This window comes from Agrobacterium sp. RAC06 (genome assembly GCF_001713475.1).
GTDB lineage: Bacteria > Pseudomonadota > Alphaproteobacteria > Rhizobiales > Rhizobiaceae > Allorhizobium.
The window spans coordinates 2997843-3053093 of the sequence record NZ_CP016499.1; the positions used below are offsets into that span (position 1 = coordinate 2997843).

Genomic DNA, 55251 nt, shown 5'->3' on the forward strand with positions numbered 1-55251 from the left:
TGAAGAGGGCGGTCGCAATCAAGAGCGGCCCGCCGATCGCTGTCAGCTCCGGAAATGTCCGGGCCAGCCATTCGCCGCGCAGGTTGCCGAAGAAGAAGATCAGGAGCGGCCCGAGTTCAAGCGCCATCTTCAGCAGGGGATTCTGTTTCTCGGCCTTGGAGGCGTGGGTATCGGTGGATGTATCCGACATGATGTCGTTCCCTAAAGTTTCCGGCGCTCAGCGCGCGATGCCGGCAATGGCGCTGGCGAAGTCTTCCGCCTCGAAGGGTTCGAGGTCGTCGATGCCTTCGCCGACGCCGATGAAATAGACGGGCAGTTTGTGTTTTGCCGCGATGGCAACCAGGATGCCGCCGCGCGCCGTGCCGTCGAGCTTGGTCATGATCAGGCCGTTGACGCCCGCCACATTGCGGAAGATCTCGACCTGCTGCAGGGCGTTCTGGCCTGTCGTGGCATCCAGCGTCTGTAGCACCGTATGCGGCGCATCCGGATCCAGCTTGCCGAGAACGCGGACGATCTTTTCGAGTTCCGCCATAAGCTCCGTCTTGTTCTGCAGCCGGCCGGCGGTATCGATGATCAGGACATCGGATTTTTCCGCCTTGGCCTTCTCGAAGGCTTCATAGGCGAGGCCTGCGGCATCGGCGCCGAGCTTGGTGCCGATGAAGGTCGAGCCGGTGCGGTCTGCCCAGATTTTCAGCTGCTCGATGGCGGCCGCACGGAAGGTGTCGCCGGCGGCGAGCATAATCTTGAGACCCGAGCCCGACAGCTTGGCGGCCAGCTTGCCGATGGTTGTCGTCTTGCCGGTTCCGTTCACACCAACGACGAGAATGACATGCGGCTTGTGGCTGAGATCAAGGGCCAGCGGCTTGGCGACAGGCTTCAGCACCTTGACGATTTCTGTCGCCATGATCTTGGTCACGTCCTCGCCGGTCACATCCTTGCCGTAACGCTCGGAGGCCAGCGTGTCGGTGACGCGGAGCGCCGTTTCGACGCCAAGGTCGGCCTGGATCAGCAGGTCTTCCAGCTCCTCGAGCGTCTCGTCATCCAGCTTGCGCTTGGTGAAGAGCGCGGTGATCTGGCTCGTCAGCTGCGAGGAGGTGCGGAAGAGGCCGGCTTTCAGGCGCTGGAACCAGCTCAGTTTCTCCGCCTGGGCGGGTGCTTCGGGTTCTGGCGCTCTGGTCTCAGCGGAGGCGAAACCCTTGGGCAGGACGGGGACCACGGGCTCCGATACAGAATCCAAGGCGGCCGCGGTTTCAATTTCTGCTTCCGGCTCGTCGGCTTCCGCCTCGAGCAAGTCTAGCGGCACCATGGAGAGATCTTCAGGCGACAGATCGTCCGCCGGTCCGCCGGCCGTTTCCATCTCTTCTGCGAGAACCGGGTCCTTGGCCACGACTAAATCTTCGTCGTGATCTTTCGGCTCGCTTTCGGCATAGATCGCAGCCTTCTCCTCGGCCGTCAGCTCCGCCGGTGCTGCGGGCGTTTCTGCCGGCTTCTCCTTGCCGAAGGTGAAGACTTTCTTGATGAAGCCGAGGGCCATGGTCACTCTATTCCGTCTCTCAGGCAGCCGCGTCAGCCGCTGCCGATACAATCGTCAGATGGCGACCGTTATGGCCGCCTATCGAGACCTCGACGAGGCTGCCAGGGTTCATGCCGGGCGCTGCAACGAGGGTGAAGTCTTCCGTATGCGCCATTTCGTTGCGCTCGACCAGCAGCTTCTGCCGGGTCCCGACACGCGAGGCGAGATGGATAGCCTGCAATTGATCGGCGACGGCCCGAAGGTCTGCGGCACGCGCCTTGACGAGTGCCCGGTCCAGCTGCGGCATGCGCGCTGCCGGCGTGCCAGGGCGGGGGCTGTAGGGAAAGACATGCAGGTGCGCTATGCCGATCTCCTCGGCAAGGCGCGCGGAGTTTGCTGCCATCTCCTCGGTCTCCGTCGGGAAACCGGCGATCATGTCGGCGCCGAAGGCAAAGCCGGGGCGCAGCCGCCGGACCTGCTCGGCAAAGGCAATCGCGTCGGCGCGCGAGTGCCGCCGCTTCATGCGCTTCAGGATCATGTCGTCGCCATGCTGCAGCGATAGATGCAGATGCGGCATGAAACGCGGTTCCTCGGCGATCAGGTCGAAGAGATGGCCGTCGGCCTCGATGCTGTCGATCGAGGAGAGGCGCAGCCGCAGGATCTCCGGCACCTGCTTCAGGAGCGTCTTGGCGAGAAGGCCAAGCGTCGGATTGCCAGGCAGGTCCGCGCCATAGCTCGTTGCATCCACCCCGGTCAGCACCACCTCGCGATAGCCGTTTTCGACGAGCTTGCGCGCCTGTTCGACGACGGCGCCCATCGGCACGGAGCGCGAATTGCCACGGCCATAGGGAATGATGCAGAAGGTGCAGCGGTGATCGCAGCCATTCTGAACTTGGAGGAAGCCGCGCACATGGCCGTCGATATGCGCCACCATCTGCGGTGCCGTTTCGGTCACGCTCATGATGTCGTTGACGGCAACCTTTTGTTCCGCCGAGACGCCGAAATCCGGCAGGCGGAGATAGTGCTCGGCTTTCAACTTTTCCTCGTTGCCGAGGACGGCGTCGACCTCGGGCATATCAGCAAAGTTTTGCGCTTCCGTCTGGGCAGCACAGCCGGTGACGATGATGCGGGCCTCAGGGTTCTCCCGACGTGCCCGGCGGATCGCCTGGCGGGCCTGGCGCACGGCTTCCGAGGTGACCGCACAGGTGTTGACGAGGATGGCATTGTTCAGCCCGGCCTTGGCCGCTTCCGCCTTCATGACCTCGGATTCATAGGTGTTGAGGCGACAGCCGAAGGTGATGACCTCGACAGAACCCTTTTGCACGGAAGTCACGGGGTGGCGGCCTCTGCATCGGCGCTCACATCGCGCTGCCAGCCGCCGGTCGTCGGATCAACCGTGCCCGACCATTCCCATTCGGCGGGACCGGTCATCACGACCTTGTCGTCTGGCCGCCAGTCGATGGTCAGAGTGCCGCGATTGGGGCTCGACGCCACCGTGATCGTGACCTCGCGCTCGGTGCGCCCTGTGCGAGCGGCGGATACGCCGGCGGCGCAGGCGGCAGACCCGCAGGCGAGCGTCAGGCCGGCGCCGCGTTCCCAGGTGCGTGTCACCATTGATGTCTTCGAGATGACCTGGGCCAGCGTGATATTGGCCTTTTCCGGGAAGATCGGATGGTTTTCGAGGAGCGGCCCGAAACGTTCCAGGTCATAGGTCATCGGGTCGCGATCGACCCAGAACACAGCATGCGGATTGCCCATCGACATGGCCGAGGGCGAATGCAGGATCGGCGCGTCGATCGGACCGATTTGCAGCTCGATGCGGCTGGTGTCGTGGAATTCTTCCGAGAGCGGGATCTTGTCCCAGGCAAAGACGGGCTTGCCCATGTCGACGGAGATCGTGCCATCCGCATGCTCTACGGCGTTGAGGATGCCGGCAATGGTCTGGAAGGTGAAGCTCTTGCGACCGGTTTCGCTGGCGAGCGCCTGCACCACGCAGCGGGTGCCATTGCCGCAGGCCTGGGCCTTCGAGCCATCGCAATTGAGGATGTCGATATAGGCGTCGGTGCCGTCGAGCTTCGGATCGTGGATTGCCATGATCTGGTCGAAGGCGGTCGCAGGATCGGCGGCGAGCGCGATGGCGGCAGCAGGCGTCACCCGGTCGGTGCGACCGCGCATGTCAATGACCAGGATCTTGTTGCCAAGCCCGTTCATCCTCGCGAATTCGACCCGATCCGACATCGTCACTCCATAAAGCTGCATTCTCAGCCTATATGGCGGAAAAGCAGCCAAATTACCAGTAGAGCGACCAAAACCGCGCAACCATGGTCAACGCCATGGCTCGGTGACTCCAAGCCATTCCCGGGTTCGCGCCTCGGGATCGGCATGCAAGGTGATGTCTGTTACCACCGCCGCACTGTCGGCGCCCGCGGCAAAGACGCCGGGAAGCCGGTCGGGCCGAAGTCCGCCGATCGCGACCAGGGGCAGGGGCCCGATCCTTTGCTTCCACACCGTCAGCCGTTCCAGACCCTGCGGTGCCCAGGGCATCTTTTTCAGGATCGTCGGGTAGACGGGGCCGAGGGCAACATAATCAGGCTTGGCGGCGAGCGCGATTTCGAGTTCGGCCTCGTCGTGCGTCGACAGACCGAGCTTCAGGCCCGCGCTGCGGATCGCTGCGAGATCGGCTGTTGCCAGATCCTCCTGGCCGAGATGCACGAAGTCGCAGGCCTCGTCGATGGCGATCTGCCAGAAGTCGTTGACGATGAGCTGGCAGCCATGATCCTCGCAGCATTGCTTGGCGCGGCGGATGTGCTGGCGAAGCACGTTTTCATTGGCGTCCTTCATCCGCAGCTGCACCAGCTTCACACCCAGCGGCACCAGCCGCTCGATCCAGTCGGCATTGTCGACGATCAGGTAGAAGGGATCGAGCTTCATGCGAAAACCCCCTTTCCGATGACGGGGGTGGATGGCACGGCCATGTCGCGCGGTTCCAGCATGCCGGCATGATGGGCGATATGTCCTGCCTCGATTGCCTTGGCAAAGGCCTCGGCCATATCAGCCGGATCGCCGGCGCTGGCGACGGCGGTGTTGAGCAACACGGCGTCATGGCCGAGTTCCATCACAACAGTCGCATGGGAGGGACGACCGATGCCGGCATCGACGATCAGCGGCACGCCTGGAAATTCCGCCCGCATGGATTTGAGTGCCGGCAGATTCTGCGGCCCCATGGCGCTGCCGATCGGCGCGCACCAGGGCATCAGCACGCGGCAGCCGGCGGCGAGCAGCTTCTCCCCGACCACCAGATCGTCTGTCGTGTAGGGGAAAACCTCGAAGCCCTCGGCAACAAGGATCTTTGCCGCTTCCACCAGTTCGAAAACATCAGGCTGCAGCGTGTCGTGATGGCCGATCACCTCGAGCTTGATCCAGTGGGTGCCAAAGACCTCGCGCGCCATCTTTGCCGTTAGCACCGCTTCGCGGGCGCTGTGGCAGCCGGCGGTGTTGGGCAGAACCCGAACGCCGAGATCGCGGATCAGCTGGAAGAAGGCCCCGCCCGCCTTGCCGCCTGCGGTTTCCCGGCGCAGCGACACGGTGACGATCTCGGTCTTCGATCGCCGCACCGCCTCCGCCAGGATCGCGGGCGAGGGGTAGCGCGCCGTTCCGAGCAGCAGGCGCGAGGAGACGGTCTTGCCATAGAGTTCCAGGGCCATGTCAGCCTCCCTGCATGGGCGATAGGATTTCGATCCGGTCGCCATCGTTCAAAGGATGGGCGGCACGCTCCTCGCGATGGACGAGCTCGCCGTTCACGGCGGTTGCCAGCCAGTCGCCCTCGTAGTCGAGCTTGGCGAGGAGATCGGCGAGGTTGCCGGCATCGAGCTCCAGAGCTTCTCCGTTGACGGTGAGCTTCATGCGCTCCTCCTTCTCTCGATTGCGTTTGTGGTCGTCAGCCTCTCCGCCGCCTGACGCGCCAGTGCCGGCGCGAGCAGAAAGCCGTGGCGGTGCATGCCGGCCACTGCCAGGCCGTCTGAGGTTTTGATGAGGCGTGGCACATTGTCCGGGAAAGCCGGGCGGATGCCGGTGCCGGTTTCCACGATGCGCGCCTCGGCAAAGGCCGGGTGCAGCGCATAGGCGGTGTTCAGCAGCTCCATCATCGAGCGCGCCGTGATCGGTCCGTCATCGTCAGTCTCAATCATGGTCGCGCCCAGCATGAAAAGCCCGTTGCCGCGCGGTACTATGTAGAGGGGGTGGCGGGGATGCAGCAGACGCACGGGACGGGAGAGGGTGACGTCACCCGTCTCGAGATAGAGCATCTCGCCGCGCACACCGCGCAATCCGTCGATCTCACCGATCGCCTGTGGTCCCCGGCAATCCACGACGCTCGCATAGTCTCCCGTATCACCGGCCTCCTCCCCGAAGCGGAAGGAGACACCGAGCTGCCGCGCCGCCCGATAAAGACCCCGCAAGGCTTTGCGGGGATCGAGATGGGTCTCCTCTGAAAAGAACAGGCCGCTGCCGAAACGCCCAGCCAGATCCGGCTCAAGGTCGGCGATCTCTTCCTCGCCCAGCCAGCGATGGCCGCGCGTGCGGGCCGCAAAGCGCTTGAGATCGGCAAGATCGCGCGGATTGGCCAGCACGAGCGTGCCCCGGCGCTGGACGAGACCGGGCACGGCCTCGTCCCACCAGTCGGCAGCGGAAAGGCCTGATGTCAGCACGATCTCTTCCGCCGCCTCTCGCTCGCAATAGGGGGCGAGCATGCCGCCCGCCCAATGGGAGGCGCCAAGCCCGATATCGGCCCGGCGCTCCACGACCTCGACGGAGACACCCCTGCGCGCCAGTTCCAGCGCCGTCGCGAGCCCTGCGACACCAGCCCCCTTCACCAGAACGGTCATGACCGTTCCCCCGCCTCAAGCGCTTCGATCTCGTCCGACGTCATGTAGAGATCGCCGCCGGCGCGGTATTTCTCCGCCATGGCGGTCAGGCCCTCCTTCTGAGCCTCGGCGCGGATGTCATGCGAGATGCGCATCGAGCAGAATTTCGGCCCGCACATCGAGCAGAAATGCGCGACCTTGTGGGCCTCTTTCGGCAGGGTTTCGTCATGCATGGAGCGCGCGGTTTCCGGATCGAGCGACAGGTTGAACTGGTCTTCCCAGCGGAATTCGAAGCGGGCGCGGGAAAGCGCATCGTCGCGCAGCTGCGCTGCCGGATGGCCCTTTGCGAGATCGGCGGCATGGGCGGCGATCTTGTAGGTGATGACACCCACCTTCACGTCGTCGCGGTCGGGCAGACCCAGATGCTCCTTCGGCGTGACATAGCAAAGCATCGCCGTGCCGAACCAGCCGATCATCGCCGCCCCGATGCCGGAGGTGATGTGGTCGTAACCGGGCGCGATATCCGTCGTCAGCGGTCCCAGCGTATAGAAGGGCGCCTCGCCGCAGGTCTTCAGCTGCTTGTCCATGTTTTCCTTGATCTTGTGCATCGGAACATGGCCGGGCCCTTCGATCATCACCTGGCAATCCTTGCCCCAAGCGATCTGCGTCAGCTCACCCAGCGTTTCGAGTTCGGCAAACTGGGCGGCATCATTGGCATCGGCAATCGAGCCGGGGCGCAAGCCATCGCCCAGTGAGAAGGAGACATCGTAGGCGCGGCAGATGTCGCAGATTTCCTCGAAATGCTCGTAGAGGAAGCTTTCCTTGTGATGATGCAGACACCACTTGGCCATGATCGAACCGCCGCGCGAGACGATGCCGGTGACGCGGTTGACGGTCAGCGGGATGTAATGCAGCCGCACGCCAGCATGGATGGTAAAATAGTCGACGCCCTGCTCGGCCTGTTCGATCAGCGTGTCGCGATAGACCTCCCAGGTCAGATCCTCGGCAATGCCGCCGACCTTCTCCAGCGCCTGGTAGAGCGGCACGGTGCCGATCGGAACAGGCGAGTTGCGCAGGATCCAGTCGCGGATGTTGTGAATGTTGCGCCCGGTCGAGAGATCCATGACCGTGTCGGCTCCCCAGCGGATCGCCCAGACCATCTTCTCGACTTCCTCGGCCATGGAAGAGGTGACGGCCGAGTTGCCTATATTGGCGTTGATCTTCACCAGGAAATTCCGGCCGATGATCATCGGTTCGAGTTCGGGATGGTTGATGTTGGCGGGGATGATGGCCCTCCCTGAGGCGATCTCCTGGCGGACGAATTCCGGCGTGACGTGATCCGGGATAGCGGCGCCGAAGCTTTCACCGTCACGGACAAGCGCTTCCTTCGCTGCCTTGCGGCCGAGGTTTTCTCGGATCGCGACAAATTCCATTTCCGGCGTGATGATGCCGGCGCGGGCATAGGCGAGCTGTGTGACGGCCTTGCCGCCCGTTGCGCGAAGGGGTTGATGTTTCACGGGAAACACCGGGGTCATCTTGTCGGCAGAGACGAAGCCGTTGTCTTCGGGCTTGATCGCGCGGCCGTCATAGGCCTCGACATCGCCGCGTATCTGGACCCAGGCTGTCCGGTGCCGCGTGAGGCCTTGATCGATTGCGATAGTGGCTTGCGGATCGGTGTAGGGTCCCGATGCGTCATAGACATTCACAGGCGGTTCGCCGGAGGTTGGGTGCAGGGTGATCTGGCGCAGGGGTACGCGAATGTCCGGATGGATGTCTCCGGGCAGAAAGATCTTGGTCGAGGCGGGAAGCGGACCGGTGGTGACGTCGGGCCTGTCGAAATGCGGGGCAATGTTCATCATGGAGCTCCAAGTGTTCAGGTTGGAGACCCAGTCATGTCAGCCGGAATGATGGAAAGACGCCACGGGATTCGGATTCCGAATCGTCGTTTTTGCAGCGCTCGCACCGTCCCTACGCCAGTATGAACTGGATCAGGTTCAACGGGTCATCGCGCTGCTTGTCCCTTGCGGTTTGGCGTAGCGAAATCTCAGCCCCTTGTCGGGACACCCCTGGTGAATGCATTAAGTCTGGCCAAAAGCGGCCGGTCTGTCAACGCGGAAGGTGAGCCTCAGGCGCCGGCGCGAGGCACCTCGAACTGCTGGCCGGGGCGCAATCCCTTGAAGCGCTCATTGCCAATGCCGGCCGCAGACATGGCCACGCCCAGTGCCTTCGGCGGATCGTCGATGCCTTCATTGGTCAGCTGGAACGTGCCGAAATGGTGGCCTATGCCGAAGGCCGCGCCGCTCAAGCGGAAGCCTTCGATCGCTTCTTCCGGGTTCTGGTGCTGCGCCTTCATGAACCAGCGCGGCTCGTAGGCGCCGATCGGCATGATGGCGATCCTGATGTCGCCATGCTTTGCCTTGATCTCGCGATAGTGCTTTCCTTCGGCATAGCCGGTATCGCCGATGTGATAGATCTTGCCGCCTGGCGTCTCGATGACGAAGGCAGCCCAGAGCGCCATGCGCCGGTCGCCCATACCGCGCGCCGACCAGTGATGGCAGGGCTCGCAATGGATGGCCACGCCCTTACCGATCTCGACCCGGTCACCCCAATCCATGACATCAGCCACCATGCCCGGCATGTCGTCGCGCATGATGGTGTCGTTGCCGAGGGTGGTGACGATGCGCGGATTGTCCCGCCTGAAGAGGCGCCTCAGCGTTGCAGTGTCGAGATGGTCGTAGTGATTGTGGGTGACGATCACGATGTCGATCTTTGGCAAGTCGTCGAAGGTGACGCCCGGCGGATTGTTGCGCTTCGGTCCGGCAAAGGAGACAGGGCTTGCGCGTTCCGACCAGACCGGATCGGTCAGGATGTTCAGGCCGGCCGTTTGGATGAGAAGCGTCGCGTGGCCGACCATGGTCACGACGAGCCGGCTTCCTTCAACGCGAGGTTCCGGTTTCATCGTTACGACATCGGCAGCCTGGGCCGGTCTTGGCCACTCGATCTTGCCGCCGCCGAACTGCCAGCGGAGCAGATCGGAGAAGCCACGCGGCTCTTCGCCGCCCGGGTTGAAGAATACCTTGCCGTCGAAATGGTCGGAGATCGGACCGGAATAATAGCGGTTGCCCGCATGTGCCTCGCGCAAGCCGAGACCTCCGAGTGTTGCGGCAACGAGGCCGAAGCCCGACCATTTGAGAAAGCTGCGTCTGTTCATGGCTTACCCATATGTGGTTTTGTCAATTCTACGGCAATAGGCCCGCCGCAGATTGCTGGATGCAGCGGATCTCCCGAAAAATCGGGGCTTTGCTTGACTTCCCGACCGTTTTCCTGTTTATCCGCCGCAATCTGCGAAGAGACGAGCACTCCGAGCCGCCGACCGGGACCCGAACAGGTATAAAGAGATCCCGGAGGTCAACACCCGACAGCGCGTTGCGCCCTCGGGTGCTTTTTGGCTTTGCGTCTTGTTTTCCGCGCGGAGAAGACCGAGGTTTGGGGTTCCCCGAACCATGCAAGGAAGAGCCGATGTTTGAGAACCTCCAGGACCGTCTTGGCTCCATTCTGAATGGACTGACCGGCCGTGGCGCACTGTCCGAGGCGGATGTCTCGGCTGCTCTGCGCGAGGTCCGTCGTGCCCTTCTTGAGGCCGATGTTGCTCTCGAGGTGGTCCGCGCCTTCACCGACAAGGTTCGTGAAAAGGCTGTTGGCGCCTCGGTCCTGAAGTCGATCAAGCCCGGGCAGATGGTCGTCAAGATCGTCCATGACGAGCTGGTCGAGATGCTTGGCACCGAAGGTGTGTCGATCGACCTCAATGCCGCAGCTCCCGTTGTCATCATGATGGTCGGTCTGCAGGGCTCGGGTAAGACGACGACATCGGGCAAGATCGCCAAGCGGCTGACGGATCGTGACAAGAAGAAGGTCCTGATGGCCTCGCTCGACACGCGTCGTCCGGCCGCCCAGGAACAGCTGCGTCAGCTCGGCGTGCAGACCGGCATCGATACCCTGCCTGTTATCGCCGGTCAGTCGCCGACCGATATCGCGAGCCGCGCCGTCCAGGCCGCGAAGCTCGGCGGCCATGACGTGGTCATCCTCGACACCGCCGGCCGTACGCATATCGACGAGCCGCTGATGATGGAAATGGCCGAGATCAAGTCTCGCGCCAAGCCGCATGAAATCCTGCTGGTCGCAGACTCGCTGACCGGTCAGGACGCCGTCAATCTCGCCCGCAATTTTGATGAACGCGTCGGGATCACCGGCCTCGTTCTGACCCGCATGGACGGCGATGGCCGCGGCGGTGCGGCGCTCTCGATGCGCGCCGTCACCGGCAAGCCGATCAAGCTGATCGGTGTCGGCGAGAAGATGACGGAACTCGACGAGTTCCATCCCCGCCGTATCGCCGACCGCATCCTTGGCATGGGCGACATCGTCTCGCTGGTCGAGAAGGCTGCCGAGAACATCGACGCGGACAAAGCCCGCGCCATGGCCGAGAAGATGGCCAAGGGCAAGTTCGACCTCAACGACCTCGCCGAGCAGATCAAGCAGATGCAGGCCATGGGCGGCATGGGCGGGATCATGGGCATGATGCCGGGCATGGCCGGCATGAAGGACAAGATCTCGGCCGCCGGCCTCGATGACAAGGTGTTCAAGCGCCAGCTCGCCATCATCTCCTCGATGACCAAGGCTGAGCGCGCCAATCCCGACGTTCTGAAACATTCCCGGAAGAAGCGCATCGCAGCCGGCTCCGGCACCGATGCCTCCGACATCAATAAACTGCTCAAGATGCATCGCCAGATGGCCGACATGATGAAAGCCATGGGCGGCAAAAAGGGCGGCGGCATGATGAAGCAGATGATGGGCGGCCTCGCTTCGAAGATGGGCCTCGGCGGCATGGGTGGCGGCATGGGCATGCCGGATCTGTCGAATATGGATCCGAAGCAGCTCGAGGCGCTTGCCAAGCAGGCGGAAGCGGCCGGCATGAAGCCTGGCAGCTTGCCAGGTCTGGGTGCTGGTGGCCTGCCGGGTCTTGGTGGTCCGAAGCTTCCCGGCCTCGGCGGTGGCGGTTTCCCGGGCCTTCCAGGCCTGCCGAAGAAGAAGTGAGAGGGCGCCGATGATTGATCCGTCCGTCAAGGAACAGCTTTCCGGCTATCGCCAGTCGATCGACAATATCGATGCGGCGCTGGTCCACATGCTGGCGGAACGCTTCCGCTGCACCAAGGCCGTCGGCGTGCTGAAGGCCACACACGAATTGCCGCCCGCCGATCCGGCGCGCGAGGAATACCAGATTACCCGCCTGCGCCGTCTGGCTCAGGATGCCAATCTGGACCCGGATTTCGCCGAGAAGTTCCTGAACTTCATCATCAAGGAAGTCATCCGGCATCATGAAGCCATTGCCGCCGAACATGGCGGTGCAATCGAAAAGACCGCCTGACGGCGGCCTCAACAAGAACAGGGTTTGCTGCGGCGACCTGAACTAAACCTCAAGGAGTATTCACATGTCCCTCAAGATTCGTCTCGCCCGCGGTGGTTCCAAGAAGCGCCCGTATTACCAGATCGTCGTTGCCGACGCCCGCGCACCGCGCGACGGCCGCTTCCTCGACAAGGTCGGTTCCTGGAATCCGATGCTCGGCAAGGACAACGAAAAGCGCGTCGAGCTGGACGCAGACGCCATCAAGGCCTGGGTTGCCAAGGGCGCCCAGCCGACCGACCGCGTTCTGCGCTTCATGGCTGAAGCCGGTCTCGCCGAGCGCGCGACCCGCAGCAACCCGGACAAGGCAAAGCCGGGCAAGAAGGCTCAGGAGCGCGCTGCCGAGCGTGCCCAGAAGGCTGCTGACGCTGCTGCTGCCGCTTCGGAAGCTGCTGCAGAATAATCGGCATAAAGCCGTTTCCAGCGGGCGGTGGGTCATCCCACCGCCCGTTTTTGCGTTTTCTTTCCGGTCGCTTCCGCCTGATACCAAGTGTCAATGATAGGAACCGATAGGATGGCTTATTGTGGGTTTCTGGCTAGGCGCGGCGCGCCGGGCGATGCTGTCGCATCGGCCAAGCGGCGCAACAACGCCAGAGGCCCACAATAAGCCACCTTTGGTCGGCTTCCCGCCCGTTCTGGCGTCGTCGAGTTCCTTGACCGATGCGCCAGCATCGCTCTTCGGACCTCTCCTAGCCAGAAAGGGCGGTCGAGCCGATCCTATGGGTTCCTATCATCGACACTTGGTATAAAAGGAATGTCGAACCGAGGTGTGTGCAGGACCGTTCCCACTCATGAGCAAGCTTGAAAATCCGATACTGATGGCCGTGATCGGTGCCGCCCAGGGGCTCCGGGGCGAGGTGCGGGTCAAGACCTTCACCGAGGATCCGCTCGGTCTCGGTGACTATGGCGTCCTCTATGCGGCTGACGGGCGAAAATTCGAGATCCTCGAAATCCGTGACGGCAAGACGGTTGCCGTTGTGCGTTTCCGCGGGATCAACGATCGCAATGCCGCTGAAGCACTCAACGGCACCGAGCTTTTCGTCGATCGTGATGCGCTGCCGGATGACGATCTCGACGAGGACGAATTCTACTACGCCGATCTCGAAGGTCTCGAGGTCTATGATGCCGAGAACAATCACTATGGTGCTGTGACCGCCGTCTATGATTTCGGCGCCGGTGACCTGCTCGAGTTGAAGGGCCCCGGCAAGCGCCCCGTGCTTATTCCCTTTTCCGAAGCGGCCGTGCTCGAGATCGATCTCGAAGGCGGACGCCTGCTTGTCGATCCGATTGCAGCGGGCCTGAAGGATGATGGGGAAGAGAAGCCCTACGGCAATGCCGGCGGCAAGCCGCGGCCGAACAATGGCCGCTGACCGCGCCATGCCCTTCAAGGCCTCCATCCTGACGCTCTATCCGGACATGTTTCCCGGCCATCTCGGGCTGGCCTTGGCGGGCCGGGCGCTGGAGCGCGGCGACTGGGCGATCGAAGCAGTCCAGATCCGCGATTTCGCGGAGGACAAGCACCGCAGCGTTGACGATACGCCGTCGGGCGGCGGTGCCGGGATGGTGCTTCGGCCCGATGTGCTTGCGCGCGCAATTGATTCCATAGCCGACGATGGACGGCCGCGGCTGCTGATGAGCCCGCGCGGTCGTCCGCTGACGCAGGAACGTGTTCGGGAACTCGCTGAAGGCGAGGGCGTAGTCATCGTCTGCGGTCGTTTTGAAGGCGTCGATCAACGGGTTATCGATGCGCGCCAGCTCGAAGAAGTCTCGATCGGTGATTACATTCTTTCCGGCGGCGAGCCGGCAGCGCTGACGCTGCTGGATGCGGTGGTGCGCATTTTGCCCGGCGTGATGGGCAACCAACTGTCCGGCGTGCATGAAAGTTTCGAAGGCGGGCTGCTAGAACACCCCCAATACACGCGCCCCCAGGTCTTCGAGGGGCGGGAAATTCCCGAAGTGCTGACGTCGGGAAATCACGCAGCCATTGAAAAATGGCGCCATGAGCAGGCGGTGAAGCTCACCCGCGAACGGCGCCCTGACCTGCTGCCCAATCAGCCGGTCAAGAAGTAGTAGGCGGCAAGGCCAAGTCCGGCCGCCACGACCAGCCAGCGCAGCACGTTCTGCGGCACTTTCTTGGCCATCGCGACGCCTGCATAACCGCCCATCGCTACAGCGGGGATCATGATGGCCGCATGCAGCCAGGATAGTGCGCCTGCACTGGCGAAGATCACGATGGCGACGGCCGCGATAACGATCGACAGGAAGTTCTTCAGCGCGTTCAGCCGGTGATAGTCGCCGCCGCTTGCCAAGCCCAGCGAGGCGAGCATCATAATGCCCATTCCAGCGCCGAAGAAGCCACCGTAAAAGGATGTGACAGCCTGCATCACAAGGCCCAGAGGGCTTGCGGGATGGCTTTCGCCCTTGGTCTTCGGCCTCAGCTTGGGGCCGGCTGCAAAAATAGCGGTCGCACCGAACAGCAGCCAAGGGACCATGGAGCGGAAGGCCGGGTTCGACAGCGAGATCAGGAAGAGCGAACCGCCAACCGCTCCGACTGCCGAAACGATGCCGAGCACAATTGCGCCGCGCTTCATCTCCTTGAGCTCGGCGCGATAGGCAAGCGTAGAGGTGATATAGCCCGGAAACTGCGTGACCGATGAGGTCGCGTTGGCGCTGATCGGGGGAAGGCCGGCGAGGGTCAGCGCGCCGAAGGTCAGGAAGGTCCCACCGCCCGCAATGGCATTCACTGCTCCCGAAAGAAAGCCGGATGCGAAGAGCAGGGCGATCAGAGCCATAGACATGCGAACTATCTCCACCGTGACGAGGAGGACGTGATAGGAGGAGAGTTCCTGCGCCGCAAGGCTTCGCACGGGATCGGCCATGCAAAAATTCGCCGCGTTAGGGGTGACAAGCGGAGCGTCTTGGTGTATTGGCCGCCTCGGAAATGGGCTCTTCGCCCGTCTGCCACAACAAAGAACTGCGAATTCGCTCCGGCCCGTCAGGGTCAATATCCTCAGGCTCGTTCCAAGGGATCATCGTTGAGCGCTCTGGCTGTTTCAGAAGAAAACCGAGGTTAGACATGAACATCATTCAGCAGCTGGAAGCCGAACAGGCCGCCAAGATCGAAGCCAAGCGCAAGCTTCCGGAATTCTCCCCGGGCGACACCGTCCGCGTCAACGTTACCGTCAAGGAAGGCAACCGTACCCGCGTACAGGCCTATGAAGGCGTTTGCATTGCTCGTTCGGGCGGCGGCATCAATGAGAGCTTCACGGTTCGCAAGATCTCCTACGGCGAAGGCGTCGAGCGCGTATTCCCGGTCTACTCGCCGCTCGTCGAAAGCGTCGAAATCGTTCGCCGCGGTAAGGTCCGTCGCGCCAAGCTCTACTACCTGCGCGATCGTCGCGGCAAGTCGGCTCGTATCGTCGAGAACACCGGCACCCGCGCTCGCAAGCTGAACGACGCCGAACGCGCCGCCGTTGCCGAAGAAAAGGCACGTCTGGAAGCCGAGAAGGTCGCCGCAGCACAGGCACTGGCCGCCGAAAAGGCAGCAGCCGAAGCCGCTGAAAAGGCCGCTGCCGCTGAAGCTGCAGCAGCCGCAGAAGCTTCTGCCGAATAAGCAGCTGCCAGCATACGAAATGACGAAAGGCTCCGGTTTCCGGAGCCTTTTTTCGTTTGGGCGGTCTGTCAGAGACTGACGCTGATAGCGCCGCCGGCCACGATGACGCATGCCACCAGGCGCCGGAACGTCAGAGGCTCACCCAGCAGTAGCGCGCCGATCAGAACCGCGAAGACAACGCTCGTTTCGCGCACCGCCGTGACGAGGCCCGCCGGGGCATAGGCGTAGGCCACGACGACGAGGCCATAGGCGAACATGGCAACGACGCCTCCGCCGGCCGCCTTCCAGGTCAGCGGCGAGCGCAGGTCGATCACCAGGCCCCTGCGTGTCACGGCAAAGGCGATCGTGATCATGATGCCAAAGAGAAAGAGCACCCAGAGAGCATAGGCGATGGGTTCTTCGACCAGCTTCACGCCGCGCGAATCGACCGTCGAATAGCAGGCGATGATGAGGCCGGTCGTCAGCGCAAAGAGGATCGACGAAGTTGCAGCCCGGGTTTTGCCCAGCGACAGGCTCATGATGCCGGTCGCGATCAGGATCACGCCCAGTGTTTGCCAGGGTCCCAGTACCTCACCAAAGAAGACGAGGCCACCCAGCGTGACAAGCAGAGGCACGGTGCCGCGAACGATGGGATAGACCTGGCCGAGCTCGCCATGCCTGTAGGCTGCGACCAGGAACAGGCTGTAACCCACCTGCAGACCTGCCGAGGCCAGGATATAGGGCCACGCGGCGGCGCCCGGGATGGCAACGGTAAAGAGTAGGGGAAGCGTGATGATGCTTCCGGTCAGGCTCATGACGGTGATCGACCAGAGTCGATCGGCTCCGGTCCTCAAGAACGCATTCCAGCTGGCGTGCAGGATCGCGGCGACGAGCGCCAGCCCAATGGCAACGGCACTCACGATCGCGACCGGCGGTGCGAGAGGGCAAATTCACTGATGTTCATGGGAGTTCCGCGGGCGGTATGTGACAGTTTTATGACATCGCGACGATAGCCGCTTCGCCTGCCTTTGCAACGGGGCGCCAAAAAGAAACCGCCCGCTTTTTAGCGGACGGTCATTGATGTCATCAGTCTGATGCCGACTTACTTGAAGCTGCGGATGTCGACGAAGTGGCCGGCAACGGCGGCTGCGGCTGCCATGGCCGGCGATACCAGGTGGGTACGGCCCTTGAAGCCCTGGCGGCCTTCGAAGTTGCGGTTCGAGGTCGAGGCGCAACGCTCGCCCGGCTTCAGGCGGTCGTCGTTCATGGCGAGGCACATGGAGCAGCCCGGCTCGCGCCAGTCGAAGCCGGCAGCCTTGAAGATCTTGTCGAGGCCTTCGGCTTCCGCCTGTTCCTTAACGAGGCCAGAGCCCGGAACGATCATGGCGGAAACAGTCGAGGCGACCGTCTTGCCTTCGACGACCTTGGCCACTTCGCGCAGGTCCTCGATGCGGCCATTGGTGCAGGAGCCGATGAAAACGCGATCAACCGCGATATCAGTGATCTTGGTGCCCGGCTTCAGGCCCATGTAGTCGAGTGCACGCCATTTGGAGGTGCGCTTGTTTTCATCCGCGATCTCATCCGGGTTGGGAACGACGCCTTCGACGGAGACGACGTCTTCCGGCGAAGAGCCCCAGGAAACGATCGGCGGCAGGTTCGCCGCATCGAGCACGACGACGCGATCGAAATGCGCGCCTTCGTCGGACTTCAGCGTCTTCCAGTAGGCAAGCGCCTGCTCGAGGGCTTCGCCCTTGGGCGCGCGCGGCTTGTCCTTGATGTATTCGAAGGTCTTTTCGTCAGGCGCGATGAGACCGGCGCGGGCACCGCCTTCGATCGTCATGTTGCAGACGGTCATACGGCCTTCCATCGACAGGGCTTCGATCGCTTCGCCAGCGAACTCGATGACGTGGCCGGTGCCGCCGGCCGTGCCGATCTCGCCGATGATGGCGAGGATGATGTCCTTGGCCGTGACGCCTTCGGGCAACTTCCCGTCGACGCGCACCAGCATGTTCTTCGCCTTCTTCTGGATCAGCGTCTGGGTGGCGAGCACGTGCTCGACCTCGGACGTGCCGATGCCATGCGCGAGTGCACCGAAAGCGCCATGCGTCGAGGTATGGCTGTCACCGCAGACGATGGTCATGCCCGGCAGGGTAAAGCCCTGTTCCGGACCGACAATGTGCACGATGCCCTGACGCTTGTCGGAAGCCGAGTAGTATTCGACGCCGAATTCGGCTGCGTTGGTGGCAAGCGCCTCGACCTGGATGCGGCTTTCCTCGTTCTTGATGCCGAGGTGGCGGTCCGGCGAGGTCGGGACATTGTGGTCGACGACTGCCAGCGTCTTCTGCGGGGCGCGGACCTTGCGGCCTGCCATGCGCAGACCCTCGAAGGCCTGCGGGCTCGTCACTTCATGCACGAGGTGACGGTCGATATAGAGAAGACAGGTGCCGTCGTCCTGACGATCGACGACGTGGTCATCCCAGATCTTGTCGTAAAGGGTGCGAGGTGCGCTCATGGGTGAGTTCCATCCAGACTGAAGTAACGGGATTTCTTGAAGTGTGAGGTCTTATCGCGCCGGTTGTCCGGTCGCAGGAGCTCAGCCGCGAAGGCTCGCAAGGGCCCCTTGAACGCGCGCGAAGAAGCGTGCCGGCAGACGCTTGTGGTCCTGCAGCACGATGAACTGGTTCGCGAGGCATCCGAATTTCGATCCCATGACCGGCGTCATACCAGTTTTCATGAATGTCGGCAATTGCTTCGAGTGCCCCATGACATGCGACTGTCATGAAGCTTTCTTGCAAGCATGATTGATCTTCGTCAGTATCGAACTCCACTCGGAACCGGCGCCATGAACGAAGAGATCCACCGCATCAAGACCGAACTCCTCGACAGCTTCGACGAGGAGCTGGAGCAGCAGCTGGAGGAGGATCGTCTCGACCAGCTCGTCGCCGACGGCATGTCAGAGCCGATGATCGACCGGAAGATCTACTTTCGCGAACTCTTTCGCCTCCAGCACGAGCTGGTTCGCCTGCAGGACTGGGTTCAATACAAGAAGCTGAAAGTGGTCGTGCTGTTCGAGGGCCGTGATTCGGCTGGCAAAGGCGGTGCGATCAAACGCGTGACCCAGCGGCTCAACCCGCGCGTCTGCCGGGTCGTCGCCCTGCCGGCGCCGACCGAGCGCGAGCGCAGCCAATGGTACTTCCAGCGCTATGTGCAGCATCTGCCGATGGCGGGTGAAATGGTGCTGTTCGACCGCTCCTGGTACAATCGCGCCGGTGTCGAGCGGGTCATGGGTTTCTGCACGCCGGACGAGCTCGAAGAGTTCTTCCGCTCCGTCCCGGAATTCGAACGCATGCTGGTGCGCTCTGGCATCATCCTCGTCAAATACTGGTTCTCGATCACCGACGAGGAGCAGGAATTCCGCTTCCGGATGCGGATCAACGATCCCCTGAAGCAGTGGAAGCTCTCGCCGATGGATCTCGAAAGCCGGGTACACTGGGAAAGCTATACCCGCGCCAAGGAAGAGATGCTGGAGCGCACGCATATCCCGGAGGCACCCTGGTGGGTCGTCCAGGCCGTCGACAAGAAGAAGGCGCGTCTCAACATGATCGCGCATCTGCTGAAGCAAGTGCCTTACGAGCATGTGCCGAAGGAAACGATCGAGCTTCCCGCGCGGGTGCGCAATGAGGACTATATCCGCCATCCCGTGCCGGCGGACATGTATGTCCCTGAAACCTATTGACGGTTCATCCAGGCTGAAATTCGCGCGTCTGCTGAAAGAAAAGGTGGCTGAAGGCTGACGGGGGAAGCTGTCCCGTCGCTTCGAAATATTTCTGGAGCACCAGCAGGGAGATCTTGCGCTCGGTCTTTCGATCGCAGAACGAGGCAACATACGCATTGGCGTTCGCCACGATGTCCTGTGCCCAAAGCGGATCCCGTTCAAGCGCCGCAATCTTGTCTTCTAGGTCGCTGAAATCGGGGCGCACCTCGACGAAGTGGCGGTCGGGGATCAGGCCGCCTTCCATGAACCATGTCTCGTAGCGCCCCTTCGGCATCACGCAAACACTGCCGGAGGCCATGATCCATTTCAGGTTGGTGGCGACATCGAAGCCCTCGATGGACAGGATATAGCGATAACCCATCTGGTCCTGCGGGCTCAGAAATCCTTTTGACCTGAAGCCCTCCTTGGTGTCCCCGACATGGCCGACATCGGCAAACGCGCTCTCATGATGCCGGCGGAGCAGTTCAGAGCGCAGCGGATTGTTGAGCGCTCCGCGCCACACGGCCATGGGCTTCTTCTTCTCCCAGCGCGTGTCATCGTAGCACAGCCGGAAATGCCTGAGCTTGTCGAGGTTCAGAAGCACGGAGTTTCCGTTCTCCCCGTCAGTCGGGCGACTTTTGACAAGGCTAGGCGCGTTCGGAACCCAGGTCACGTCACCGAAGAGATAGTTGACCTTCAGTTGGGTGGGAAAGTAGCGCAGATACTCGTCCAGATCGAAGTAGTAGCGGCTCCGGCCTCGATCGACTGCATCAAGCCTCACACCCGGTTTTGCGGCACCGTGACCCAACTTGTTGCAGTAATTCGCGCGCCGAACGAGTTCATCGAGTTCCGGCGCGTCTTCCAGATCGCGCAGGATCGACTTGCTTCTTTGTAGAAACCACTCCCTCGGCAACGCGTGACGGGCAATTCCCGTCGCATAATAGCGGACCCGGTTGATGGTCGTCGCTGTGCCGCCAAGTGAAGGGAGCTTCATCCGCGACGCTCCCTCATGCGCTGTTCAAAACCTCGCAGGAGGATCGACAGGCCGATTGTGAGCACCAGATAGACATAGGCCACGATTGAATAGGTCTCGAAGAAGCGAAACGAGCCGGAGGCGTAGACCTTGCCCATCTGGGTGATGTCGGCAACCCCGAGGACCGAAACGAGGGATGAATCCTTCACCATGGCCACGAAGTCGTTCGACAGAGGTGGGAAGATGACGCGGATCGCCTGAGGAAAGACCACCAGACGAAAGCGCTGGCCGCGGCTCAAGCCAAGCGCCTTGGCCGCCTCGATCTGACCCTTGTCGATCGACTGGATCCCGGCGCGGAAGATTTCGGCGATGAAGGCCGAATAGCCGATCATCAGCGCAATGATCGCACGCCACATCAGGGAGATGTCACGCACCACCATCGGCTCGGCAAGGCCCGCCGATACGAGGGGTGACGTTACGAGGTTGTAGAGCGCGACGAAGCCGGGCGCACCGACAAAGGCGATGTAGAAGAGCAAGACGATGATCGGAATGCCGCGCACGACTTCGACGTAGAAACGGGCAATCTGGCGCAGGACAAGGCTGTCCGACATTCCCATGAGTGCAATCAGCAGGCCAAGCGCCGTCGCCAGGGTAAAGCCGATCAGCGTGACGAAGATCGTCACCCAGAGCCCCTTGGCCACCGTGTTGAAGACCTGGGCATAGAGGTCGCTGACGAAGATGACGCCAGCAAGGGCTGCCGCCAGCACAAGGAAGGCGATCAGCCACCAGGGCCGATCGCCTTTCTGGTCACCCTGGGGAAGGGTCTGAAATGCCATCAGTCACCCGCCTTCAGGTCGCAGGCACGGACGCGGTTCATTCGCCCATCTTGTAGTCTAGGAACCACTTCTTGTTCAGCGTCTCGATGGTGCCGTCGGCCTTCATCGCGGCGATCGCAGCATTGACGGGAGCGACGAGTTCGGAGCCCTTCGGGAAGATGAAGCCGAAGTCTTCCGAACCGAGCGGGCCACCGACGAGCTTCAGCCCGCCATTCGAGGCATCGACATAGCCCTTGCCGGCGGTGCCGTCCGTCAGCACCACGTCAACGTCACCGGTCTTCAGTGCCTGGACGGTCGCGCCGAAGGTTTCGAACAGCTTGATGCGCGGGTTCTGCTCGTTGCCGTCGAGGATCTCATAAACGGCCGTGTAGAAGGGGGTCGTGCCCGGCTGTGCGCCAACAAGACCGTCTTCAACGGCGGCGAAGCTCTTGCCGTCGGTAAACCGGCTCTCGTCACCGCGAACCAGCATGAACTGCTCGGAGCGCATGTAAGGGTCGGAGAAATCGACCTTCTCCTTGCGGTCTTCCTTGATGGTGATGCCGGTCATGCCGATCTCAAACTGGTTGTCCGACACGGCCTGAATCATCGCATCCCAGGAGGTGTTCTGATACTCGACGGTGAAATTCAGCCGCTTGGCGATCTCGTTCATCGCATCATATTCCCAGCCGATCTGCTGACCCGATTTCGGGTCGACAAACTGCAGCGGTGGATAGGCATTTTCCGTCACCACGACGACCGTCTTGCCGCCGAGATCCGGCAGTTCGGTTGCATGGGCCGAAAGAGGCAGCAGGGCAAGAGCGGAGAGACCGGCAAGGACAGCGCGGCGAAACAGCATGGAAATCTCCCGAATTGTGGCAGCGCACAGTGTCACATCTTGTTCAGGGATGGCAAGAAGCGCCCATACAGGAGAGCATCTCCGGCTCCTTGTTCTTGTGGAGCAGATCTCGTGGCGGTTCTGTTTTACAGACTTCGGCTGAAAAAACTGCCTTCTACCTGCATCGGGCATCAAGCGATATCAACGGATGGTCTTCCCTTGCTGTCTTTGAGGTCGAAACCATGATCAAGCAATCGGCCGTTCTTGCCGTTACCCTCAGCCTGTTTTCACCGCTGGCTCATCCCGCACCGGTTTTCGCTCAGGAGGCTGTGGTTGCCGCGGCCGACAAGGAGGCTCTGTTCACGAGCCCCGATCCAAAGCTGCATGCCAACAAGCAGGTCGTCTATCACATCATGCGCGACCTTCTGGAGGCCGGGCACTGGGACCAGGCCGACCGCTTTTTGACGGAGCGTTACATCCAGCACAATCCGAACGTCGCGTCGGGCCGGGAGACCGTCGTTGCGTTTTTTACAGAGGTCCTGAAAGTCGAGAAGAAACCGATCCCCGAGAAGCTGTCGACCCCCGTGGCTTTCGTCACAGCCGAGGGCGATCTGGTGACCGTCGGCATCGTCCGTGAGGAGAAGGATCCCAAGGATCCGTCGAAGACCTACACCACTACCTGGTACGACACCTGGCGGATCGTCGACGGCAAGGCCGACGAGCACTGGGATTCGGCCGTCAAACAGTGAATGGCAAACGGGCCGCCTCCTTTTCGGGAGGCGGCCCGTCTCATGTCGGTCCGCAGTGTCTCACGTGAATCAGAAGGTTGCCGTCTTGGGATCCGGTCCGATACGGGCGCCCGCATCGTCGAGACCGTTCAACGTATCCAGATCTTCCGCCGACAATTTGAAGTCGAAGACCTTGAAGTTCTCGCTGATCCGCGACGGCGTGACCGATTTCGGAATGACCACAAGACCATTGTCAATGTGCCAGCGGATGATGACCTGAGCCGGCGTGCGACCGAGCTTGGCGGCGATATCGGCAATGGCAGAATGACCGAGCAGCTTGCCTTGGCCCAGCGGGCTCCAGGATTGCGTCGCAATGCCATGCTTCTCATGGAAGGCGCGCGCCTCGCGCTGCTGGAAGTCCGGATGAAGTTCGATCTGGTTGATGACCGGGGTTACGCCCGTCTCGGCGATGATCTTCTCGATGTGCTCCGGATAGAAGTTGGACACGCCGATGGACTTTGCGCGTCCTTCTTCCTTCAGCTTCACGAATGCCTTCCAGGTGTCGACGAAGAGGCCACGATGAGCCGAAGGCCAATGGATGAGATAGAGGTCGACATAATCGGTTCCCAGCCGCTTCAGGCTGGCATCGAAGGCTTTCAGCGTCTGCTCGTAGCCTTGTTCGGTGTTCCAGAGCTTGGTCGTGAGATAGATTTCCGACCGGTCGATCCCGGACTGGCGGATGCCTTCCCCGACGCCTTCTTCATTTTCATAGACAGCGGCCGTGTCGACATGGCGATAGCCGGCCGACAGCGCGGCCTTGACGGCCGGAGCCGCTTCGTCGTTCGGGGTCTGCCAGACGCCCAGCCCCACCTGGGGGATGCGGGCGCCGTCGTTCAGGGCAATATGCGTTTGGTCTGTCATCAATATCTCCAGATGTCTCATTCGTTGCGCTTGGCGCGAAATCGTTGGCGGTCACGAAGAGGCGCGAAAAAAGCGCCGTCCGCCCCTTCGGTATCTAGGATGCTCCGCCATCGGTGAAAGGCCCGCTCCGCGCAAAAGCCCTTAATCTCCGTTCAAAGAACCTGAAGCGTGGTGCTGGGACCGAGATGAGGGAGCAGGCGCCGCATATCCCGAGGACTGATGGCGACGCAGCCCTCTGTCGGTGTGTAACCGGGTCTTGCGATGTGAAAGAAGATTGCAGAGCCACATCTGCGCTTGCGGCTTCGCAGGTTCCAGTCGAGCACGATGCAGACGTCATACAGCTCGTCGGTCCGCTGCAGTGTTTCATGACTGGGTTTGAAGGGTGCGCGGACGGGGCGATTGTAATTCGGGTCGCCGACTGCGTCGCACCAGAGCATGTCGGATGATGATCGGCGCATGCTCAAGAGGGTGGAGGGCCATGGCCCTCGGTCACCCCGGCGATAGGCAAAGAGCAGAGGCATGACCGCGATCGGTGTCGCGCCATCACCCTCACGCTTGCGACTGGTGCGGCCGCCGCGCCCGAGGGCCGCTCGAAAGACCAATGATCCCGCCTGAAGAATAGCCTGTCTTTGATTGCCGGGAGCGGGGCGGACCAACAGTCGTTTGACTGCTGAGCGTGCGATTTTCGCTGCCTTCCGCCTCTTGGTCACGACTTTTTGCCTTGTTCGTGAATATTGTTGTATTCATAGCCCTTAAACGGCTGCGAGTAAGGCTTACATCCGGTGTACTTGGGCAGCAAGACCCGAGCACGGGACCAATTCGGAAGGATAACGGATGACGACGCGGACCATTCTGCTTGTAGATGATGACGACGATCTGAGGCAGATCCTGGTCGAGCAGCTCTCGCTCTACGAAGAGTTTGCGCTCATGCAGGAAAGCAATGCGACCCGCGCCATGCAGACGGCAAAATCCGCCCAGATCGATCTGATGATCATGGATGTCGGGCTGCCGGACATGGATGGCCGCGAAGCGGTCAAGCTCCTGCGCAAGGGCGGTTTCAAGTCTCCGGTGATCATGCTGACGGGTCACGACACGGATTCCGATACCATCCTCGGCCTCGAAGCGGGTGCCAATGATTATGTTACAAAGCCGTTCCGCTTCGCCGTTCTGCTCGCCCGTATCCGCGCGCAATTGCGCCAGTTCGAGCAGAGCGAGGACGCGACGTTCGGGGTCGGTCCCTATCTCTTCAAGCCGAGCCAGAAACTGCTGACGACCGAAGACGGCAAGAAGATCCGCCTGACGGAAAAGGAATCGGCAATCATCCGCTACCTCTATCGTGCCGGCCAGAAAGTGGTGACGCGCGATGTTCTGCTCGAAGAGGTCTGGGGTTACAATTCCGGCGTGACGACCCATACGCTCGAAACCCATGTCTACCGGCTTCGCCAGAAGATCGAGCGCGATCCCTCGAATGCCGAAATCCTGGTCACCGAAAACGGCGGCTACAAGATCGTTCCCTGAACGACGGATCAGAATGCGACGGGGATGAAGGCGACCTCTGTGTCGTTTTCATCCCCGTTTTGCGTTATGGACTGACAGCGGGCGTATCGACGATGCCCGATCGGACCAGGAAACGTCATGTCACTCAGCGACGATATCGAGCTTTTGTCGGCTCTGCCTCTCTTTTCCGGTCTGGACAAGGATCAGTTGCGGCTGATCGCCTTCGGTGCCGAGCACAGGCAGGTCGCAGCGGGTCAGGCTCTCTTCCGGGAAAAGGCGCCGGCAGAATGCGCCTATGTCGTCGTTCGCGGCGAGATCGAACTTTATGTCATCGGCCGTGATGGAAAGCCGCATCTGGAAGCTCGGGTCGGTCCCGGGATCATGTTGTCCGAGCTTGCCCTGATCACCATGGTGGAGCGCAAATACACTGCCGTTGCGGTCGAGGATGTCGACGTCATCAGGATCACCCGCACGCTCTTCCACCGACTGCTCGAGGAGTATCCGCAGATGGCGCGCCAGGTCGAGGGGCGTATCAAGCAGTCGCTTGCGGCTCTGATCGACGGGGCGGAAGCGCTCGCGCCGAAATTCTCCTGAATAGCCGACGTTATATCGCCTGCTATGGATTCTGGAAGCGGGCCGTCACCGGAACATGGTCCGAAGGCTGGTTCCAGCCACGCGCTTCCTTGAGGATATCGACGCGCGACAGAAGTGGCGCGAGATCCGCAGACGACCAGATGTGATCGAGACGGCGGCCTCGGTCCGCTGCGGCCCAATCCTTCGCCCGATAGCTCCACCAGGTGTAGAGCTTTTCCGAAGCCGGTACGTGCTGGCGCATCAGGTCGACCCATTTGCCCTGACGCATGATGTCGAGCAAGCCTTCGGTCTCAACCGGCGTATGGCTGACGATCTTGAGCATCTGCTTGTGAGACCAGACATCGTGTTCGAGCGGCGCAATGTTGAGATCGCCGACCAGAATGGAGCCCGTGTTCGGTTCCGCCTCGGCGGACAGGGCCTTCATCTCTTCGATGAAGTCGAGCTTGTGCCCGAATTTCGGGTTGATCTCGCGGTTCGGCTCGTCGCCGCCGGCCGGCACATAGAAATTGTGCAGGCGGATCCGCCGTCCGGCCCATTCGAAGACTGCCGAGATGTGCCGGCTGTCGCCGACGCCGCAGTAATCCTGCCGGTGGTCCTCCGCCAAGGGCAGTTTCGAGCAGATTGCCACCCCGTGGTAGCCCTTCTGCCCATGGATCACGATGTTGGAATAGCCGAGTTCTGCGATCTCCGCTGCCGGGAACTGGTCGTTCTGGCACTTGATTTCCTGCAGGCACAGGATGTCGGGATTTTCACGCTTGAGGAAGTCCTGGACGATCGGCAGGCGCAGACGCACCGAGTTGATGTTCCAGGTCGTGATTGCGAGTGTCATCGTGGCCGCCTTGAATGTTCCCTTGGCTTCTTAAGGTGTTCAGGTGCCCATGAACAGGAAAAGGCGGCTGATCCCTTGCGATCTGCCGCCTTCTCCACAGGTCGAAACAGAATGTCTTAGCCGCCGCGCTTCTGGCCGTGGACTTCGGCATAGGGAATTTCAAACACGCTCGGGTCGAACTGCACGCCGTTCTGCACATTGAAGATCATCACCGACGTATCCTTCTTCTGCACATCGGTGATCGTCCACTGGCGCAGTTCGTAGGACTTCGGATCGAACATCAGGGTGATCGTCGAATCGCCGAAGATCGTCCGGTCGCCGAGCACGATCGTTGTCAGGTCCGCTTCCTGCTTGACGTCGCGGACCATCTGGTTGCCGAGATCGATCCGGTTGGCGAGAAGCAGGCTGAGCGGCGTCTTGTTGAGCGGGTAGAGATCCCAGGTCTTCAGCTTGGTATTGCCGATAACGACATTTTTGCCATCGGAAATCACGCGCATCGGCGATGGCTGTTCATAGTTGAAGCGCAGCTTGCCCGGACGTTCGATGAAGAACTTGCCGCCTGTCTGCTCGCCCCGCGGACCGAACTGGACGAATTCGCCCATCATGGTGCTCACGCTCGAGAAATGGTCGGCGATCTGCTGGGCCGCGCCCGCCTGTGCGAAGGCGGGGAACGGCAGAGCGGCGCAAGCCATCATCGCAGCCGTACCCAGCACGAACTGGCGACGGCTGGCCAACATCGGGAGGCGGGCGCCGCGTTCCTTGATTTCTTTCATGCGATACTCCTTCATATGCTTTCGGTCTCGCCGAAAAAGGCGGCGGCTTCATGACCGTCATCGCCTGTGCCGCTGCGGCAACTCGTCCGCACGTCCGCTTGTTCCATCCCAGAACCGATTGGTGCCTACTCTTCGGTCGGTACCAGAATTTCGCGTTTCCCGGCATGGTTCGCAGGGCCGATGATGCCCTCTTTCTCCATGCGCTCGATCAGGGAGGCGGCACGGTTATAGCCGATGCCGAGACGACGTTGGACATAGGAGGTCGACGCCTTGCCGTCACGCAGCACGATGGCGACCGCCTGATCGTAGGGGTCATCCGATTCGCCGAGGTTTCCGGTTCCAATAGGACCGCCGCCATCTTCGCCATCCTCGTCGTCGTCGACGGTGATCGCTTCGAGATATTGCGGTGACCCTTGTGTCTTGAGGTAAGCAACGATTTCTTCGACCTCATGGTCGGAGACAAAGGGGCCGTGGACGCGCTGGATGCGCCCGCCACCGGCCATGTAGAGCATGTCGCCCATGCCGAGTAGCTGTTCGGCCCCCTGTTCGCCGAGAATGGTCCGGCTGTCGATCTTCGACGTCACCTGGAAGGAAATACGGGTCGGGAAGTTGGCCTTGATCGTACCGGTGATGACGTCGACTGATGGGCGCTGGGTTGCCATGATCACGTGAATACCGGCTGCACGGGCCATCTGTGCAAGCCGCTGCACGGCGCCTTCGATGTCCTTGCCGGCCACCATCATCAGGTCGGCCATTTCGTCGATGATGACGACGATATAGGGCAGGGGCTGCAGGTCGAATTCTTCCGTTTCGTAGATCGCTTCGCCCGTCTGGCGGTCAAAGCCGGTCTGCACGGTGCGGGTCAGGACCTCGCCCTTTTCGAGCGCCTGGGCGACACGGGCGTTGAAGCCGTCGATGTTGCGGACACCGATCTTCGACATCTTCTTGTAGCGCTCTTCCATCTCGCGGACGGTCCATTTGAGCGCAACCACGGCCTTCTTCGGATCCGTGACAACGGGAGAGAGAAGATGCGGGATTCCATCATAAACGGAGAGTTCCAGCATCTTCGGATCGATCATGATCAGGCGGCACTGCTCCGGCGTCATCTTGTAGAGGAGCGACAGGATCATCGTGTTGATGGCGACCGACTTACCCGAACCGGTGGTGCCGGCGACGAGCAGATGCGGCATCTTGGCGAGGTCGGCGATGACGGGTTCGCCGCCGATCGTCTTGCCGAGCGCCATGGCAAGCTTTGCCTTGTTGCCGTCGAAGTCGCGGGAGCCGATCAATTCACGCAGGTAGACGGTCTCGCGCGTCTGGTTGGGCAGTTCGATGCCGATCGCGTTGCGACCGGGGACCACGGCGACACGGGCGGCAATTGCGCTCATCGAACGTGCGATGTCGTCGGCAAGGCCGATGACGCGCGACGACTTGATGCCGGGTGCCGGCTCGAGCTCGTAGAGCGTGACGACCGGGCCTGGCCGGACATGGATGATCTCGCCCTTGACGCCGAAGTCGTCGAGAACGCCTTCAAGCAGGCGGGCATTGTGCTCCAATGCCTCGGCAGACAGCGTGGCGTCGCGCGTAATAGCGCGCGGCTCGGCCAAAAGATGGACGGACGGCAACTGGAAACCTTCGGGACGCAGGAAGGATCCCTGCGCGTCGCGCTCCATGCGGGCGCCCGGCTTGGGCCGTGCAGCGGGTGCGGCAACGCGCGGCGAGGCTCCGGCAGGCTTTGCCGGGGCCGACCGCACGCCGTCGTCGGAGAGGATGCCGGCCGGCCGCGGGAGATCGTCGAGACCGAAATCGTCCTCGTCGTCATCGAAGTGTCCAGCCGACATCGGAGGCGGGGAGACGATCGAGCGGCCGGTTGGGCGCACAGGTGCGCCATCGAGCGAGGGCTCGACGCGGGCATTGAGCGGCGGCGCCTTGGCGCGCACCGGCTCGTTCAATGTCCCGAACTCGTCATCGTTGAAATCATAGGGCTGTTCGAAATCGCGCTCGCGACGATCGCTGGAGGTCAATCCGAACAGGCGTCGGACGCGGGCGCGCGTCGTGTACCAATTGTGAGTTAGCGCACCCATGACCAGAGCGATCGGGCCTTCGCGTTCGTCGTCTTCCTCATCGTCTTCGAAGACGGGTGTCTTCGGCTTGGCGCGGACGAGCGGCGCGACCGGCTCCTCGTCATCCGCCGGCTCGACGGCCTTGCCGACGATGCCGGCCGCAAATAGCATCAGCCAGGTCGCCGGCAGGGCCAGTACCGCACCCAGGATCATGGCGAATGTCGACGTCGGATAGGCGCCGATGAAGAGTGCCGGAAAGCGCAAAATGAGATCGCCGAGCACGCCGCCTGTTCCACTCGGCAGGGGCCAGGTCTGCGGCGGCGGAAAACAGCCGACGGCGGCTGCCGCCACCAGGGCACCTGCAACCCAGGCACCGAGGCGGGCCGGGATGCGGGTCACTCGGCGTCCGCCGATGAGGGCGAAGGACCAGGCCATGACCGGCAGGAGCGCCAAAAGACTGCCGAGCCCGAAGAACTGCATCATCAGGTCGGCAAAGACTGCGCCGGACAGTCCGAGAATGTTCGTCGGCGGATTGTCCGTCGCATAGGAGAGGCTCGGATCCGAAACGTTCCAGGTGGCGAGCGCCGCAACTGCGAGCACCAGAAGAAGAAACAGACCAAAGCCGGTCAGTGCCAGGATCTGGCGCAGCAGGAAGGCTGACAACGCCGAGCGCGTCGAGTGCTCCGGAAGCGTTGCTGAATGGCTTCTGCTCATGGGGTCTCTGTCCGTCCTGTTGCCGGTGATGACATTGATCCCCGCGCAAGACGGAGATCGCCAGCTGCTAGACTACAGGATCGAGGGTTAATGCTGCATTAACCATGCGTGACAGGGAGCCGTCGTCAATTCCCGATAAAAAACGCCCGGGTGATGAGACCCGGGCGCTGCCGCATTTGAACTGCAAGGATCCGAGGGATCTTAGCTGTGGTAGGCAGCTTCGCCGTGCGAGGCGAGGTCGAGGCCTTCGCGTTCGGCTTCAACCGGCACACGCAGACCGACGATCAGATCGACCAGCTTGTAGAGGATGATCGAGCCAATGCCGCACCACAGAATGGTGACGACGACAGCATAGATCTGGGTCATGACCTGGCCGCCCATGGTCACGCCTTCAGCGTAGCCGATGCCGCCCAGCGAAGCCGATGCGAAGACGCCGGTTGCGATGGCACCAAAGAGGCCACCGATACCGTGAACGCCGAACACATCTGCGGTGTCGTCATAGCCGAACTTGTTCTTCACAACGGCGACGAAGAAGTAGCAGAGCGGCGATACCATGAGACCCATGACGATTGCGCCCATCGGGCCGGCGATGCCGGCTGCCGGGGTGATCGCAACGAGGCCGGAGATCATGCCGGAAGCTGCGCCGAGCATCGAAGCCTTGCCACGGGTGAAGGTTTCAACCAGGCACCAGGAGACGACAGCGGCTGCGGTTGCGATGAAGGTGTTGACGGTCGCCAGCATGGCGCCACCAGAGGCTTCGAGGTTGGAACCTGCGTTGAAGCCGAACCAGCCGACCCAGAGCATGGCTGCACCGACGAGCGTCAGCGTCATCGAATGCGGAGCCATCATGTCTTTGCCATAGCCCGTGCGCTTGCCCAGCATGATCGCACCGATCAGACCAGCCACGCCGGCATTGATGTGAACGACGGTGCCGCCAGCGAAGTCGAGTGCACCCCATCCGAAGATCAGGCCGTTGGCATCCCAGACCATGTGAGCGACCGGCAAGTAGACCACGGTGACCCAGAGCAGGCAGAAGAGCACAGCTGCGGAGAACTTGATGCGTTCCGCAAAGGCGCCGACGATGAGGGCCGGCGTGATGGCGGCGAACGTCATCTGGAACATGATGAAGATGTATTCCGGAATGACGGCATCAGAGAAGGTGGCTGCCGTGCTTTCCGGCGTGACGCCCGAGAGGAACAGCTTGGCGAAGCCGCCGAAATAGGCGTTTTCAGAGCCGCCAAATGCGAACGAGTAACCGTAGATCACCCAGGCGAGCATCACGGTCGAACCGATGACGGTGCACTGCATCAGAACCGAGAGCATGTTCTTGGCGCGAACCAGACCGCCATAGAACAGAGCCAGGCCCGGGATCAGCATGAACAGGACGAGGATGGTGCAGAGGAACATGAAGGCGGTGTCGCCCTTGTCCGGAACCGGAGCCGCAGCAACTGCTTCGGCTGCAGCAGGCGCTGCTTCCTGCGCGAAGGCGACAACCGGCGCCAGCACTGCTGCGGACGCGGCGCCAAGGCGCACGAGATTGGAATTCAGATTGGCAAATGACATCAGTAACAACTCCCCTTACAGCCGCTCTTACAGCGCTTCGGTATTGGTTTCGCCGGTGCGGATGCGCACGGCCTGATCGATCGAGTAGACAAAGATCTTCCCGTCGCCGATCTGGCCGGTCTTGGCGGACGAAGCGATGGCTTCGACGGCCTTGTCGGCAAGCTCGGACGAGACTGCGATCTCGATCTTCAGTTTCGGCAGAAAGCTGACGGCGTATTCGGTGCCGCGGTAGATTTCAGTGTGCCCCTTCTGGCGTCCATAGCCCTTGACCTCGGTCACGGTCAGGCCCTGGATCCCCACAGCCGTCAAGGCCTCGCGTACCTCGTCCAGCTTGAACGGCTTGATGATAGCCATCACAATCTTCATCTGGTTTCCCATCCTTTGCTTGTCCTCGGCTCGGAGCCGACTCTCCTTGCCGCCCGCAGCAACATTCGCGCAGCGACTGGACAATGACATTCAAAAGGCGTGCCAGATTCAGAATTGCCTATAAGTTATTGAAATCTAAAGACTATGAAAAACACAGCCAATAAACAGGCAAATGAATGCGCAATGGGCGCACATAAATTGTGCAGAATATCGCGATTGGCTTAAATCTAGTCATTTGCCCGTTTGCGGATCAACCCTTCCTGAGCCACCGAGGCAACCAGTCTTCCGTCACGTGTGAAGATGCTGCCGCGGGTCATGCCACGCGCGCCTGCCGCACTGGGGCTGTCCTGCGTGTAGAGCAGCCAGTCTTCCAGCCGGCAGGGACGGTGGAACCACATGGCATGATCAAGGCTCGCGACCTGCAGTTCGGGGTCGAAGATTGAGGTGCCGTGCGCATAGAGCGAGGTGTCGAGCAGGGTCATGTCCGAGAGATAGGCAAGGATTGCCGCCTGATAGTGCCTGTCGTCGGGAACGAGGCCTGATGCGCGCACCCAGATATGGGCCTCCGGTTCCAGTTTCTCCCGGGACAGATAGTGGGTCAGCGATGTCGGGCGGATCTCGATCGGCCGTTCGCGGCCCCAGTATTTCTTCACCGTATCCGGTGCCTGGGCGAGGAAGGCGGCGCGAAACTCCGCTTCGCCCATCAGCTGTTCCGGTGCGGCGACGTTCGGGATCTTCACCTGGTGGTCAAAGCCCGGTTCCTCGATCTGGAAGGAGGCCGACATGGAAAAGATCGCCTTGCCATGCTGGATCGCGACAACGCGGCGGGTGGTGAAGGAAGAGCCGTCGCGGATGCGCTCGACCTGGTAGACGATCGGGATGGAGGGATCGCCCGGGCGCATGAAATAGGCATGGAGCGAATGGACGATGCGGTCGGGGTCGACGCAGCGCTGTGCCGCCATCAGGGCTTGTGCGATGACCAGGCCACCGAACACGCGCTGCCAACCGTTCTGCGGACTGCTGCCGCGAAACAGGTTTTCCTCCAGCTTTTCCAGATCGAGACGCTCGATCAGGTCTTGCATCGGTTTGGTCTGGCCTGATGGCTGCGACATATTGCATTGCTCCGCTTATAGGCACCCGTTCAAGGCTGATCTATATAGGTGTCATCAGGTCTACAAGAACAAAGGAATTTGCCATGCTGGATGTGCTCGTCGTCGGCGGTGGCTATGTCGGTCTTTCCGCTGCGGTCGCAATCAAGCAGGCGGCCCCGCATCTCGCCGTCGAGGTTGTCGAAGCGGCGCCCGAGGACGCCTGGAAGAAGGACCCGAGGGCCTCGGCGATCATTGCGGCTGCGACCAAGATGCTCGATGTTTTCGGGCTCTGGGACCAGATCGAGCCGGATGCGCAGCCGATCAACCGGATGATCGTGACAGATTCGAAAACGTCCGATCCCGTGCGCCCGGTCTTCCTGACCTTCGATGGTGCCGTCGAAGACGGTCAGCCCTTCGCGCACATGATTCCGAATGTCAGCATGGTCGCCGCGTTGCGCCAGGCCTGCGAGGAACGCGGTATAAGCATCCGGCATGGACTGCGGGCAACCGGCTTTCGCGATACCGGACCGAGTGCCGAACTGACGCTCTCGGATGGCAGCGTCGTTTCGTCACGCCTCGTCATTGCCTGCGACGGCGTGCGATCCAAGCTGCGCGATCTCGCCGGCATCAAGGCCGTCACCTGGAAGTATGGCCAATCCGGCATCGTCACCACCGTGGAGCACGAGCGGCCGCATGACGGCGTGGCGGAGGAGCACTTCCTGCCGGCCGGTCCGTTTGCCATCCTGCCGCTGAAGGGTAACCGTTCGTCACTGGTCTGGACGGAGCGCACAGAAGATGCCGACAGGCTCGTCGCCTCCGACGACCTGCTGTTCGAGGCTGAGCTCGAGCGTCGCTTCGGCCACAAGCTCGGCACCATCCGTGCGACGCCGGACCGTCGGGCCTTCCCGCTCGGTCTGACCCTTGCCCGCGCCTTCATCGCGCCGCGTCTGGCGCTTGCCGGCGACGCGGCGCATGGCATCCATCCCATCTCCGGCCAGGGTCTCAATCTCGGCTTCAAGGACGTCGCGGCACTTGCGGAGACGATCGTCGAGGCCGACCGCCTGGGTCTCGATATCGGCTCGGTCAATGTGCTCGAGCGCTACCAGATCTGGCGGCGCTTCGACACGTTCCGCATGGGTGTCACAACGGATGTGTTGAACCGGCTGTTCTCGAACGATGTCACACCGATCCGGGTGCTGCGCGATTTCGGCCTTGGCGTCGTTGATCGTATCCCGGGCCTGAAGAACTATTTCATCCGCGAAGCTGCGGGCACATCCGGGCAAGCCGGGCCGCGCCTTCTAGGCGGCCAGAGCATCTGAGCGCTCATTTCCGGATCTGGTAAAGGGGCAGGCCCGCTCAGGCGGGCATCTCCAGCTTGCGGGCTTCCGAAACCAGCATGATCGGTATTCCGTCGCGGATGGGGTAGGCGAGACGCGCCTTCTCGGAGACGAGCTCGCTCTTCTCCCGGTCCCATTTCAGGGTGCCCTGCGTCAGAGGACAGACCAGAAGTTCGAGCATCTTCGGATCGATGAGGCTGGTCGGATTATCGGCCATGGGTCACTGCAACATGGTATCGGCATCACCGAAGGTCCGGGCGAGGACAATTTCGGTAATCGCAATCAGGGTCTCGGCACGCGTCTTGAGGTCGGGCGCCTCCAGAAGCGCCTGTTTTTCAGGCGGGCCAAACGGCGACATCATCGACAGGGAATTTACCAGCGTCAGGTTCGATGCCCGCTCGACGCTTTCCCAATCGGCTTCGAGCTTGTTCGCCTCCAGATAGGCCTTGAAGGCCGCCAGGAGGCCGGTACGGTTGACCTGTCCCTCGTCTTCCGCCGAACTCAGATCGGCGATGAAAGGTGCGATCTGGAAGCTGCGGAAGGGCTTGCTGGTCGTCACCTCGTCCATCAGCCGGAAACGGCACACCCCTGCCAGCGACACGATGTAGCGGCCATCGCCGGTTTCGTTGAAGGAGGTAATCCTGCCAAGGCAGCCGACGGGCGCCAGCTGTGGGCGCTCGGGCAGAATGTTGGCCTGCACCTCCGACATCGCCGGCTGAATCATGCCGATCAGTCGATTGCCGGAGAGTGCCGCATCCAGCATCGCGAGGTAACGCGGTTCAAAGACGTTGAGCGGCAGCTGGCCACCCGGCAGCAGCAGCACACCGGAGATGGGGAAGACTGGGACCGTCTCGGGGAGGTCGCCAGCCGTCAGATATCGGGCATTTCCCACTTGCATCGAAGCACATCCTGTCCGGAAAATTCCGGCGTTCTTTCCTGCTTCTATCTGGGTCGCGCCGGCCAAAACTCAAGGCCGGCGGCGGCTCACGAAAAGAGGATCGACGAGAGTTTGCGCCGCGCCATGATGGTGGCCGGGTCTTTCGGCCCCCAGACCTCGAAGAATTGCAGCAGCTGTTTGCGCGCACCATCGTCCTCGAAGGTCCGGTCGCGCTTCATGATCAGCAGCAGATGTTCTGCTGCTTCCTCGCGGCGACCTTCGACATTGCGGATCTTGGCGAGCTTCAAGCGCGCCTCGTGATCGTCGGGGTTCAGCGACAGCGTGTGCTCCAGCGCCACGGGATCACCGAGCTTGCGTGCCTCGTCGATCTGATCCAGCCGCGTGAGAACGGCCTGGATTTCGGCGGCCTTGGCCAGATCTTCGGGCAGCTGGCTGACCAGTTCACGGGCGCGCTGGTGCTGGTTGGCGCCGATCATGCATTCAGCGAGGCCGGCAATCGCCTTTGTGTTGTCGGGGTCGGCCTGGAGGATCGCGGCAAACAGCTGTGCGGCACCATCGATGTCTCCAGCTACAAGCAAGCCTGCGGCTTCTTCGAGCACGGCGGCAATTTCAGCTGCCTGATCGGCGCCGGCCGGACCTGCCACCTTGTCGATGAAGGCCTTCACCTGGCTCTCGGGCAGCGCGCCCATGAAGCCATCAGCCGGGCGCCCATTGACGAAGGCGACCACAGCGGGGATCGACTGGATGCCAAGCTGGCCGGCGACCGACGGATGGTCGTCGATGTTCATCTTGACGAGCTTGACGCGGCCACCAGCTTCGTTGACGGCCTTTTCAATGATGGGGGTCAACTGCTTGCACGGACCGCACCAGGGGGCCCAAAAATCGACGAGAACCGGCTGGTTGCGCGATTCGTCCATGACGTCGCGGGCGAAGTTCGCCGTCGTCGTGTCCTTGATCAGGTCACCTGCTGGGGGCGTGCCTTGAGGAGCGCCACCGAACTCCGCCTTGGCCGTCATGGTCTGGTTGCCGTAGCTGCCGTAAGGGTTGCCGTAGTCGCTCATCTTCTCGCATCTCCCGCCTATTTCGCAGCCTTTGGGGAGGCTGACGTTCTTGCTGTTAAGATCGTATGTCAGCCCGAGACTTTCAAGACAAGCGGCGTGTGGCCGGTTGCCTCCATGAAGCGGATGAGGTCGTCCCGGCCGATCGATGTCGTCGCGTCGTTCGAGAGCGGATGGCAATTGATGATGTCATGCTCCATCAGATCCTTGTCGAGCACGAAGGTGACATTCTTGTCCGTGTCGTTGATCGCACCGAAGGCCGTCACCGAGCCCGGAACGACGCCGAGATACTCCATCAGCTTTTCCGGCTTGCCGAAAGACACCTTGCTGGCGGCGCCGATGATCGTGTGCACCGTCTTCAGGTCCACCGATGCATTCTCCTCGACCGTCAGCAGGAAGAAGTTGTCCTTCTTGTCCTTGACGAACAGGTTCTTGGTGTGACCGCCGGGGATCTCATCGCGCAGCGAGACCGATTCCGCGACGGTGAAAACCGGCGGGTGGGTCTTCGTCTTGTGTGCGATCCCGAGTTCGTCGAGGAAACGAAAGAGGTCTTCGGCGGTTTTGGCTGTCGTCATGGCTGTTCTCACTCTGAATCGTCCGGGGCCTTGAGCTCCCACTATCGGATTTCCACCTCAGCAATAGGTCCAGGACCGACGTTTCGCAATCTTTCGTACGCCGCGAAAGCCCGGAAAAGCTGAGCTTTCTCAGGTCGTTGTGCCCTTGTCGAATTTTTTTCGCGCCGATCCGTCATTTCCCTGTTGCATTTGAAAAACGGTTGGGCCATATAGCGCCCGTCGCCGCAAGACGGACGGCCCACGATCCAGACACTACCCCAGGATCGAGGTTATGAGCGGGTGTAGCTCAGGGGTAGAGCACAACCTTGCCAAGGTTGGGGTCGAGCGTTCGAATCGCTTCACCCGCTCCATTCTTCCTTCAGACATTGATTGACGTCGTGGGATTGGTGGCGCCTTTGCGCCGTGCTCGCTGCAACGCGTTACCGGCCGCAGGTTGCCCCGCAGCCGGTTTTCTTCATTCAGGCTTTCGAGAAGACGTAATCCGTTTCCTGGCGCAGGACTTCGCCAGGTCGCAGTACCGCGTTCGGGAAATTCGGATGGTTGATCGCGTCCGGCCAGACCTGTGTTTCCATGCAGAAGCCGGCAAAAGCGCCATAGCGCCGGCCGTCGAGGCCGGGAACAGCCGGCGATACCTTGCCGCCGGCATAGAACTGCACGCCAGGCTCCGTTGTCAGGATCTCCATGGTCACGCCTGAATTGACGCTGCGCGCCAGGGAGACGCTACGCTTGGCGACCCGACTGCTCGAGAAGCAGAAATTATGGTCGTAGCCGAGTTGAGCGCCATCGACTTCGAGGCGGATCGGGCGCATCTCACGGAAGTCGAAGGCAGTGTTCTCGACCGGTCTGATTTCTCCGGTGGGGATCAGCCGCTCGTCGACCGGCGTATAGTGATCGGCCGCGATCATCAGATCATGGCCGAGGATGTCTGCACGGCCATCGAGATTGAAATAGGCGTGGTGGCAGACATTGGCGATCGTCGGCTTGTCGGTCACTGTTTCATACAGGGCAGAGAAGGTGCCGCCATCCTTCAGCGCAAAACTCGCACGGGTGCGCGTGGTCCCAGGATAGCCGGCGCGACCGTCCGGATCGGTCACCTCCATCACGACGAAATCGCCGCCATGATCGAGGATCGTCCAGTTCTGTCGGCCCATGCCATCAGAACCGCCATGCAGGTGGGAGATCCCCCTCTCGTTGAGCTCGAGCTGATAGTCGACGCCATCCAGGGTGAAGCGCCCGCCGCCGATGCGGTTGGCGCAGCGTCCGGGTGTCGCGCCGAAATAGGGGGAATGGTCGAGATAGCCGGCGAGATCCTCGAAGCCGAGCACCAGTGGTGCATCGTGTCCCTCCAGACGCAGATCCTGCAGGACTGCACCAAAGGTGATGATCGATGCCGTAAGGCCCCCACCCTTCAGCACCACCTTCTCGACCGCCTCGCCCGTGGGCATCACGCCGAATATCGTCTTCGTCATTCTGTCGTTTCCTCGCCTGAATTCATTAAAGTCTTTTGTCTGTCGGTCATCGCGCCAATTCGCGGGCTGCAGCCTCCAGGCCGCCCAGCGTCAGCGGATACATCCGGTCGCCGATCAGCCGGCGAATCAGGCCGACGGACATCGTATAGTCCCAGTTCGCCTGCGGAAGCGGATTGATCCAGAGATGCCGGCGGAAGTGATCGGTCAATCGCGTCATCCAGGCTGCCCCGCTTTCGGTGTTCCAGTGCTCGACCGACCCGCCGGGATGGGTGACCTCGTAAGGGCTCATCGCCGCATCGCCAACGAAGATCAGCCGGTAGTCGGAGCCGAAGGTTCTGATGACGTCGGATGTCGGGATGGTATCGGCGTGGCGGCGCTGATTGTCTTTCCAGACGCGCTCATAGGGGCAGTTGTGGAAGTAGAAATACTCCATATGCCGGAATTCGGAGCGGGCCGCCGAAAACAGTTCCTCGACCTCGCGGACATGCTCATCCATCGAGCCGCCGATATCGAAGAACATCAGCAGCTTCAAGGCATTGCGCCGCTCGGGTTGGGTCTTCACGTCGAGATAGCCGTGCTCTGCGGTCGAGCGAATGGTGCCGGAGAGATCCAGTTCTTCCGTAGCTCCCTCGCGCACAAAGCGGCGCAGCCGTCGAAGCGCTACCTTGATGTTGCGGGTGCCGAGTTCGACACGGTCGTCGAGATTGCGGAACTCGCGCTGGTCCCAGACCTTCACGGCACGCCGATGCCGGCTTTCCTCCTGGCCGATGCGCACACCTTCCGGATTGTAGCCATAGGCGCCGAAGGGCGAGGTGCCGGCCGTGCCGATCCACTTGTTGCCGCCCTGGTGGCGCTCCTTCTGCTCTGCCAGCCGTCTTTTAAGCGTTTCCATCAGCTTGTCGAAGCCGCCAAGCGCCTCGATCAGCTTCTTGTCCTCGTCGGAGAGGTGTTTTTCGGCGATCTTGCGCAGCCAGTCTTCGGGGATTGTCTGCCGATCGACGCCTTCTGCTGCGCCCTCGCTCAGGATGCCACCGAAGATCTCGGAAAAAACCCGGTCGAATCGGTCGATGAAGCGCTCATCCTTCACCAGGGTGGTGCGGGCGAGATAGTAGAAACCTTCGGGATCGAAGTCGACCAGACCTGACTGCAGGCCTTCGAGCAGCGCCAGATATTCCCGCAGGGTCACGGGAACCTTCTCTTCTTTCAGACGCAGAAAAAACGGCAGAAACATCGGATGACAATGGCTCGGTTCATCGGCGGCGGCATCCTGTCATAGCGGACCCCGCCTGTCCTGGCAAAATCCGCTCCCGTCCCCCGTGTCGCTGTCAGCCTGCCAGATCCTTGCCGATCTCGTTCAGATCGTATGGCGTCATCTGGTAGATCTCGTTGATCCAGTTGCCGAACAGAAGATGCGCGTGGCCGCGCCAGCGGTTGAGCGGCGTCAGCGTGTCGTCATTGTGCGGGAAATAATTGTGCGGCAGCTTGATCGGAATGCCGGCATTCTTGTCGCGGAAATACTCGTCGCCGAGCGAGGTCGAGTCATATTCGACATGGTTGAACATGTAGAGCCGTTTGGCCCGTTTCTCCTGCACCAGGCACACACCCATCTCGTCTGATTCGAGCAGGACCTCCAGTTCCGGCACCTTCTCGATGTCTTGGCGACGGACTTCCGTCCAGCGCGAGACCGGCACCTGAAAATCATCAGAGAAGCCGTTCAGGTACACCGAAGAAGGCGCCAGGTTGCGGTGGCGATAGACGCCGAAGGCCTTCTCCTTCAGCGCATGCTTCGGCACCTTGTGGAAGTGGTAGATCGCTGCCATGCCGCCCCAGCAGACATTCATCGTCGAATGCACGTTGGTCTCGGTCCAATCAAGGATCTCTTCCAGCTCCGGCCAGTAGGTGACCTCCTCGAAGGGCAGGGTCTCCACCGGCGCGCCGGTGATGATGAAGCCGTCGAACTTGCGATCCTTCACCTCGTCCCAGGTCTGGTAGAAGGAAAGAAGATGCTCTTCCGGCGTATTCTTGGCCTTGTGGCCACCGACGCGCACCAGCGTCAGCTCCACCTGTAGCGGCGAGGCGCCGATCAGCCGGGCGAACTGCACCTCGGTCTTGATCTTGTTCGGCATGAGGTTGAGCAGGCCGATCTGCAACGGGCGAATGTCCTGGCGAATGGCCATGGTTTCGGTCATGACCCGCACGCCCTCATGCACGAGGGTTTCAAAGGCGGGCAGCGTATCGGGGATCCTGATCGGCATCTTACTCTCGACTTTCCTTGTCACGGCGGTTTCAGACCGCGGAAACAAAAATACCGGCAGCTTTTATATCGCTACCGGTCCTTGGAAAGTCTTCAAACTCGCCTCGGCCCTTTAGCGACTTATTTTACGTGGCTGCAAGCCGGCCGGCCAAATCACCACGGAACACGAGGCCTCTTACGCCTGTCGGGGTTGCGAATCAATGGGGAAGGCGAGTGCCGCCTTTGCCCCTCATCCGCCCCTTCGGGGCACCTTCTCCCCGCAAGCGGGGAGAAGGCCGAGACCTCAACCGCTTGCACCCCCTCTCCCCGCCTGCTGGGAGAGGGTAGGGTGAGGGGCAAAGGCCACAAACTCGGTGCCCGGCGGTTCGCTCCCGCTTCTCCCCAGCGGGGAGAAGATGGTCCGCAGGACCAGATGAGGGGGCGCGAAGCGCAAGGCGAGATGGTACGATGGTTGAGGGTTCCTCACTATTCTTCACCATGCGACGTTCGGCTACGCCGCCCCCTCATCCGGCGCTGCGCGCCACCTTCTCCCCGCTGGGGAGAAGAGGGAAACCGCCATCTGCGCCCCAATTCCCGAAAAAAGGGGGATGAGTTTGAGAAAATCCCAAGCAAAATCAAACCCCGATATGTTTTTTCATCCCCACCCATTTCCACCCTCGTAGACTCATCCCTGTCCCGCCCTCGGATACACCTGACGATGCGATGTCAGGCGAGGCGGGGCCGGCGCCGGGGCCAAGTGCTGTCGCAGGCACAAATCCCCGGCCCGCTGCAACGGTCTCCCTCTGGACGTGGGGCTGGTAACGAAAGTGATGGGGTCGGATGCCCCAACACCGGATACCCCGATCGGAAGGACGTGCCTCAGAGGCACCCAGACAAGGCGCCCACGCTGTCGCGAACATCCAGACAGCGGGGCGGATAAAACGGCGGGGATGAGCGCCGGGCCGCAAATGGCAGACGATCATCCCCCGGGCGAGGGTCCCGGTCGGAATGGTGCACCATCCGGCGGGAACCTCCCGGGCCACCGGCCAGGCTGAAGCGCCACCTCACGGTGATGCCGCAGCCGGACCCGCGCCCGGTCAATCTTCGGTCCTCGGGTCAAGCCCGAGGATGACGAGGACCGTCGCCGCCTTGCCAGAGAGACGCATGCAGCGGGAATAGACGCCGAACGGGGCGCCGGAAGGAGCCACATAAAACTACCTAGACAGGTTGCTTCTGGCGCCTCGTCCGAGACAAGCATGACCCACCCGGAGGGAGGTGATCCCGACCGGCGGCGAAGCTTGGGGTTTTTGACAGCAATAGATTTCCCCTCACCCTGAGGCGCCCGACCTTGTCGGGCCTCGAAGGGCCAGGCCACCACCTCAGCATGCGCCCGAGCTGAAGCCGCCGCGCCCGCCTCTCCCCCCTTGTGGGAGAGGTTGCAAAATCGAAGGCTTAGGTGAGCGCAAGCCACCTAAACTTCAGATTTTGCTGGTGAGGGGATCGGTGCTGCGGGCACGACGAACGGACCCCCTCTCTTGCGATTTCAGATGTTTAGGCGGCTTTCGCTCGCCTCCCCCACCAAGGGGGAGATGAGCTCCCACAACGGGGAGAGGACATTCACTGCTCTCCAAGCTTCATGCTGGGATCATACTCCTTGCCATGCACCGTCTTCACCACGGCCTGGCCGCAATATAGCTTGTTCTCGGCAGCGTTGAATGTGTGGCTTGGCGAGCCGTGCAGTTCCCAGCCCTTGTTCAGCGCGTCGGTGACGCGGTGGCAGAAGCTCGAATCATCCGGGCCGGTGAGAAAACGATAGACTTTCATGGCTTGTCCTTTCTGGCAGTGATCAGGGCGAGCTTGGCGAGAAGGCGGGCGGCCTCCTCGGCATGCAGTCGTTCGATCATCCGCCCATCGATGTTGATAACGTTGAGGCCCGCATGGGCCGGGTCGGAAAAGGCGTCGGCCACGAGCCGCGCCTCGGCAATCGCGGCTTCCGAGGGGCCGAAATGGCGATTGGCGGGTTCGATCTGCGCCGGATGGATCAGCATCTTGCCGTCGAAGCCCATGGCCCTGCCCTGGGCGCATTCGGCGGAGAAGGCCTCGAGGTCGCGAAAATCGTTCGACACGCTGTCGATCACATCGAGCCCATAGGCCCGGGCGGCAAGTACGACCTGCATCAGATAGGGCACCAGATAGGTGCGTCCGGTCGCTGCCGGAATGCCGGTGGCCTTGCGCAGATCGTTCAGCCCAACGACGAAGGCGTCGAGCCGGCTGTCGCTGGTGCGCCCCGAAGAGGCAATCGCTGCCGCGTTGAGCACACCGCGCGGCGTTTCGATCATGGCCCAGATCCTGAGACCTTCCGCCGCATCCTGCTCGCCGATCAGGTCCGCCACGTCCTGCACCGTGACCGGTTCCTCGACCTTAGGCAGCAGCACGGCGTCGGGCACGCACTGCAAGACGAGCCTCATGTCTTCGCGGAAATGCGGTGTGTCGGAGGCATTGATCCTGACGATGCGCTCGCGATGGCCGAGATCGGCATTTCGCAAGAATTCCAGAAGCTTGTGCCGGGCGTCGGCCTTCCGGTCTTCGGCCACGGAATCCTCGAGATCGAAGATGACGGTATCGCAATCAAGGCCCGTCACCTTCTCCAGGGCGCGGTCGTTGATCGCGGGCACCGTCAGGACCGATCGGCGAAGCCGAGACGGGTGGTGAAAGCGAAAGGAGGAGGCCTCTGATGTCATGGCCGAGTTCTGGCAAGCTTTGCCCGCCCACGCAAGATGACAATTGGGTGAAAGGCCCTTGCAAAGCCTTGGGATAAGGACCACCTTGGTAACTGCGAAAGGACAAGATCATGCAGAACATCCGCTCCGCCGCCTATGCCCTTGTTGGCCTCGCTTTTGTCGGCCTTGCCGCCGCCTTTGCGGTGTCGCTCACTCTGGTGATTGGCGCACTCCTGACCGTGACGCTCGGCGCCCGCATGCTGATGGGCAAGACGAAGCGCGCTCCGGCCTATGTGAAAGCCAAGCGTCGCGATGACGTGCGCGTCTGGAACGACGGCAAGGGTACGATCATCGATCTTTGATCTGGCCGAAGGTCGCTCCATCATCTCACCTGTCCATCGGGTGAGATGTGGCTATCGCTTGGAAAACGGCGATAGAGCCTCCTCAAGATTCTCCTTCAAATTTCTGCGGTTTTGCTCTATGGGCGAGGCATCAAACGCGCATTAGCCAGATCGAAGGCAGACTGATGGACAAGTTCGTAAAGCTCACCGGTGTCGCTGCACCGCTTCCGGTCGTCAATGTCGACACGGACATGATCATCCCCAAGGATTACCTGAAGACCATCAAGCGCACCGGTCTCGGCACCGGCCTGTTCGCCGAAGCGCGCTACAAGGAAGACGGTTCGGAGAACGCGGATTTCGTTCTCAACAAGCCGGCCTATCGCAATGCGCAGATCCTCGTTGCCGGCGATAACTTCGGTTGCGGTTCCTCGCGTGAGCATGCCCCGTGGGCGCTTCTCGACTTCGGCATCCGTTGCGTGATCTCCACGTCGTTTGCCGACATCTTCTACAACAACTGTTTCAAGAACGGCATCCTGCCGATCGTCGTCAGCCAGTCAGACCTCGACAAGCTGATGGATGATGCCTCGCGCGGTTCCAACGCCGTGCTGACCGTCGACCTGGAATCTCAGGAGATCACCGGTCCGGATGGCGGCAAGATCGCCTTCGAGATCGACGCCTTCAAGCGCCACTGCCTGCTGAATGGCCTCGACGATATCGGCCTGACACTTGAGAAGGCAACGAGCATCTCGACCTTCGAGCAGTCCAACGCCGCCCAACGCCCCTGGGCGTGAGCGTCGCTCAAGCGCTGAATTGATGAAGCCGGGCTCGCGCCCGGCTTTTTCTTTGGCCTTAGAGGAAACGGGCCCGCCAGGCTTCAAGCGCTGCGAGCGATACGCCGATCCCGCCGCAGACCTCGATCAGCGGTGCCTTGTAACGCGCCAGCAGATCGACATGAACGTCAGCCACGGCGAGCGCTGCGCCACAGGCAGGTTCGACGAGGATCCGCTGGGCATCGGCAAATTTCAGGCAGGCCGCAACGGCCTCGGCGTCGGTCACAACAACGCTTTCGATCGGATGGGTTTCCAGAAGATCGAAGACATGTTGTGCGACCTGGCGCGCGCCGAGCGAATTGGCAATCGAGGTAATGGTCGGCAGCGTAACACGTTCCCCGGCGAGAACGGCAGCGTTCAGGGAAGCGGCACCTTCCGTCTCGACCGCAATGACGGGGATGTCGCGCAGCCCGTTGCGCCGCAGCCCTTCGACGATGCCTGCGAGCAGTCCGCCACCGCCGACGCTCGTCACCACGCAATCGAATTCCGCACCTGATTTGACCACCTCGTCGATCAGGGTCGCGTGGCCTTCCCACAGCAGCGGATGATCATAAGGATGGACGTAGGCGGCCTTGCGTTCCGCCGCGAGTGCCACCGCATGGGCATTCGCCTCGTCGAAGACGGACCCGTGGACCATGACCTTGGCACCTGTCGCGGCAATTCGCGTGCGAACCTCGGCGGACGTGGTTTCCGGCACGACGATCGTCACCGGCACCCCGAGCGCCTTGCCGGCAACGGCCGCCGCAATGCCTGCATTACCGCCAGAGGCGCAGAAGATTTCCTTCGCCCCCTTGGCGACCTCGTGCTGGCAGAGCAGTCCCACCCCACGCAGCTTGAAGCTGCCGGAAGGTTGCAAGGCATCGAGCTTCAGCCAGAGAGGCAAGCCGCTCGCGCTGTAGTCGGCGGCCGTGCGGAGGAGTGGCGTTTCGATATGAAGGGGAGAAAGCGGCATGGGGCACTCGGGGATGCTGGAGGGATGCAGATCTTTTGGACCTCGGAAACAGCTGGGTCAACCGGGAAGCCCCTGCTTGGAATGGCCGGAACCGTACCGTTTCCGCCCTATCTCGCTTGAAATGACCCTGACCCGCGCGTAAGACACCGCGACTTCTTTTTCGAGTGGAGGGTTTCCATGACGGCTCGCAATCTTCTTCTTCTCCCCGGCGACGGCATCGGCCCCGAGGCCATGGCCGAAGTTCGAAAGATCATCGCCTATATGAACGAGGCGCAGGGCGCCGGCTTCGTCACCGACGAAGGTCTTGTCGGCGGTTGCGCCTACGACGCGCATGGAGCAGCGATCTCGGAAGAAGACATGTCCAAGGCGCTTGCCGCCGACGCCGTTCTCTTCGGTGCCGTCGGCGGTCCGAAGTGGGATGATGTGCCCTATGACGTGCGCCCGGAAGCCGGCCTCTTGCGCCTGCGCAAGGATCTCGAGCTGTTCGCCAATCTGCGTCCGGCGATCTGCTATCCGGCGCTCGCCAATGCCTCGTCGCTGAAGCCGGAGCTGGTCGAGGGTCTCGACATCCTGATCGTTCGCGAACTGACCGGTGGCGTCTATTTCGGCGAGCCGAAGACCATTACCGATCTCGGTAACGGCCAGAAGCGCGCCGTCGATACGCAGGTCTACGACACCTATGAAATCGAACGTATCTCCGCCGTCGCCTTCGAACTGGCTCGCACCCGCAACAACCGCGTCTGCTCGATGGAAAAGCGCAACGTCATGAAGTCGGGCGTGTTGTGGAACCAGGTCGTGACGGCGACGCACAAGGAGAAGTTCTCCGACGTCAAGCTCGACCACATGCTGGCCGATGCTGGCGGCATGCAGCTTGTGCGTGCGCCGAAGCAGTTCGACGTCATCGTCACCGACAACCTGTTCGGCGACATGCTTTCCGACGTGGCCGCCATGCTGACCGGTTCGCTGGGCATGCTGCCGTCCGCTTCGCTCGGCGCTCCGGACGCCAAGACCGGCAAGCGCAAGGCGCTTTACGAGCCCGTTCACGGCTCGGCACCGGACATCGCCGGCAAGGGCATCGCCAACCCGATCGCGATGATCGCCTCGTTTGCCATGTGCCTGCGCTACTCCTTCAACATGGTCACGGAAGCCGATCGCCTTGAGAAGGCAATTGCCAATGTGCTGGACAAGGGCATCCGCACCGGCGACATCATGGCCGACGGTTGCCGCCAGGTCGGCACTGTTGAGATGGGTGATGCGATCCTTGAGGAGTTCAAGGCGCTTTCCGCCTGAACTAACTTCTGAGTTCTGATCTGACGGCGCGGGGCGACCCGCGCCGTTTTGCGTTTCCCTGTCGCCGCGCCCAGCTCGGCCCTCTTTCTCTCACTTCACCGTGATCATCCCTGTTCGACAGAAGGTCGCACCCAATGCGGAAATCCGATGTCGTACGCGGCCCGTAGTAGTGGTCAGACAAGCAGATGAGAGTGATGCAACCACCGCCCTGTTCGACATTGTTGGAACCTGACCGAGACTGAACCGTTCAGCAAACAATGCCGGCAAATAGGCCTGCGAGAGGCCAGCGGTCCCGAGAGACCATGGAGATGTTCGATGAAAGCCACATCCGCTGACAGACACATCATAAAGTATGCCATGTCACAGCCCTATCTGGAGCGCGAGGAAGAGCTCGACCTCGCGATCCGCTGGAAGGAAAATGACGATCAGGGAGCGCGAAACCGCATCGCCCAGGCGCATATGCGTCTGGTCATTGCCATGGCTTCCAAGTTCCGTGGTTTCGGTCTGCCGCTTAACGATCTGATCCAGGAAGGCTATATCGGCCTTCTCGAAGCGGCTGCCCGCTTCGACCCTGGTCGCGAAGTGCGCTTCTCGACCTATGCCGGCTGGTGGATCCGGGCCTCGATGCAGGACTATATCCTGCGCAACTGGTCGATCGTCCGCGGTGGCACCAGCTCCAGTCAGAAAGCGCTGTTCTTCAACCTGCGTCGCCTGCGCGCCAAGCTCGCTCAGGGCGACAATCGCCTCTCCGACCAGGCGATACACCAGGAAATCGCTTCGGCGCTCGGCGTCAGCCTCGCCGACGTTCAGTCAATGGATGCACGCCTCTCCGGCAACGACGCCTCGCTGCAGACCCCAGTGGCCGGTCGCAATGGCGAAGGTACCGAACAGCTTGAGATGCTGGAGAGCAATGAGGCGCTGCCGGACGAGCAGGTGACGTCCATCATCGATGGCGAACGCTGGAATGGCTGGCTGAAGGATGCAATGAACCGCCTCAACGAGCGTGAAAGCCGGATCATCAAGGCGCGGCGCCTCACGGAAGATGGCGCAACGCTGGAAGAACTCGGCGCCGAGCTCGGGATTTCCAAGGAACGTGTCCGCCAGATCGAAACGCGGGCCTTGGAAAAACTGAAAGTCGCCCTCACGGATAAGGCCCCGAGTGCAGCTCGCCTTGAAATGGCAATGTGAGCGGCAATCACAGATCACAATGAAAAAGCCGGCGGAGATGCCGGCGTTTTCATGCAAACTTCAATGCCTGACGGGCCTTATCAAGGAAGAGGCGCTGGGCGCGCCCTATCTCAGAATGACAGCGTTTGAAGAGAGTATGCCGCGGGTTTCATCACCAGCAGTTTGATTGACGCACAAGGTCGCCCGGGTGGCGACTTCGACTGCATACCCCCTCTGACGGGCGGCAAGGGCGGTCTTTGCGACACAATATCGGAAATCCAGCCCGACAATTCGAAGCTTACCCACGTCGAGCCTTTCCAGAAGCTCGTCCAGCTCGCCCGTCTCGAATGCGTCCTGAACTCTCTTGACAAGGACGTGTTCGGCAAGCCCTTCAAAGGGCTTCGCGATCTGGGTTCCGGGCGTTCCCTCAATTGCTTGGCCTCTCATCGTCAGTCGCGCGATGATCTTTGTCGAAGGGATGGACCACTCCTGACGCACCGCGATGATCGGCAGATTTTCGGCCTTCGCCTTCGCCACTTCGGCGAGGATGGCTGACATCGCATCCGCCTTTGCTGCGTCCTCATAGGGACCTTCGTCCCAGAACACGGACTGCAGATCGATCAGGAGCAGGGCCGTCCCGGGACGGCTGCCAATGGGCTCGCCGCGACTGACGGCACCGATCTGTCTGACGCCGTTCGCAAGCCAAACAAGCCCGGAAAGGGCGGCTATGGTAAGGATCTGGCCTATCACTTCGCTTGCTCCTCCCCGTCGGTCTTCAGCTTCTCAAGTAGAATCCTCACCACCTGAAGTGCCGTCTCGATATCACTCGCATCAATCTCGGCGCCGAGCTGTTCCACCAGCCGTTTTTCACGCATCACGACGTCTTCGATCAGGCTCTGGCCCTTGGGGGTAAGCGCAATCATCGTGGATCGCTTGTGACGCGGGTTGGTGCGGCCGACTGTGAGGCCTGCCGCAAGCGTTTCGTTGACCATCAGCTGGACATACTGTCGTTTGATCTCAAGCTTTATCGCGAGTTCGGGTACGCTGGCGCTCCCATGGGCGTGAAGGATCTCAAGTACTGCCCGCATGCGAACGGTCAGCCCGGTGCCGTCCAACCCTCTCTCGACACGCGCCTCCGCGGCCTGCATGAGCGGACGCGACAACCAGATGAGGCGATAAAGCTGTTCAGATTTTCTCATGACAATTACAATGTCATAATGACATTCATGTTGTCAATTCCGAGAGCCGTTAAACTGACAGGCGAGCTTGTTCCCGCACGCAGGCTTTCACCAACGGAGCATATGGCATTCGCCGCCTTCAGATATCCGCAGTCTTCCCGTGGATTCGTCTGGGAGGGCCAGGGCGCGACCTTGTCACTCCGAGATGATCTTGACGCGCATGCCTGGGGTGACCGTCGAGGTCGGGCCGAGCGCGTTGATCAGCCGGAAGAGTTCGAGCTTGCGGTCGGTGCCCATCATACGTGCCGACAAGGTCCCGACCGAGTCGTTGGAACCGACCGTTACCACTCGGACGCGGAGCGGCTTCAGTGAGGCTGCTTCCTGCGGCGTGATCCGGCGGAAGGAGGCGCGCAGCTGGGCTGCCGTTGTTTCCAGAGCCGGGCTGCCCTTGGGCACTGCCGTCAGGAAGCGGAAGATCTGCGGCCCGATCCGGATGACGGTGATATCGAAATCCCAGCGATCGGCGGAGGCGCGGGCGGTTGCCGCTTCCAACCCGTTGACGGTTATGGTGCGGATCGTATCCGGCAGGAGACCGGTTACCCAGCCGCTTGAGATATAGTTCGGCAGGCTGATCTTCTGACTGTCGGCCACGCCGTCAAAACGGATGGCCACATCGCCAGGTCCGGTGGCGAGGACGGCCTCGACCTTGTTGTCGATCTGGAAGCCCTGGGGCACGTCAAAGCGAATTCCGAGTTGCCCATGCAGGAAGGTCTGGCCACGGACGAAGCCTTCCTGGGGGCTGTCGCCATAGAGCAGGCCGTCAATGCCGTTCAGGTAATAGTCGCGGCCGGTTTCGCCATGGCTGCCTTCCGGACCAAAGGCACGTGCATGGCGTTTTGCCAGTTCGACACGCTGCGGCGCGTTCGGATGGCTCGAGAGGAAGTCCAGGCTCTGGTCGGCATCGGGATCGACCGAGCTGAACTGGCTGTAGCGGGCCATGGAATCGAGGAAACGGGCGGCGGCATAGGGATCATAGCCGGCTTCACCCAGCGTGCGCACGCCGATGACGTCGGCCTGCAGCTCCTGCTGGCGCGAGAAGGCGGCAAGGCGCAGCTTGCCGCGGGCCAGCGCCTGCTTGCCGGCGAGATCGCTCGACAGAACCTCGGCGACGACGCGGCTCGCAATCACTTCCGCCTCTTCGCGACGCTGGCGTTCGATGCCGTGGTTCGCGGTCACATGCGCCATTTCATGGCTGAGAACGGCTGCCACTTCCGAGGCGTCATTAGCGAGCGCCAGGAGGCCGCGTGTCACGTAGAGATAGCCGCCCGGCAGCGCAAAGGCGTTGATCGCCGGCGAGTTCAGGATGGTGATGCGATAGGACTGGTTCGGGTTTTCCGAAACCGCCGTCAGGGCACCGGCGATGCGGGCGACGAGGCGTTCTGTCTTGGCGTCGGAGTATTCGCCGCCATAGGATGCGACGATGCGCGGGTGTTCACGGGCACCCATCTGGGCGCGCGGATCGCCTTTCTGCACTTCGTCGACGATCTGTGGATTGCTGGAAGGCGCAACGGACGGCTCGTAGGCCTGCTCGAACAGCGACTGGCAGGAGGATAGGACGAGGCCCGCCGAGACGATCACGGCGACACTCGACGCAAACCTGAAAGGCCGGCGCCGCAGATTCGTCTCTGCAGCTATCGCGCTGTTCCGGCTCAAAAACTGCATCCTGCCCCTTCACCCTGTTCCCGAACGATCGCCAACCTGGCAACATCCGGGTGCAGCATCCAATTGCCTTCAGCCGATATCCGCATTCTGCTGATCCGGCAGCATTTCACATAGTGCGAAAACACCACTCGCTCCAGAAGATAGTCACGCCGAGGCAAATGACCAATGGTCTTGCTGCAGGAACAACTATTCCCAACGCGCATGGCAGGCGCGGGCGACGAAATTAAGGCGATTGGGGTGCAATTGCCGTCGTGCCGAGGAAGTCGCGCACGGCTGTGACATCTGTTCTCGCGAGAAAATCGCTCTTCGATGCATTCACCACGACATGGCCGTTTTCGAGGAAAACGACATGGTCCGCCAAACGTATGACGTCACGCGGATCGTGGGTGACGAGCAGGACGGTGGCCGATGTTTCAGCATGGAGTTCGGCGAGAAGGTCAACCATTGCGCTTCGCAGACCAGGATCCAATGCGGCGAAGGGCTCGTCGAGGAGCAGGATCGGGAGGCTGCGGACTAGCGCCCGGGCAAAGGCTGCCCGCTGCCGCTCTCCGCCCGAGAGAGAACCCGGCAGCCGCCGCTCGTAGCCCGCGAGGCCCACGCGATCCAAAGCGGCGGAGATCGCCTTGCGGTCAGCGGAGGTCAAACGCATGCCAGGATGGATGCCGAGGCCGATATTGGTGAACAGGTCGAGATGGGCAAAGAGGTTGTTGTCCTGGAAGACCAGCGAGACCGGCCTCTCCGCCGGCGCCAGATCCGTTACATCTCGATCAGCTATTTTGATCCGGCCGGTCTCAGGTTGCTCGAAGCCGGAGACGAGGTTGAGCAGGGTCGACTTGCCGGATCCGGATGGGCCGACAATACACGTGATCTTGCCGGCATCGAGACCGAAATCGAAGTGAAACTCGCTTTGGCCGAGTGTAAGTCGCACCGCATCGAGGCGGATTGCCGTCGAAGTCTCATCGCGCATCGGGGGCCTCCCGTTCACTTGCCTGACGCGTTCCAGGCGCTCCGAGGAGCGCGAGGAGGAGACACACCATTCCGAGCAACAGAGCAAGTCCATCAGCATCCGTGCTGCGGTAGCTTCCCATGGACGCATAGATGAGGGCGGGTAGTGTCATGATGTTTTCCGAGCCGAACAGGGCGACTGCTCCGAGATCTCCCAAGGAAAGTGCCATGGAAAAGGCGAGCGCGGTCAGAAATGGTCGTTTCAGCTCCGGCCAGTCGACGCGGCGCAGACGCTGAGCGACGGACAGGCCGAGGCTTTCAGCGAGACGACCCGTGCGCGCACGGTGCTCGCGATAGGCCGGCTCCAGCACGCGCACGGCAAACGGCAGGGCCATCAGGGCATTGATGCCGGCGACGACCAAGGGCGCGAAGTTTGCGATCTCACCGCTCGATCGGAGCGCGAGAAACCAGCCGGTGGCAAGCACGCTCGTCGGCACAAGCAGAACCAGCGATGAGAGCGAGGCAAGCGCGATCGACATGAGGCGATTGCCGACATTCCGGTTTCGCTGCGTGTCGATTTCAGTCCTTGCTGCGACCGCGCCAAAGGCAAGCAGTGTCGCCGTAACGCCTGACACGAGCGCTACGAGCAGGCTTGTCAGGGCCGCCTGCTGGAACGTCGATTGCGATATCAGCCGAGCGAGGTCTGCCTGTAGTCCCGAGACGACGACCTGGCCAAGCGGCAGGATGAGAAAGAGGCCGGCCAGCGAGAGCAGCAGCGCGTCGATCAAACGGACGAGCGGACGTCGGCCATCGAAACGAGGGAAACGGCGCCCGCTTGTGACACCGGTGTCGGAGGCTGCGGGCAGCAGGCTGAGGCCGATGAGGATCACGCCGGTGACCGTGATCTGCAGCAGTGCCAGCGATACGGCGCGCTCCGGATTGAAGTCGAAGCGCAGAGCCTGGTAGATGGCGACCTCGATTGTCGTTGCAGCAGGCCCCCCGCCGAAGATCAGCACCAGCGTGAAGCTCGTCACGCAGAGCATGAAGATCAGCCCCGCGGCCCCCGGGATGACGCGCGCCAGGGCAGGCCACTCGATGAAGCGGAAGGTGGCGATCGGCGAGAGGCCGAGGCTTGCCGACATCCGCCAGTATTCGGCCGGCACGCGCTCCAGGGCAGACAGCATCAGTCGTGTGGCAAGCGGCAGGTTGAAAAAGACATGGGCAATCAGAATTCCGGTCAGGCCGTAGACCGAGATGGGCTGCGAGAGACCGAGGCCTCCCAAGGCATCGTTGACGATGCCGTTGCGGCCGAAAATACCGATCAGACCCAGTGCGCCGATCAGAACGGGAAGTCCCATGGGAACCGCCATCAGACGGATCAGCCAGATTCGTCCGGGGAAAGCCGGCTGTCGAGCAAGCGCGCTGACGACAGGCAAGGCAAGCCCGACGGAGAGGAGCGTCGACAGGAAGGCCTGCCAGAGGGTGAATGACAGCACCGAACGGACGACGGGATCGCCGAAGGCCTGCAGAATGCCGACGGTCATTCTCCCGGCGAGCAGTGCGGTCAGGGCGATGCCGACGAAAGCCGCCACTGCCAGCAAAACCAAAAGGCCGCCCGCGAGTGCGGGCAGCCTCTGACGTTTCGACTGGTGAAGCGGTCGGAGCATCCGGTCTTACTTCAGCGTCATGGCCTTCAGCCACTCGTCGATCCAGGCCTGACGGTTGGCCGCAACTTCGGCCGGGTCCATCAGGAAGGTGGTCTTCGGCTGGACGAGCTTGCCGAAGGCGTCCGGCAGGGGCTCTGATGTGGCAGCGACCGGCATCATCCAGTTGTTGGTGGGGATGGTGTCCTGGAAGCCGGGCTGCAGCATGAAGGCGAGGAACTGGCGGGCGAGTTCCTTTTCCGGCGCCGTCTTCAGAAGGCCTGCGACCTCGATCTGGATATAATGCCCTTCGGAGAACTCGGCCGCCTGATAGCGGTCGGTCTCTTCGGCGACCATGTGATAGGCCGGCGAGGTGGTGTAGGAGAGGACCATCGGTGCCTCGCCCTTGGTGAACAGGCCATAGGCTTCCGACCAGCCTGGCGTGACGGTCAGGACACGATCCTTGAGCTTTGCCCAGGCTTCCGGTGCCTGGTCACCATAGACCGACTTGACCCAGAGCAGCAGGCCGAGACCCGGCGTCGAGGTGCGCGGATCCTGGATGACGATCTTTTGGGCCGGATCGCCCTCGATGAGATCCTTCAGGCTCGTCGGCGGGGTCTTGATGACCTCGGTGTCGTAGATCACGGCGAAATGGCCGTAGTCATAGGGCAGGAAGACATCGTCGCTGAAACCGCCGGGCACCTGAACATTGGCGGCATCAACGCCATGGGCTTCGAAGAGGCCGGTCTGCTTGGCTTCCTCGACGAGATTGGTGTCGAGACCGAGCACGACATCGGCCTTCGAGGTCTCGCCTTCGAGCTTGAGACGGGTCAGCAGCGCCACGCCATCGGCTACGCCGACGAAGTTGACGGTGCAGTCGCAGGTCTGTTCGAAGGCTTCCTTGACCTTTGGGCCGGGACCCCATTCGGAGACGAAGCTCTCATAGGTGTAGACGGTCAGCGTCTTGCCGGCGGCCAGCGCCGGGGAGACAAAGCCGAGGATCGCAGCGGAGACGCTGCCGATGAGCATGGAAACAGTACTGGGTCGCATCGCGCCCTCCTCCTTGGTGTCATTGCTGTCGGGATAGGGCGCCTGATGTCGTCGCGTCTAATCCCTCCGCCGGTGTTAACCGGATCAGGTTCCGCGGGTTGGCATGACGCCTCTCAGCCTTCCCGATCGCGTGAGATCGCAAGGCACCCCGTTAGAGCAAGCCTGAGATAGCGCGCAGGCGAGTTGAGCGCAAGGGTGCAGGGTGCAAGGTGTGGCGTGCGATGGGTCCCGCCGTTCACTGTCAGGAAACCGTCAATAGCCACGTGATAAGGGGAAGGCATTTATCATGATGGCGTGATGCGTATGGCGAAGTCGCAGTCGAATGAAGGGCTCGGAATGGACAGGTTTGTCGCCGAGGTCGAAGGCAGCCTCCGGCGGCAGCTCGGAATGGCCGTCGACAGCTTCTGGCGATCATCCGTCCGCAACCGCATCTTGGCCTTCGCCTTTGCGCTCGTGGTGGTGATCCTGGCGACCGCCTATGGCACCGTGCTTCTCAACCAGTGGAACGCGCCCTTCTACAACGCATTGGAACGGCGTGACCTGCCGGCCTTTCTTCTTGAACTGCGCCACTTCGCGATGATTGCGGGCGCCCTGCTGGTGCTCAATGTCGTGCAGGCCTGGCTTAACCAGATGACCGCGCTTTCCATGCGCGAGGGCTTGTCGCGCGATGTCGTCGACCAGTGGTTGAATGGTGCGCGGGCCTATCGGCTCTCCGTGTCGAGCCCGCTCGGGGTCAACCCCGATCAACGCCTGCATGAGGATGCGCGCAAACTCGCGGAAATGACCACGTCTCTGTCTATCGGGTTGTTCAATGCGACGATCCTGCTGGTCAGCTTTATCGGGGTGCTGTGGAGTCTTTCCAGCGACTTCACCTTTCAGATCGGTGAGACCCGTTTCCAGAT

General features: G+C 61.6%; 57 protein-coding genes, 1 tRNA gene and 3 riboswitches (2 of these 61 running past the window's edge). Of the genes, 17 read left to right on the top strand and 41 right to left on the bottom strand.

Going from position 1 to position 55251, the window contains the following annotated elements; translation table 11 throughout:
- From BSY240_RS14420 to BSY240_RS14465, 10 genes are all read right to left on the bottom strand, one after another.
- A protein-coding gene (locus BSY240_RS14420; protein WP_069042761.1) for a septation protein A crosses the window boundary here: on the bottom strand, positions 1-190 show its beginning. It extends 452 nt beyond the left edge of the window; 190 of the gene's 642 nt are visible here — the first part of the coding sequence; the start codon lies at positions 188-190; the stop codon falls past the left edge of the window.
- A 27-nt stretch (positions 191-217) separates the two neighbouring features.
- Positions 218-1534, bottom strand: coding sequence for a signal recognition particle-docking protein FtsY (gene ftsY, locus BSY240_RS14425; protein WP_069042762.1), 1317 nt, complete (start codon positions 1532-1534; stop codon positions 218-220).
- 19 nt (positions 1535-1553) lie between these two features.
- Entirely contained in the window at positions 1554-2771 is a 1218-nt protein-coding gene (gene mtaB / locus BSY240_RS14430) for a tRNA (N(6)-L-threonylcarbamoyladenosine(37)-C(2))-methylthiotransferase MtaB (protein ID WP_069043990.1), read from the bottom strand.
- Positions 2772-2842: 71 nt separating this feature from the next.
- Positions 2843-3751: a diaminopimelate epimerase gene (dapF, locus tag BSY240_RS14435; protein ID WP_069042763.1), complete on the bottom strand. Its 909-nt coding sequence runs from the start codon at positions 3749-3751 to the stop codon at positions 2843-2845.
- Positions 3752-3838: 87 nt separating this feature from the next.
- The gene (locus tag BSY240_RS14440; protein ID WP_069042764.1) at positions 3839-4444 is read right to left on the bottom strand and encodes a thiamine phosphate synthase; all 606 of its coding nucleotides are present in this window, start codon (positions 4442-4444) and stop codon (positions 3839-3841) included.
- Positions 4441-5217, bottom strand: coding sequence for a thiazole synthase (locus tag BSY240_RS14445; RefSeq protein ID WP_069042765.1), 777 nt, complete (start codon positions 5215-5217; stop codon positions 4441-4443). The genes BSY240_RS14440 and BSY240_RS14445 overlap by 4 nt, the downstream gene beginning before the upstream one ends.
- A gap of 1 nt (position 5218) precedes the next feature.
- Complete coding sequence (gene thiS / locus BSY240_RS14450) at positions 5219-5416, bottom strand: sulfur carrier protein ThiS (protein ID WP_069042766.1); 198 nt, start codon at positions 5414-5416, stop codon at positions 5219-5221.
- Positions 5413-6396, bottom strand: coding sequence for a glycine oxidase ThiO (thiO, locus tag BSY240_RS14455; protein WP_069042767.1), 984 nt, complete (start codon positions 6394-6396; stop codon positions 5413-5415). Before thiO ends, thiS begins: the two co-directional genes overlap by 4 nt.
- On the bottom strand, positions 6393-8231 hold the full coding sequence (gene thiC / locus BSY240_RS14460; protein WP_069042768.1) for a phosphomethylpyrimidine synthase ThiC: 1839 nt from the start codon (positions 8229-8231) through the stop codon (positions 6393-6395). Before thiC ends, thiO begins: the two co-directional genes overlap by 4 nt.
- A 91-nt stretch (positions 8232-8322) precedes the next feature.
- Positions 8323-8453: riboswitch (TPP riboswitch) on the bottom strand.
- Between the two features lie 47 nt (positions 8454-8500).
- Positions 8501-9586, bottom strand: a complete 1086-nt coding sequence (locus tag BSY240_RS14465; protein ID WP_069042769.1) for an MBL fold metallo-hydrolase — start codon at positions 9584-9586, stop codon at positions 8501-8503.
- Between the two features lie 308 nt (positions 9587-9894).
- On the opposite strand from BSY240_RS14465, the gene ffh reads away from it, so the two are divergent.
- From ffh to trmD, 5 genes are all read left to right on the top strand, one after another.
- Positions 9895-11466 carry a signal recognition particle protein gene (gene ffh, locus BSY240_RS14470; protein ID WP_069042770.1) on the top strand — a complete coding sequence of 524 codons (1572 nt, stop codon included), beginning with the start codon at positions 9895-9897 and terminating at the stop codon, positions 11464-11466.
- 10 nt (positions 11467-11476) lie between these two features.
- Complete coding sequence (locus BSY240_RS14475) at positions 11477-11797, top strand: chorismate mutase (protein WP_069042771.1); 321 nt, start codon at positions 11477-11479, stop codon at positions 11795-11797.
- Positions 11798-11861: 64 nt separating this feature from the next.
- Positions 11862-12236, top strand: a complete 375-nt coding sequence (rpsP, locus tag BSY240_RS14480; RefSeq protein ID WP_054150068.1) for a 30S ribosomal protein S16 — start codon at positions 11862-11864, stop codon at positions 12234-12236.
- A 388-nt stretch (positions 12237-12624) separates the two neighbouring features.
- Positions 12625-13203, top strand: coding sequence for a ribosome maturation factor RimM (gene rimM / locus BSY240_RS14485; RefSeq protein ID WP_054150069.1), 579 nt, complete (start codon positions 12625-12627; stop codon positions 13201-13203).
- A 7-nt stretch (positions 13204-13210) separates the two neighbouring features.
- Entirely contained in the window at positions 13211-13903 is a 693-nt protein-coding gene (gene trmD / locus BSY240_RS14490) for a tRNA (guanosine(37)-N1)-methyltransferase TrmD (protein WP_069043992.1), read from the top strand.
- On the opposite strand, the gene BSY240_RS14495 is transcribed toward trmD, so the two are convergent.
- On the bottom strand, positions 13885-14631 hold the full coding sequence (locus tag BSY240_RS14495) for a sulfite exporter TauE/SafE family protein (protein ID WP_069043991.1): 747 nt from the start codon (positions 14629-14631) through the stop codon (positions 13885-13887). The two genes, trmD and BSY240_RS14495, sit on opposite strands and share 19 nt — an antisense overlap.
- Before the next feature lie 278 nt (positions 14632-14909).
- Here BSY240_RS14495 and rplS point away from each other — a divergent pair, with 278 nt between their 5' ends.
- Complete coding sequence (rplS, locus tag BSY240_RS14500; RefSeq protein WP_054150070.1) at positions 14910-15446, top strand: 50S ribosomal protein L19; 537 nt, start codon at positions 14910-14912, stop codon at positions 15444-15446.
- Positions 15447-15514: 68 nt separating this feature from the next.
- On the opposite strand, the gene BSY240_RS14505 is transcribed toward rplS, so the two are convergent.
- The 3 genes from BSY240_RS14505 to BSY240_RS24175 form a co-directional block, all read right to left on the bottom strand.
- Positions 15515-16345: a DMT family transporter gene (locus BSY240_RS14505; RefSeq protein ID WP_054150071.1), complete on the bottom strand. Its 831-nt coding sequence runs from the start codon at positions 16343-16345 to the stop codon at positions 15515-15517.
- 182 nt (positions 16346-16527) lie between these two features.
- Positions 16528-17937, bottom strand: a complete 1410-nt coding sequence (gene leuC / locus BSY240_RS14510; protein ID WP_054150072.1) for a 3-isopropylmalate dehydratase large subunit — start codon at positions 17935-17937, stop codon at positions 16528-16530.
- A gap of 81 nt (positions 17938-18018) precedes the next feature.
- The gene (locus tag BSY240_RS24175; protein ID WP_153763278.1) at positions 18019-18159 is read right to left on the bottom strand and encodes a hypothetical protein; all 141 of its coding nucleotides are present in this window, start codon (positions 18157-18159) and stop codon (positions 18019-18021) included.
- A gap of 108 nt (positions 18160-18267) precedes the next feature.
- Here BSY240_RS24175 and ppk2 point away from each other — a divergent pair, with 108 nt between their 5' ends.
- Positions 18268-19161 carry a polyphosphate kinase 2 gene (gene ppk2 / locus BSY240_RS14515; RefSeq protein ID WP_054150073.1) on the top strand — a complete coding sequence of 298 codons (894 nt, stop codon included), beginning with the start codon at positions 18268-18270 and terminating at the stop codon, positions 19159-19161.
- Positions 19162-19165: 4 nt separating this feature from the next.
- Here ppk2 and BSY240_RS14520 read toward each other — a convergent pair whose 3' ends face one another.
- From BSY240_RS14520 to BSY240_RS14530, 3 genes are read right to left on the bottom strand one after another with little or no spacing between them, the layout of a single operon-like run.
- A complete protein-coding gene (locus tag BSY240_RS14520; protein WP_069042772.1) occupies positions 19166-20173 on the bottom strand; it encodes a glycosyl transferase family 90 in 1008 nt (335 codons plus the stop codon).
- A complete protein-coding gene (locus BSY240_RS14525; protein WP_069042773.1) occupies positions 20170-20988 on the bottom strand; it encodes an amino acid ABC transporter permease in 819 nt (272 codons plus the stop codon). Before BSY240_RS14525 ends, BSY240_RS14520 begins: the two co-directional genes overlap by 4 nt.
- 37 nt (positions 20989-21025) lie before the next feature.
- Positions 21026-21823 carry a transporter substrate-binding domain-containing protein gene (locus BSY240_RS14530; protein WP_054149795.1) on the bottom strand — a complete coding sequence of 266 codons (798 nt, stop codon included), beginning with the start codon at positions 21821-21823 and terminating at the stop codon, positions 21026-21028.
- Between the two features lie 221 nt (positions 21824-22044).
- Here BSY240_RS14530 and BSY240_RS14535 point away from each other — a divergent pair, with 221 nt between their 5' ends.
- Entirely contained in the window at positions 22045-22551 is a 507-nt protein-coding gene (locus BSY240_RS14535; protein WP_069042774.1) for a nuclear transport factor 2 family protein, read from the top strand.
- Between the two features lie 69 nt (positions 22552-22620).
- On the opposite strand, the gene BSY240_RS14540 is transcribed toward BSY240_RS14535, so the two are convergent.
- Together BSY240_RS14540 and BSY240_RS14545 are read right to left on the bottom strand one after the other, a co-directional pair.
- Positions 22621-23451 (bottom strand): aldo/keto reductase, encoded by an 831-nt coding sequence (locus BSY240_RS14540; RefSeq protein ID WP_069042775.1) that lies wholly within the window; start codon positions 23449-23451, stop codon positions 22621-22623.
- A gap of 152 nt (positions 23452-23603) precedes the next feature.
- A complete protein-coding gene (locus BSY240_RS14545) occupies positions 23604-24134 on the bottom strand; it encodes a L,D-transpeptidase family protein (protein ID WP_069043993.1) in 531 nt (176 codons plus the stop codon).
- A 151-nt stretch (positions 24135-24285) separates the two neighbouring features.
- On the opposite strand from BSY240_RS14545, the gene BSY240_RS14550 reads away from it, so the two are divergent.
- Together BSY240_RS14550 and BSY240_RS14555 are read left to right on the top strand one after the other, a co-directional pair.
- Entirely contained in the window at positions 24286-24969 is a 684-nt protein-coding gene (locus BSY240_RS14550; protein WP_069042776.1) for a response regulator transcription factor, read from the top strand.
- Between the two features lie 117 nt (positions 24970-25086).
- A complete protein-coding gene (locus tag BSY240_RS14555; RefSeq protein WP_054149799.1) occupies positions 25087-25542 on the top strand; it encodes a cyclic nucleotide-binding domain-containing protein in 456 nt (151 codons plus the stop codon).
- Between the two features lie 22 nt (positions 25543-25564).
- Here the strand turns inward: BSY240_RS14555 and BSY240_RS14560 are convergent, their stop codons facing one another.
- The 6 genes from BSY240_RS14560 to tesB form a co-directional block, all read right to left on the bottom strand.
- Positions 25565-26371: an exodeoxyribonuclease III gene (locus tag BSY240_RS14560; protein ID WP_054149800.1), complete on the bottom strand. Its 807-nt coding sequence runs from the start codon at positions 26369-26371 to the stop codon at positions 25565-25567.
- A gap of 116 nt (positions 26372-26487) precedes the next feature.
- Positions 26488-27144 (bottom strand): outer membrane lipoprotein carrier protein LolA, encoded by a 657-nt coding sequence (locus BSY240_RS14565; protein WP_054149813.1) that lies wholly within the window; start codon positions 27142-27144, stop codon positions 26488-26490.
- Between the two features lie 125 nt (positions 27145-27269).
- On the bottom strand, positions 27270-29921 hold the full coding sequence (locus BSY240_RS14570) for an FtsK/SpoIIIE family DNA translocase (protein ID WP_069042777.1): 2652 nt from the start codon (positions 29919-29921) through the stop codon (positions 27270-27272).
- A gap of 201 nt (positions 29922-30122) precedes the next feature.
- Positions 30123-31484 (bottom strand): ammonium transporter, encoded by a 1362-nt coding sequence (locus tag BSY240_RS14575; protein WP_069042778.1) that lies wholly within the window; start codon positions 31482-31484, stop codon positions 30123-30125.
- A gap of 27 nt (positions 31485-31511) precedes the next feature.
- Positions 31512-31862, bottom strand: coding sequence for a P-II family nitrogen regulator (locus BSY240_RS14580; RefSeq protein WP_040299273.1), 351 nt, complete (start codon positions 31860-31862; stop codon positions 31512-31514).
- A gap of 215 nt (positions 31863-32077) precedes the next feature.
- Positions 32078-32962 carry an acyl-CoA thioesterase II gene (gene tesB / locus BSY240_RS14585; RefSeq protein ID WP_069042779.1) on the bottom strand — a complete coding sequence of 295 codons (885 nt, stop codon included), beginning with the start codon at positions 32960-32962 and terminating at the stop codon, positions 32078-32080.
- Between the two features lie 83 nt (positions 32963-33045).
- Here tesB and BSY240_RS14590 point away from each other — a divergent pair, with 83 nt between their 5' ends.
- Positions 33046-34260, top strand: coding sequence for a ubiquinone biosynthesis hydroxylase (locus BSY240_RS14590; RefSeq protein ID WP_069042780.1), 1215 nt, complete (start codon positions 33046-33048; stop codon positions 34258-34260).
- A 37-nt stretch (positions 34261-34297) separates the two neighbouring features.
- Here BSY240_RS14590 and BSY240_RS14595 read toward each other — a convergent pair whose 3' ends face one another.
- From BSY240_RS14595 to BSY240_RS14610, 4 genes are all read right to left on the bottom strand, one after another.
- The gene (locus BSY240_RS14595) at positions 34298-34495 is read right to left on the bottom strand and encodes a Trm112 family protein (RefSeq protein ID WP_054149805.1); all 198 of its coding nucleotides are present in this window, start codon (positions 34493-34495) and stop codon (positions 34298-34300) included.
- A 3-nt stretch (positions 34496-34498) separates the two neighbouring features.
- Entirely contained in the window at positions 34499-35176 is a 678-nt protein-coding gene (locus tag BSY240_RS14600; RefSeq protein WP_069042781.1) for an LON peptidase substrate-binding domain-containing protein, read from the bottom strand.
- 86 nt (positions 35177-35262) lie between these two features.
- Positions 35263-36237 (bottom strand): thioredoxin, encoded by a 975-nt coding sequence (trxA, locus tag BSY240_RS14605; RefSeq protein WP_054149807.1) that lies wholly within the window; start codon positions 36235-36237, stop codon positions 35263-35265.
- 68 nt (positions 36238-36305) lie between these two features.
- Positions 36306-36809, bottom strand: coding sequence for a prolyl-tRNA synthetase associated domain-containing protein (locus BSY240_RS14610; RefSeq protein ID WP_054149808.1), 504 nt, complete (start codon positions 36807-36809; stop codon positions 36306-36308).
- A 275-nt stretch (positions 36810-37084) separates the two neighbouring features.
- On the opposite strand from BSY240_RS14610, the gene BSY240_RS14615 reads away from it, so the two are divergent.
- Positions 37085-37159, top strand: a tRNA-Gly gene (locus tag BSY240_RS14615).
- A 108-nt stretch (positions 37160-37267) separates the two neighbouring features.
- Here the strand turns inward: BSY240_RS14615 and BSY240_RS14620 are convergent.
- The 5 genes from BSY240_RS14620 to BSY240_RS14640 form a co-directional block, all read right to left on the bottom strand.
- Positions 37268-38278 (bottom strand): aldose epimerase family protein, encoded by a 1011-nt coding sequence (locus BSY240_RS14620; protein ID WP_054149809.1) that lies wholly within the window; start codon positions 38276-38278, stop codon positions 37268-37270.
- A 46-nt stretch (positions 38279-38324) separates the two neighbouring features.
- Complete coding sequence (locus BSY240_RS14625; protein WP_069042782.1) at positions 38325-39509, bottom strand: vWA domain-containing protein; 1185 nt, start codon at positions 39507-39509, stop codon at positions 38325-38327.
- Positions 39510-39603: 94 nt separating this feature from the next.
- Positions 39604-40533, bottom strand: a complete 930-nt coding sequence (gene metA, locus BSY240_RS14630; RefSeq protein WP_069042783.1) for a homoserine O-acetyltransferase MetA — start codon at positions 40531-40533, stop codon at positions 39604-39606.
- A 91-nt stretch (positions 40534-40624) separates the two neighbouring features.
- A riboswitch (SAM riboswitch) is annotated at positions 40625-40702 on the bottom strand.
- A 1426-nt stretch (positions 40703-42128) separates the two neighbouring features.
- Positions 42129-42335 carry a DUF1737 domain-containing protein gene (locus BSY240_RS14635; protein WP_069042784.1) on the bottom strand — a complete coding sequence of 69 codons (207 nt, stop codon included), beginning with the start codon at positions 42333-42335 and terminating at the stop codon, positions 42129-42131.
- Positions 42332-43252, bottom strand: coding sequence for an HpcH/HpaI aldolase/citrate lyase family protein (locus tag BSY240_RS14640; protein ID WP_069042785.1), 921 nt, complete (start codon positions 43250-43252; stop codon positions 42332-42334). Before BSY240_RS14640 ends, BSY240_RS14635 begins: the two co-directional genes overlap by 4 nt.
- A 110-nt stretch (positions 43253-43362) precedes the next feature.
- Between BSY240_RS14640 and BSY240_RS14645 the strand changes: the two genes are divergently transcribed.
- The gene (locus tag BSY240_RS14645) at positions 43363-43593 is read left to right on the top strand and encodes a hypothetical protein (protein ID WP_054151356.1); all 231 of its coding nucleotides are present in this window, start codon (positions 43363-43365) and stop codon (positions 43591-43593) included.
- Positions 43594-43757: 164 nt separating this feature from the next.
- The gene (gene leuD, locus BSY240_RS14650; RefSeq protein WP_069042786.1) at positions 43758-44363 is read left to right on the top strand and encodes a 3-isopropylmalate dehydratase small subunit; all 606 of its coding nucleotides are present in this window, start codon (positions 43758-43760) and stop codon (positions 44361-44363) included.
- 58 nt (positions 44364-44421) lie between these two features.
- On the opposite strand, the gene BSY240_RS14655 is transcribed toward leuD, so the two are convergent.
- Positions 44422-45354, bottom strand: a complete 933-nt coding sequence (locus tag BSY240_RS14655) for a pyridoxal-phosphate dependent enzyme (protein ID WP_069042787.1) — start codon at positions 45352-45354, stop codon at positions 44422-44424.
- Positions 45355-45531: 177 nt separating this feature from the next.
- Here BSY240_RS14655 and leuB point away from each other — a divergent pair, with 177 nt between their 5' ends.
- Positions 45532-46644 carry a 3-isopropylmalate dehydrogenase gene (gene leuB, locus BSY240_RS14660; RefSeq protein WP_069042788.1) on the top strand — a complete coding sequence of 371 codons (1113 nt, stop codon included), beginning with the start codon at positions 45532-45534 and terminating at the stop codon, positions 46642-46644.
- 315 nt (positions 46645-46959) lie between these two features.
- Positions 46960-47832, top strand: a complete 873-nt coding sequence (locus tag BSY240_RS14665; protein ID WP_054151352.1) for an RNA polymerase factor sigma-32 — start codon at positions 46960-46962, stop codon at positions 47830-47832.
- Positions 47833-47937: 105 nt separating this feature from the next.
- On the opposite strand, the gene BSY240_RS14670 is transcribed toward BSY240_RS14665, so the two are convergent.
- From BSY240_RS14670 to thiB, 6 genes are all read right to left on the bottom strand, one after another.
- A complete protein-coding gene (locus tag BSY240_RS14670) occupies positions 47938-48561 on the bottom strand; it encodes a cysteine hydrolase family protein (protein ID WP_054151351.1) in 624 nt (207 codons plus the stop codon).
- A complete protein-coding gene (locus tag BSY240_RS14675; RefSeq protein WP_069042789.1) occupies positions 48558-49010 on the bottom strand; it encodes a MarR family winged helix-turn-helix transcriptional regulator in 453 nt (150 codons plus the stop codon). Before BSY240_RS14675 ends, BSY240_RS14670 begins: the two co-directional genes overlap by 4 nt.
- Positions 49011-49184: 174 nt before the next feature.
- On the bottom strand, positions 49185-50711 hold the full coding sequence (locus tag BSY240_RS14680) for a M48 family metalloprotease (protein ID WP_069042790.1): 1527 nt from the start codon (positions 50709-50711) through the stop codon (positions 49185-49187).
- A gap of 223 nt (positions 50712-50934) precedes the next feature.
- Positions 50935-51678, bottom strand: coding sequence for a thiamine ABC transporter ATP-binding protein (gene thiQ, locus BSY240_RS14685; RefSeq protein ID WP_069042791.1), 744 nt, complete (start codon positions 51676-51678; stop codon positions 50935-50937).
- Positions 51668-53323, bottom strand: coding sequence for a thiamine/thiamine pyrophosphate ABC transporter permease ThiP (locus tag BSY240_RS14690; protein WP_069042792.1), 1656 nt, complete (start codon positions 53321-53323; stop codon positions 51668-51670). The genes thiQ and BSY240_RS14690 overlap by 11 nt, the downstream gene beginning before the upstream one ends.
- Positions 53324-53329: 6 nt before the next feature.
- Positions 53330-54328, bottom strand: a complete 999-nt coding sequence (gene thiB / locus BSY240_RS14695; RefSeq protein ID WP_150127549.1) for a thiamine ABC transporter substrate binding subunit — start codon at positions 54326-54328, stop codon at positions 53330-53332.
- Between the two features lie 65 nt (positions 54329-54393).
- Positions 54394-54510: riboswitch (TPP riboswitch) on the bottom strand.
- Between the two features lie 175 nt (positions 54511-54685).
- On the opposite strand from thiB, the gene BSY240_RS14700 reads away from it, so the two are divergent.
- Positions 54686-55251, top strand: the 5' portion of a protein-coding gene (locus tag BSY240_RS14700; RefSeq protein ID WP_236759259.1) for an ABC transporter ATP-binding protein/permease. Its footprint extends 1183 nt past the window's final position; 566 of the gene's 1749 nt are visible here — the first part of the coding sequence; its start codon is at positions 54686-54688; its stop codon lies beyond the right edge, outside the window.

Bases quoted from the DNA above. Each gene is read 5' to 3' on its own strand.
- BSY240_RS14565 (WP_054149813.1), bottom strand. From the start codon at position 27,144: ATGAAAGAAATCAAGGAACGCGGCGCCCGCCTCCCGATGTTGGCCAGC.
- BSY240_RS14550 (WP_069042776.1), top strand. From the start codon at position 24,286: ATGACGACGCGGACCATTCTGCTTGTAGATGATGACGACGATCTGAGG.
- BSY240_RS14570 (WP_069042777.1), bottom strand. From the start codon at position 29,921: ATGAGCAGAAGCCATTCAGCAACGCTTCCGGAGCACTCGACGCGCTCG.
- BSY240_RS14680 (WP_069042790.1), bottom strand. From the start codon at position 50,711: ATGCAGTTTTTGAGCCGGAACAGCGCGATAGCTGCAGAGACGAATCTG.
- BSY240_RS14620 (WP_054149809.1), bottom strand. From the start codon at position 38,278: ATGACGAAGACGATATTCGGCGTGATGCCCACGGGCGAGGCGGTCGAG.
- thiQ (WP_069042791.1), bottom strand. From the start codon at position 51,678: ATGCGCGATGAGACTTCGACGGCAATCCGCCTCGATGCGGTGCGACTT.
- rpsP (WP_054150068.1), top strand. From the start codon at position 11,862: ATGTCCCTCAAGATTCGTCTCGCCCGCGGTGGTTCCAAGAAGCGCCCG.
- BSY240_RS14635 (WP_069042784.1), bottom strand. From the start codon at position 42,335: ATGAAAGTCTATCGTTTTCTCACCGGCCCGGATGATTCGAGCTTCTGC.
- BSY240_RS14555 (WP_054149799.1), top strand. From the start codon at position 25,087: ATGTCACTCAGCGACGATATCGAGCTTTTGTCGGCTCTGCCTCTCTTT.
- BSY240_RS14645 (WP_054151356.1), top strand. From the start codon at position 43,363: ATGCAGAACATCCGCTCCGCCGCCTATGCCCTTGTTGGCCTCGCTTTT.
- BSY240_RS14595 (WP_054149805.1), bottom strand. From the start codon at position 34,495: ATGGCCGATAATCCGACCAGCCTCATCGATCCGAAGATGCTCGAACTT.
- BSY240_RS14520 (WP_069042772.1), bottom strand. From the start codon at position 20,173: ATGAAGCTCCCTTCACTTGGCGGCACAGCGACGACCATCAACCGGGTC.
- leuC (WP_054150072.1), bottom strand. From the start codon at position 17,937: ATGAGCGCACCTCGCACCCTTTACGACAAGATCTGGGATGACCACGTC.
- BSY240_RS14495 (WP_069043991.1), bottom strand. From the start codon at position 14,631: ATGTCTATGGCTCTGATCGCCCTGCTCTTCGCATCCGGCTTTCTTTCG.
- tesB (WP_069042779.1), bottom strand. From the start codon at position 32,962: ATGTCGCAGCCATCAGGCCAGACCAAACCGATGCAAGACCTGATCGAG.
- BSY240_RS14675 (WP_069042789.1), bottom strand. From the start codon at position 49,010: ATGAGAAAATCTGAACAGCTTTATCGCCTCATCTGGTTGTCGCGTCCG.
- mtaB (WP_069043990.1), bottom strand. From the start codon at position 2,771: ATGAAGGCGGAAGCGGCCAAGGCCGGGCTGAACAATGCCATCCTCGTC.
- thiB (WP_150127549.1), bottom strand. From the start codon at position 54,328: ATGCTCATCGGCAGCGTCTCCGCTGCGATCCTCGGCTTTGTCTCCCCG.
- BSY240_RS14640 (WP_069042785.1), bottom strand. From the start codon at position 43,252: ATGACATCAGAGGCCTCCTCCTTTCGCTTTCACCACCCGTCTCGGCTT.
- BSY240_RS14475 (WP_069042771.1), top strand. From the start codon at position 11,477: ATGATTGATCCGTCCGTCAAGGAACAGCTTTCCGGCTATCGCCAGTCG.
- BSY240_RS14535 (WP_069042774.1), top strand. From the start codon at position 22,045: ATGATCAAGCAATCGGCCGTTCTTGCCGTTACCCTCAGCCTGTTTTCA.
- BSY240_RS14655 (WP_069042787.1), bottom strand. From the start codon at position 45,354: ATGCCGCTTTCTCCCCTTCATATCGAAACGCCACTCCTCCGCACGGCC.
- ppk2 (WP_054150073.1), top strand. From the start codon at position 18,268: ATGAACGAAGAGATCCACCGCATCAAGACCGAACTCCTCGACAGCTTC.
- BSY240_RS14540 (WP_069042775.1), bottom strand. From the start codon at position 23,451: ATGACAGACCAAACGCATATTGCCCTGAACGACGGCGCCCGCATCCCC.
- thiO (WP_069042767.1), bottom strand. From the start codon at position 6,396: ATGACCGTTCTGGTGAAGGGGGCTGGTGTCGCAGGGCTCGCGACGGCG.
- BSY240_RS14440 (WP_069042764.1), bottom strand. From the start codon at position 4,444: ATGAAGCTCGATCCCTTCTACCTGATCGTCGACAATGCCGACTGGATC.
- trxA (WP_054149807.1), bottom strand. From the start codon at position 36,237: ATGAGCGACTACGGCAACCCTTACGGCAGCTACGGCAACCAGACCATG.
- BSY240_RS14525 (WP_069042773.1), bottom strand. From the start codon at position 20,988: ATGGCATTTCAGACCCTTCCCCAGGGTGACCAGAAAGGCGATCGGCCC.
- BSY240_RS14445 (WP_069042765.1), bottom strand. From the start codon at position 5,217: ATGGCCCTGGAACTCTATGGCAAGACCGTCTCCTCGCGCCTGCTGCTC.
- ffh (WP_069042770.1), top strand. From the start codon at position 9,895: ATGTTTGAGAACCTCCAGGACCGTCTTGGCTCCATTCTGAATGGACTG.
- BSY240_RS14530 (WP_054149795.1), bottom strand. From the start codon at position 21,823: ATGCTGTTTCGCCGCGCTGTCCTTGCCGGTCTCTCCGCTCTTGCCCTG.
- ftsY (WP_069042762.1), bottom strand. From the start codon at position 1,534: ATGGCCCTCGGCTTCATCAAGAAAGTCTTCACCTTCGGCAAGGAGAAG.
- rimM (WP_054150069.1), top strand. From the start codon at position 12,625: ATGAGCAAGCTTGAAAATCCGATACTGATGGCCGTGATCGGTGCCGCC.
- BSY240_RS14560 (WP_054149800.1), bottom strand. From the start codon at position 26,371: ATGACACTCGCAATCACGACCTGGAACATCAACTCGGTGCGTCTGCGC.
- BSY240_RS14600 (WP_069042781.1), bottom strand. From the start codon at position 35,176: ATGCAAGTGGGAAATGCCCGATATCTGACGGCTGGCGACCTCCCCGAG.
- BSY240_RS24175 (WP_153763278.1), bottom strand. From the start codon at position 18,159: ATGAAAACTGGTATGACGCCGGTCATGGGATCGAAATTCGGATGCCTC.
- thiC (WP_069042768.1), bottom strand. From the start codon at position 8,231: ATGAACATTGCCCCGCATTTCGACAGGCCCGACGTCACCACCGGTCCG.
- BSY240_RS14575 (WP_069042778.1), bottom strand. From the start codon at position 31,484: ATGTCATTTGCCAATCTGAATTCCAATCTCGTGCGCCTTGGCGCCGCG.
- BSY240_RS14610 (WP_054149808.1), bottom strand. From the start codon at position 36,809: ATGACGACAGCCAAAACCGCCGAAGACCTCTTTCGTTTCCTCGACGAA.
- leuD (WP_069042786.1), top strand. From the start codon at position 43,758: ATGGACAAGTTCGTAAAGCTCACCGGTGTCGCTGCACCGCTTCCGGTC.
- trmD (WP_069043992.1), top strand. From the start codon at position 13,211: ATGCCCTTCAAGGCCTCCATCCTGACGCTCTATCCGGACATGTTTCCC.
- BSY240_RS14625 (WP_069042782.1), bottom strand. From the start codon at position 39,509: ATGTTTCTGCCGTTTTTTCTGCGTCTGAAAGAAGAGAAGGTTCCCGTG.
- BSY240_RS14690 (WP_069042792.1), bottom strand. From the start codon at position 53,323: ATGCTCCGACCGCTTCACCAGTCGAAACGTCAGAGGCTGCCCGCACTC.
- BSY240_RS14665 (WP_054151352.1), top strand. From the start codon at position 46,960: ATGAAAGCCACATCCGCTGACAGACACATCATAAAGTATGCCATGTCA.
- rplS (WP_054150070.1), top strand. From the start codon at position 14,910: ATGAACATCATTCAGCAGCTGGAAGCCGAACAGGCCGCCAAGATCGAA.
- dapF (WP_069042763.1), bottom strand. From the start codon at position 3,751: ATGTCGGATCGGGTCGAATTCGCGAGGATGAACGGGCTTGGCAACAAG.
- BSY240_RS14465 (WP_069042769.1), bottom strand. From the start codon at position 9,586: ATGAACAGACGCAGCTTTCTCAAATGGTCGGGCTTCGGCCTCGTTGCC.
- metA (WP_069042783.1), bottom strand. From the start codon at position 40,533: ATGCCGATCAGGATCCCCGATACGCTGCCCGCCTTTGAAACCCTCGTG.
- leuB (WP_069042788.1), top strand. From the start codon at position 45,532: ATGACGGCTCGCAATCTTCTTCTTCTCCCCGGCGACGGCATCGGCCCC.
- BSY240_RS14580 (WP_040299273.1), bottom strand. From the start codon at position 31,862: ATGGGAAACCAGATGAAGATTGTGATGGCTATCATCAAGCCGTTCAAG.
- thiS (WP_069042766.1), bottom strand. From the start codon at position 5,416: ATGAAGCTCACCGTCAACGGAGAAGCTCTGGAGCTCGATGCCGGCAAC.
- BSY240_RS14590 (WP_069042780.1), top strand. From the start codon at position 33,046: ATGCTGGATGTGCTCGTCGTCGGCGGTGGCTATGTCGGTCTTTCCGCT.